This window comes from Streptomyces olivochromogenes (assembly GCF_021538895.1).
GTDB lineage: Bacteria > Actinomycetota > Actinomycetes > Streptomycetales > Streptomycetaceae > Streptomyces > Streptomyces olivochromogenes_A.
This window is the reverse complement of record NZ_JADDRL010000018.1, coordinates 56,684-113,203: the sequence shown is the minus strand read 5'-3', so window position 1 is coordinate 113,203 and position 56,520 is coordinate 56,684. Positions and strand designations below refer to the sequence as shown.

The 56,520-nt window shown below is 70.7% G+C and carries 49 protein-coding genes and 2 pseudogenes (2 of these 51 only partly in view); 27 read left to right on the top strand and 24 right to left on the bottom strand.

From position 1 onward, the window contains the following. Positions 1–139, bottom strand: partial view of a helix-turn-helix domain-containing protein gene (locus IPZ69_RS11940; RefSeq protein WP_235454044.1) — the 5' end (the start) only. The gene continues 713 nt to the left of window position 1, outside the view; the window shows 139 of its 852 coding nt (coding positions 1–139); it begins with the start codon at positions 137–139; its stop codon lies beyond the left edge, outside the window. Between the two features lie 119 nt (positions 140–258). Here IPZ69_RS11940 and IPZ69_RS47380 point away from each other — a divergent pair, with 119 nt between their 5' ends. Further along, positions 259–888 carry an ATP-binding protein gene (locus IPZ69_RS47380; RefSeq protein ID WP_308407447.1) on the top strand — a complete coding sequence of 210 codons (630 nt, stop codon included), beginning with the start codon at positions 259–261 and terminating at the stop codon, positions 886–888. A gap of 148 nt (positions 889–1,036) precedes the next feature. Here IPZ69_RS47380 and IPZ69_RS11930 read toward each other — a convergent pair whose 3' ends face one another. After that, positions 1,037–1,222: a sigma-like protein gene (locus tag IPZ69_RS11930; RefSeq protein WP_235454043.1), complete on the bottom strand. Its 186-nt coding sequence runs from the start codon at positions 1,220–1,222 to the stop codon at positions 1,037–1,039. Positions 1,223–1,425: 203 nt separating this feature from the next. After that, positions 1,426–4,374, bottom strand: coding sequence for an AfsR/SARP family transcriptional regulator (locus tag IPZ69_RS11925; RefSeq protein ID WP_235454042.1), 2,949 nt, complete (start codon positions 4,372–4,374; stop codon positions 1,426–1,428). A 208-nt stretch (positions 4,375–4,582) separates the two neighbouring features. Here IPZ69_RS11925 and IPZ69_RS11920 point away from each other — a divergent pair, with 208 nt between their 5' ends. The 6 genes from IPZ69_RS11920 to IPZ69_RS11895 all read left to right on the top strand — a co-directional run bounded on the left by IPZ69_RS11920 (position 4,583) and on the right by IPZ69_RS11895 (position 11,975). After that, positions 4,583–5,815 (top strand): amidohydrolase family protein, encoded by a 1,233-nt coding sequence (locus IPZ69_RS11920; RefSeq protein WP_235454041.1) that lies wholly within the window; start codon positions 4,583–4,585, stop codon positions 5,813–5,815. Next, positions 5,812–6,735: an LLM class F420-dependent oxidoreductase gene (locus IPZ69_RS11915; protein ID WP_235454040.1), complete on the top strand. Its 924-nt coding sequence runs from the start codon at positions 5,812–5,814 to the stop codon at positions 6,733–6,735. The genes IPZ69_RS11920 and IPZ69_RS11915 overlap by 4 nt, the downstream gene beginning before the upstream one ends. Before the next feature lie 8 nt (positions 6,736–6,743). After that, the gene (locus IPZ69_RS11910) at positions 6,744–7,514 is read left to right on the top strand and encodes an SDR family NAD(P)-dependent oxidoreductase (protein ID WP_235454039.1); all 771 of its coding nucleotides are present in this window, start codon (positions 6,744–6,746) and stop codon (positions 7,512–7,514) included. A gap of 113 nt (positions 7,515–7,627) precedes the next feature. Then, positions 7,628–8,746: an LLM class flavin-dependent oxidoreductase gene (locus IPZ69_RS11905; protein WP_268834481.1), complete on the top strand. Its 1,119-nt coding sequence runs from the start codon at positions 7,628–7,630 to the stop codon at positions 8,744–8,746. Between the two features lie 41 nt (positions 8,747–8,787). Continuing rightward, a complete protein-coding gene (locus IPZ69_RS11900; protein ID WP_235454037.1) occupies positions 8,788–10,518 on the top strand; it encodes an N-acyl-D-amino-acid deacylase family protein in 1,731 nt (576 codons plus the stop codon). After that, the gene (locus IPZ69_RS11895) at positions 10,515–11,975 is read left to right on the top strand and encodes an aldehyde dehydrogenase family protein (RefSeq protein ID WP_235454036.1); all 1,461 of its coding nucleotides are present in this window, start codon (positions 10,515–10,517) and stop codon (positions 11,973–11,975) included. Before IPZ69_RS11900 ends, IPZ69_RS11895 begins: the two co-directional genes overlap by 4 nt. Positions 11,976–11,978: 3 nt before the next feature. Here the strand turns inward: IPZ69_RS11895 and IPZ69_RS11890 are convergent, their stop codons facing one another. Both IPZ69_RS11890 and IPZ69_RS11885 read right to left on the bottom strand, forming a co-directional pair. Continuing rightward, entirely contained in the window at positions 11,979–12,374 is a 396-nt protein-coding gene (locus tag IPZ69_RS11890; protein WP_235454035.1) for a nitroreductase/quinone reductase family protein, read from the bottom strand. A gap of 120 nt (positions 12,375–12,494) precedes the next feature. Next, on the bottom strand, positions 12,495–13,991 hold the full coding sequence (locus tag IPZ69_RS11885; RefSeq protein ID WP_268834492.1) for a CehA/McbA family metallohydrolase: 1,497 nt from the start codon (positions 13,989–13,991) through the stop codon (positions 12,495–12,497). 65 nt (positions 13,992–14,056) lie between these two features. On the opposite strand from IPZ69_RS11885, the gene IPZ69_RS11880 reads away from it, so the two are divergent. The 3 genes from IPZ69_RS11880 to IPZ69_RS11870 all read left to right on the top strand — a co-directional run bounded on the left by IPZ69_RS11880 (position 14,057) and on the right by IPZ69_RS11870 (position 18,285). After that, entirely contained in the window at positions 14,057–14,926 is an 870-nt protein-coding gene (locus tag IPZ69_RS11880) for an LLM class F420-dependent oxidoreductase (protein ID WP_235454033.1), read from the top strand. 69 nt (positions 14,927–14,995) lie between these two features. Then, complete coding sequence (locus IPZ69_RS11875; RefSeq protein WP_235454032.1) at positions 14,996–17,581, top strand: bifunctional FO biosynthesis protein CofGH; 2,586 nt, start codon at positions 14,996–14,998, stop codon at positions 17,579–17,581. 116 nt (positions 17,582–17,697) lie between these two features. Next, the gene (locus IPZ69_RS11870) at positions 17,698–18,285 is read left to right on the top strand and encodes a hypothetical protein (protein ID WP_235454031.1); all 588 of its coding nucleotides are present in this window, start codon (positions 17,698–17,700) and stop codon (positions 18,283–18,285) included. Here the strand turns inward: IPZ69_RS11870 and IPZ69_RS11865 are convergent. The 3 genes from IPZ69_RS11865 to IPZ69_RS11855 all read right to left on the bottom strand — a co-directional run bounded on the left by IPZ69_RS11865 (position 18,282) and on the right by IPZ69_RS11855 (position 20,830). Continuing rightward, positions 18,282–19,946 (bottom strand): DUF6895 family protein, encoded by a 1,665-nt coding sequence (locus IPZ69_RS11865; RefSeq protein ID WP_374293235.1) that lies wholly within the window; start codon positions 19,944–19,946, stop codon positions 18,282–18,284. The two genes, IPZ69_RS11870 and IPZ69_RS11865, sit on opposite strands and share 4 nt — an antisense overlap. Before the next feature lie 42 nt (positions 19,947–19,988). Beyond that, on the bottom strand, positions 19,989–20,198 hold the full coding sequence (locus IPZ69_RS11860; RefSeq protein WP_235454029.1) for a hypothetical protein: 210 nt from the start codon (positions 20,196–20,198) through the stop codon (positions 19,989–19,991). Between the two features lie 137 nt (positions 20,199–20,335). Next, complete coding sequence (locus IPZ69_RS11855; RefSeq protein ID WP_235454028.1) at positions 20,336–20,830, bottom strand: DUF2165 domain-containing protein; 495 nt, start codon at positions 20,828–20,830, stop codon at positions 20,336–20,338. Positions 20,831–20,920: 90 nt separating this feature from the next. Here IPZ69_RS11855 and IPZ69_RS11850 point away from each other — a divergent pair, with 90 nt between their 5' ends. Then, positions 20,921–23,317, top strand: a complete 2,397-nt coding sequence (locus tag IPZ69_RS11850) for a tetratricopeptide repeat protein (protein ID WP_235454027.1) — start codon at positions 20,921–20,923, stop codon at positions 23,315–23,317. On the opposite strand, the gene IPZ69_RS11845 is transcribed toward IPZ69_RS11850, so the two are convergent. Next, the gene (locus IPZ69_RS11845; RefSeq protein ID WP_235454026.1) at positions 23,301–23,486 is read right to left on the bottom strand and encodes a DUF397 domain-containing protein; all 186 of its coding nucleotides are present in this window, start codon (positions 23,484–23,486) and stop codon (positions 23,301–23,303) included. The two genes, IPZ69_RS11850 and IPZ69_RS11845, sit on opposite strands and share 17 nt — an antisense overlap. After that, positions 23,483–24,295 (bottom strand): helix-turn-helix domain-containing protein, encoded by an 813-nt coding sequence (locus IPZ69_RS11840; RefSeq protein ID WP_235454025.1) that lies wholly within the window; start codon positions 24,293–24,295, stop codon positions 23,483–23,485. Before IPZ69_RS11840 ends, IPZ69_RS11845 begins: the two co-directional genes overlap by 4 nt. A 111-nt stretch (positions 24,296–24,406) precedes the next feature. Here IPZ69_RS11840 and IPZ69_RS11835 point away from each other — a divergent pair, with 111 nt between their 5' ends. The 4 genes from IPZ69_RS11835 to IPZ69_RS11820 all read left to right on the top strand — a co-directional run bounded on the left by IPZ69_RS11835 (position 24,407) and on the right by IPZ69_RS11820 (position 26,572). Further along, positions 24,407–24,823: an ATP-binding protein gene (locus IPZ69_RS11835; RefSeq protein ID WP_235454024.1), complete on the top strand. Its 417-nt coding sequence runs from the start codon at positions 24,407–24,409 to the stop codon at positions 24,821–24,823. 226 nt (positions 24,824–25,049) lie between these two features. Next, positions 25,050–25,856, top strand: a complete 807-nt coding sequence (locus IPZ69_RS11830) for a helix-turn-helix domain-containing protein (protein ID WP_235454023.1) — start codon at positions 25,050–25,052, stop codon at positions 25,854–25,856. A gap of 111 nt (positions 25,857–25,967) precedes the next feature. Continuing rightward, the gene (locus IPZ69_RS11825; RefSeq protein ID WP_235454022.1) at positions 25,968–26,315 is read left to right on the top strand and encodes a DUF6247 family protein; all 348 of its coding nucleotides are present in this window, start codon (positions 25,968–25,970) and stop codon (positions 26,313–26,315) included. Next, positions 26,312–26,572 (top strand): hypothetical protein, encoded by a 261-nt coding sequence (locus tag IPZ69_RS11820; protein ID WP_235454021.1) that lies wholly within the window; start codon positions 26,312–26,314, stop codon positions 26,570–26,572. Before IPZ69_RS11825 ends, IPZ69_RS11820 begins: the two co-directional genes overlap by 4 nt. Positions 26,573–26,595: 23 nt before the next feature. On the opposite strand, the gene IPZ69_RS11815 is transcribed toward IPZ69_RS11820, so the two are convergent. Beyond that, a complete protein-coding gene (locus IPZ69_RS11815; RefSeq protein ID WP_235454020.1) occupies positions 26,596–27,597 on the bottom strand; it encodes an alpha/beta fold hydrolase in 1,002 nt (333 codons plus the stop codon). Positions 27,598–27,702: 105 nt separating this feature from the next. On the opposite strand from IPZ69_RS11815, the gene IPZ69_RS11810 reads away from it, so the two are divergent. Next, complete coding sequence (locus tag IPZ69_RS11810; RefSeq protein WP_235454019.1) at positions 27,703–28,440, top strand: TetR/AcrR family transcriptional regulator; 738 nt, start codon at positions 27,703–27,705, stop codon at positions 28,438–28,440. Between the two features lie 96 nt (positions 28,441–28,536). Further along, positions 28,537–29,676 (top strand): ADP-ribosylglycohydrolase family protein, encoded by a 1,140-nt coding sequence (locus tag IPZ69_RS11805; protein ID WP_235454018.1) that lies wholly within the window; start codon positions 28,537–28,539, stop codon positions 29,674–29,676. A 203-nt stretch (positions 29,677–29,879) separates the two neighbouring features. On the opposite strand, the gene IPZ69_RS11800 is transcribed toward IPZ69_RS11805, so the two are convergent. After that, positions 29,880–31,448, bottom strand: coding sequence for a sodium:solute symporter family protein (locus IPZ69_RS11800; protein ID WP_235454017.1), 1,569 nt, complete (start codon positions 31,446–31,448; stop codon positions 29,880–29,882). Positions 31,449–31,607: 159 nt separating this feature from the next. After that, positions 31,608–32,396 carry an SDR family oxidoreductase gene (locus IPZ69_RS11795; protein ID WP_235454016.1) on the bottom strand — a complete coding sequence of 263 codons (789 nt, stop codon included), beginning with the start codon at positions 32,394–32,396 and terminating at the stop codon, positions 31,608–31,610. 74 nt (positions 32,397–32,470) lie between these two features. On the opposite strand from IPZ69_RS11795, the gene IPZ69_RS11790 reads away from it, so the two are divergent. Then, positions 32,471–33,310, top strand: coding sequence for a hypothetical protein (locus IPZ69_RS11790; RefSeq protein ID WP_235454015.1), 840 nt, complete (start codon positions 32,471–32,473; stop codon positions 33,308–33,310). A gap of 10 nt (positions 33,311–33,320) precedes the next feature. Here the strand turns inward: IPZ69_RS11790 and IPZ69_RS11785 are convergent, their stop codons facing one another. Then, the gene (locus IPZ69_RS11785; protein WP_235454014.1) at positions 33,321–35,234 is read right to left on the bottom strand and encodes an MFS transporter; all 1,914 of its coding nucleotides are present in this window, start codon (positions 35,232–35,234) and stop codon (positions 33,321–33,323) included. 196 nt (positions 35,235–35,430) lie between these two features. Beyond that, positions 35,431–38,163 carry a D-alanyl-D-alanine carboxypeptidase gene (locus IPZ69_RS11780; protein ID WP_235454013.1) on the bottom strand — a complete coding sequence of 911 codons (2,733 nt, stop codon included), beginning with the start codon at positions 38,161–38,163 and terminating at the stop codon, positions 35,431–35,433. A gap of 242 nt (positions 38,164–38,405) precedes the next feature. On the opposite strand from IPZ69_RS11780, the gene IPZ69_RS11775 reads away from it, so the two are divergent. From IPZ69_RS11775 to IPZ69_RS11765, 3 genes are all read left to right on the top strand, one after another. Beyond that, positions 38,406–39,161 carry a GOLPH3/VPS74 family protein gene (locus IPZ69_RS11775; RefSeq protein WP_235454012.1) on the top strand — a complete coding sequence of 252 codons (756 nt, stop codon included), beginning with the start codon at positions 38,406–38,408 and terminating at the stop codon, positions 39,159–39,161. 260 nt (positions 39,162–39,421) lie between these two features. Further along, positions 39,422–40,279 (top strand): helix-turn-helix domain-containing protein, encoded by an 858-nt coding sequence (locus tag IPZ69_RS11770; protein WP_235454011.1) that lies wholly within the window; start codon positions 39,422–39,424, stop codon positions 40,277–40,279. Positions 40,280–40,468: 189 nt separating this feature from the next. Further along, on the top strand, positions 40,469–40,660 hold the full coding sequence (locus IPZ69_RS11765; RefSeq protein ID WP_235454010.1) for a DUF397 domain-containing protein: 192 nt from the start codon (positions 40,469–40,471) through the stop codon (positions 40,658–40,660). A gap of 325 nt (positions 40,661–40,985) precedes the next feature. Here the strand turns inward: IPZ69_RS11765 and IPZ69_RS11760 are convergent. From IPZ69_RS11760 to IPZ69_RS11750, 3 genes and pseudogenes are all read right to left on the bottom strand, one after another. Further along, positions 40,986–41,849: pseudogene (locus IPZ69_RS11760) on the bottom strand (MerR family transcriptional regulator); the annotation flags it as partial. 79 nt (positions 41,850–41,928) lie between these two features. Then, complete coding sequence (locus IPZ69_RS11755; protein WP_235454009.1) at positions 41,929–42,435, bottom strand: glutathione peroxidase; 507 nt, start codon at positions 42,433–42,435, stop codon at positions 41,929–41,931. Positions 42,436–42,444: 9 nt separating this feature from the next. Beyond that, the gene (locus tag IPZ69_RS11750) at positions 42,445–43,449 is read right to left on the bottom strand and encodes an ArsR/SmtB family transcription factor (protein WP_235454008.1); all 1,005 of its coding nucleotides are present in this window, start codon (positions 43,447–43,449) and stop codon (positions 42,445–42,447) included. A gap of 97 nt (positions 43,450–43,546) precedes the next feature. Here IPZ69_RS11750 and IPZ69_RS11745 point away from each other — a divergent pair, with 97 nt between their 5' ends. Beyond that, positions 43,547–44,752 (top strand): MFS transporter, encoded by a 1,206-nt coding sequence (locus IPZ69_RS11745; RefSeq protein WP_235454007.1) that lies wholly within the window; start codon positions 43,547–43,549, stop codon positions 44,750–44,752. Here IPZ69_RS11745 and IPZ69_RS11740 read toward each other — a convergent pair. After that, positions 44,685–45,524 (bottom strand): annotated as a pseudogene (locus IPZ69_RS11740) (slipin family protein); the annotation flags it as partial. The gene IPZ69_RS11745 and the pseudogene IPZ69_RS11740 sit on opposite strands and share 68 nt — an antisense overlap. A gap of 208 nt (positions 45,525–45,732) precedes the next feature. Then, a complete protein-coding gene (locus IPZ69_RS11735) occupies positions 45,733–47,172 on the bottom strand; it encodes an FG-GAP-like repeat-containing protein (protein ID WP_235454005.1) in 1,440 nt (479 codons plus the stop codon). Between the two features lie 174 nt (positions 47,173–47,346). Between IPZ69_RS11735 and IPZ69_RS11730 the strand changes: the two genes are divergently transcribed. Both IPZ69_RS11730 and IPZ69_RS11725 read left to right on the top strand, forming a co-directional pair. After that, complete coding sequence (locus IPZ69_RS11730; RefSeq protein ID WP_235454004.1) at positions 47,347–47,931, top strand: hypothetical protein; 585 nt, start codon at positions 47,347–47,349, stop codon at positions 47,929–47,931. Positions 47,932–48,036: 105 nt separating this feature from the next. Further along, positions 48,037–48,417 (top strand): winged helix-turn-helix transcriptional regulator, encoded by a 381-nt coding sequence (locus IPZ69_RS11725; RefSeq protein ID WP_235454003.1) that lies wholly within the window; start codon positions 48,037–48,039, stop codon positions 48,415–48,417. 20 nt (positions 48,418–48,437) lie between these two features. Here the strand turns inward: IPZ69_RS11725 and IPZ69_RS11720 are convergent, their stop codons facing one another. Continuing rightward, positions 48,438–48,845, bottom strand: coding sequence for a RidA family protein (locus IPZ69_RS11720; RefSeq protein ID WP_235454002.1), 408 nt, complete (start codon positions 48,843–48,845; stop codon positions 48,438–48,440). 254 nt (positions 48,846–49,099) lie between these two features. On the opposite strand from IPZ69_RS11720, the gene IPZ69_RS11715 reads away from it, so the two are divergent. After that, positions 49,100–49,966: an alpha/beta fold hydrolase gene (locus tag IPZ69_RS11715; RefSeq protein WP_235454001.1), complete on the top strand. Its 867-nt coding sequence runs from the start codon at positions 49,100–49,102 to the stop codon at positions 49,964–49,966. Here IPZ69_RS11715 and IPZ69_RS11710 read toward each other — a convergent pair. Beyond that, positions 49,963–51,312, bottom strand: a complete 1,350-nt coding sequence (locus IPZ69_RS11710; protein ID WP_235454000.1) for a VanZ family protein — start codon at positions 51,310–51,312, stop codon at positions 49,963–49,965. The two genes, IPZ69_RS11715 and IPZ69_RS11710, sit on opposite strands and share 4 nt — an antisense overlap. A 377-nt stretch (positions 51,313–51,689) precedes the next feature. Between IPZ69_RS11710 and IPZ69_RS11705 the strand changes: the two genes are divergently transcribed. Both IPZ69_RS11705 and IPZ69_RS11700 read left to right on the top strand, forming a co-directional pair. After that, positions 51,690–52,472, top strand: a complete 783-nt coding sequence (locus IPZ69_RS11705; RefSeq protein ID WP_235453999.1) for a calcium-binding protein — start codon at positions 51,690–51,692, stop codon at positions 52,470–52,472. 192 nt (positions 52,473–52,664) lie between these two features. After that, positions 52,665–54,617, top strand: a complete 1,953-nt coding sequence (locus IPZ69_RS11700) for a multicopper oxidase family protein (protein WP_235453998.1) — start codon at positions 52,665–52,667, stop codon at positions 54,615–54,617. 106 nt (positions 54,618–54,723) lie between these two features. Here IPZ69_RS11700 and IPZ69_RS11695 read toward each other — a convergent pair whose 3' ends face one another. Together IPZ69_RS11695 and IPZ69_RS11690 are read right to left on the bottom strand one after the other, a co-directional pair. Further along, positions 54,724–56,034, bottom strand: a complete 1,311-nt coding sequence (locus IPZ69_RS11695; RefSeq protein ID WP_235453997.1) for a vanadium-dependent haloperoxidase — start codon at positions 56,032–56,034, stop codon at positions 54,724–54,726. A gap of 291 nt (positions 56,035–56,325) precedes the next feature. Then, positions 56,326–56,520 carry the end of a trypsin-like serine protease gene (locus tag IPZ69_RS11690; protein WP_235453996.1) on the bottom strand. The gene runs 1,989 nt beyond the window's last position, so 195 of the gene's 2,184 nt are visible here — the last part of the coding sequence; its start codon lies beyond the right edge, outside the window — the gene reads right to left on this strand; its stop codon occupies positions 56,326–56,328.

The window sequence follows — 56,520 nt, the reverse complement described above, 5'->3', positions numbered from 1 at the left end:
TCAGGAACGGGACGCCTCGGAAGCTTCCCTCCGCCAGTTGTTCGAGCGTGAGGCCGGCCAGCTCCCGTTGGTAGCGCAACTCGGCGCCGTAGAAGGAGGGGACGTTCGCGGACGCGTCGGGGTCCTTGCGTGAGGGCACAACTCATCACCGCCGTTTGCCAGATGTGTTTGCGCAGCCGAAACGGCTTCAACGCTATGCGGCTCGACGGCATGGTGTGACCCAACCGTCACAGAACGCACTGGAAGGTGTAAGCGACCGTGCCCCCACCACAGCCGTCCTCCCCTGGTTCCGGCGTCTACGACACGACCCTCTGCGTGGAGGGACTGCGCGACGCCCTCGCCGCCCACGGCATCACGCTGCCCTCGCTCCGAGTGGACCTGCCGAGCTTCGCGGCGGCGCCTCAGGCATCCGTGGGCCTGGTCGCGCTCGGCAACTGCAACACCGAGACCGCGCGAAGGCTTGCCGCGGCGTTGTCGTGGCGGGACGGCCGGATGCCGGGTCCGCCGCCTCTGGACCTGGATCTTCTCGCCGTACCCGAGGCGGTGCCGTGCCTGCGTCGTACGGTACGCCGGTATCTCGGAGCCCCCTGCTCCGACGTCCAACTCTGTGTCACCGAACTCGTCACCAATGTCATCCGGCACGTGGGGGAGGGCAGCCTCGTGCGCGTGCGGGTGGCCCGTACGGAAGGCGACCGCATTCGCGTCGAGGTCACGGACTCGGACCCGGGTGCCGTCCCGGTGCCGCAGCGAGCCAGGGACGACGCGGAGGCGGGACGGGGGCTCCTGCTGCTCGACGCGGTGGCGTTGCGGTGGGGCGTGGAGCGGAAGAGCGGAAGAGGCAAGACCTTGTGGTGCGAACTGGGCGGGGTCGAAATCGGCAACCCTTGAAGGACGGAGCGGTCCGATGCCGCTGAGGGCATGACTGTGGGGCCGAGCTCTGGCCCGGCCCCACAGTCGAGATCCTCCGGCCCCGACACGCCTCGGCCGCGGCGGCTCCCCTCCGTGCCGTCGCGGCCGATCCCGTCGGGATTGAGGCTTACTTGCCGCCCAGGTCCAGCGCAGGCGGGACAGGCGCGTGGTTCTCGAGAGTGGTGATCTCCTCATCGGTCGACGGAGCGGCCGTCTGGGTGTCCTTCGCCGTGGTCTTGTCCAGAGCCGGCGGCACGGGAGCGTGGTTCTCCATCGTGGTGACGTCTGTCGTCTGCTTCTCGGTGCTGCTCATGTTCAGGCTCCCCCTGGGAGTGATGTTCAAGTGGTGAGATGCCTCTGTCCGGCGACTCCCCCGAGTATCGCCGGACAGAGGACATGAGCCGGACCCACCCCCCGTGGGCTCGGTACGGCTCTCATGTCCCCCGACGCGATGAGCCGTTGAGTCGACTCTCTCAGGCGGTCATAAACGTTCGATGAACGCCGTAGACGGCGAGCTCACGGTGCGTCCAGCGGTGCCAGCAGGAGGCGTACTTCGGTAGCCTCGGGTGCTCCCGACTGTTCCAGGAGGGGCAGGGCCTCGTGCCAGCAGGCCCGCGCCCGATCCAACTGGCCCAGTGCGTGAAGGCTCTTGCCCAGAGTGCTCAGCACACTGCCTCGGATTAGATCACCGCCGATGAATCCGATCGCCAGAGCCTGCTCGGCGTGTTGGGCCGCCTGAGCCGGGCGCCCAGCCGCCAGGTGGAGCTGTGCGATGCGGAAGTGTGCCGTCCCCTCCCACAGGCGTTGCCGGTTGTTCCCGAACATCGCCAGGGCATCGGTCAGTTGCACGAGGCCCTCGGAGAGCCGTCCGGCTTGGATGAGTGCGACGCCAAGGGCATAGCGGCCATTTGCGAGGCGCAAGGTGAGGCCGAGTTGCTGAAAGATGTTGACGCCCTGCTGCGCCAAAGTGACCGCGTCGGACGTGCGGTTCATGCGCTCGTAGAGCCGCGACAGGTTGCACAGCGAGTTGGCCTCACCCGGTCGGTTCCCGTCCGCTCGATAACCGTCCCTGGCCGTGGTGAGGAACTCCTCGGCCTCTTCGTAGCGGCCCTGGCTGAGAGCGATGATCCCCCGGTCGGTGGAGGCCCAGCTGATGGGTGCGGCGTCCCCCGCTGCGGTAGCGAGGGCGACGGCGCTGCGAGCCTCCTCGTCCGCCTCGGAGTAGCGTCCGGCGGCCAAGTGGACATTGGAGAGCGCTGTCCGGGCACGGCTTTCCGCTCGGACGTCGGTGTCCATCTGCGCGGCATCCCGCAGGGTCACGGCCGCCGTTTCGTATTGCTTCGCGTTCGCGCCCGACTCCGCCAGATCCTTCGCGGCCCATAGCAGATCAACGGCTCGGCCGAGTCCTCTGCCGGTCGTCTGCTGCCTGGCACAGGCCAGTAGGCACTGAGCCTCGGCGAAGAGCCAGTCGAGGGCTTCCGCCCGCCCCGTGAACGAAAGGCCCCTGTACGAGGTCGGTGCCAAGTGGACGACCATGCGATCCCCGGGCCGCTCAATCGCATAGACCCCCGCCGCCGTTGCCAAATAGAAGTCCAGCAACCGCGACATCGCCGCCTCCCGCTCACTCGGCGGCAGTTCGTCCCTTTCCGCACAAGCACGCGCGTAGAGCCGGACCAGATCGTGGAAGCGGTAGCGGCCGGGCGCCGCCGATTCCAGCAGGGAGGTGTCGACCAAGGCCTCCAACAGGTCCTCGGTCTCGTCCACCGGCAGGTCCAGCACCGCCGCCGCAGCCGCCAATGACATGTCCGGCCCGTCGGCCAAGCCCAGCAAGCGGAACGCCCGTGCCTGGGCCGGCTCCAGCTGTCCGTACCCCAGCTCGAACGTCGCCTTGACCGCCAGGTCGCCCGCCTGGAGTTCGTCCAGGCGGCGGCGTTCGTCCGCGAGCTTCGCCGCCAGGACCGAGACCGTCCAGGTGCGGCGGGCCGCCAGGCGGGAGGCGGCGATGCGGATCGCCAGTGGCAGGAAGCCGCACGCCGCCACCACGTCCAGCGCGGCCTCCCGCTCGCTCGCCACCCGCTCCTTGCCGACGATCTTCGTGAAGAGGGACAGGGCCTCGTCCGGGGACATCACGTCGAGGTCCACCAGGTGGGCGCCGGCCAGGTCCACCATCCGGACGCGGGAGGTCACCAGGGCGGCGCAGCCTTCCGTCCCGGGCAGCAGGGGACGTACCTGGGCCGCGTCCTTCGCGTTGTCCAGCAGGACGAGGACGCGGCGGCCGTCCAGCACTGAGCGGTACAGCGCGGCCCGTTCCTCCAGGGAGTCGGGGATGGCGGAGTCGGCCGTGCCGAGTGCGCGCAGGAAGGAGCCCAGTACCGTCTCCGGTTCCGCCGAGCGCGGGCCCGCGCCCTGGAGGTCGACGTACAGCTGGCCGTCCGGGAAGGCGGCCCGTGCCTGGTGGGCCACGTGCACCGCGAGGGTCGTCTTGCCGACGCCCCCGATGCCCGCGAGCGCCGACACGGCCATGACCCGGCCTTCCGCGGACGCCAGTACGTCACTCAGCTCGGAGACGAAGGATCCGCGGCCCGTGAAGTCCGGGACGGTGGCGGGCAGCTGGGCCGGACGCACCGGCACCACGGCGGGCTCCGACACCGGGGCCGACGGTTCCGCCAGGGCCGGGTCGGCCTGGAGGATGCGCTGCTGGAGTTCCCTGAGCCCCGGGCGGGGGTCCACGCCGAGTTCCTCGGCCAGCAGGCGCCGCGTGTCCGCGTACACCGCCAGCGCCTCGGCCTGCCGCCCGCTGCGGTACAGCGCCAGCATCAGCAGCTCACGCAGGCGTTCGCGCAGCGGGTGCGCCGCCGTCAGGGCCGTCAGCTCGGAGACCGCCTCCGCGTGGCAGCCCTGCTCCAGGTCCATGTCGAGGCGGGATTCGAGGAGTTGCAGGCGCCATTCCTCCAGGCGGACCCGCTGCGCGTCGGCGTACGGGCCGGGGACGCCGGCCAGCGGCTCCCCGTCCCACAGCGCCAGCGCGCGGTTCAGTACGTCCCGGGCGAGGCTCAGGTCCCCGGCGCTGCGCGCCTTCTCCGCGTCCGCGGCCAGGTCCTGCGCCACGGCCAGATCCAGGGCGCCCTCGCCCGGACCGCGTACCGCGTAGCCGCCGGACTCGCTGACCAGGACCCCGGGGTCGAGGACCTTGCGCAGCCGGGACGCGTACGTCCGTACCGCCGCCAGGGCCTGCGAGGGCGGCTCGGGGCCCCACAGGGCGTCGATCAGCTCGGCGGCGGTCGCCGTCCGGCCCTCGCGCAGCAGCAGGGCGGCCAGCAGGGCGCGCTGCTGGGGTGAGCCGGTGTTGAGAGGTTCCTCGCCGCGCCAGGCGCGCACCGGACCGAGCACGCTGAAGCGCAACGCCGCCGACTCCTCGGAGGAGCCGGGGCGCCGCTGCTCCGGTACCCGCGGTACACCGTCCATGCCCGTCCCCCTAGACATCCCGAACCACTCCGTCAGTTTGCCTTGTTCATGGCGGATGCGTCAGCCGTGCGAGACGCCGATCACAGGCCGACTCACGGGAGTCCACAGGCCCCTCACACGCTGTTCGCACAGTTGCGCACAGATCGAGTCACCACCGGCGCTCGCACGATAGCTGACGGGTCGTCAGATCGGCGCTACCGTGAGCGCCATGGACACCCGGACAGCACTGCCCGAGATCATCTCCGTCGACGACCACACGGTGGAGCCCGCGCACGTCTGGCAGGACCGGCTCCCGAAGAAATACCGGGACACAGGTCCCCGTATCGTCCGCGCCCCCCTGAAGGAAATGACCTTCCTCGGTGGCCGGTTCAAGCCCGTGATGGGCAAACCGGGCGACGAGGGCCCGCTCGGCGACTGGTGGGTCTACGAGGATCTGCACCGGCCGATCACCCGTCTCGACACCGCCGTCGGTTACAGCAGGGACGAGATCAAACTCGAAGTCATCACGTACGAGCAGATGCGCGCGGGGTCGTACGACGTGCCCCAGCGGCTCGCCGACATGGACGTCAACCACGTCCAGTCCGCCCTGTGTTTCCCCACCTTCCCCCGCTTCTGCGGCCAGACCTTCACCGAGGCCAAGGACCGCGAGCTCGCCCTGCTGTGCGTCCGCGCCTACAACGACTGGATGGTGGAGGAGTGGTGCGGGCCCAGCGCCCGTGGCCGGCTGATACCCCTCGGCCTGATCCCGCTGTGGGACGCCGAGCTCGCCGCCGCCGAGGTCCGGCGCAACGCCGCACGCGGTGTCCGCGCCGTCGCCTTCTCCGAGATACCCCCGCATCTCGGCCTGCCCTCCGTGCACACCGACGACTGGGACCCCTTCCTCGCCGCCTGCGACGAGACCGGCACCGTCGTCGCCATGCACATCGGCTCCAGCAGCCGTATGCCCTCCACCTCGGCCGACGCCCCGCCCGCCGTCGGCTCCACGATCACCTTCGCCAACTGCTGCTTCTCGATGGTGGACTGGCTGATGAGCGGGAAGTTCGAGCGCTTCCCGAACCTCAAGGTCATGTACGCGGAGGGGCAGATCGGCTGGATCCCGTACATCCTGGAGCGCGCCGACGTGGTCTGGGAGGAGAACCGCGGCTGGGGCGGGGTCGCGGACAAGGTCCATCGGCCGCCGTCCGAGCTGTTCGCCGACCACGTCTACGGCTGCTTCTTCGACGACGCCTTCGGACTGCGCAACCTCGACTCCATCGGCGTCAAAAACGTGCTGTACGAGACCGACTACCCGCACTCCGACTCCACCTGGCCGAAGTCCAAGGAGGTCGGCGAGGCCCAGATGGGGCACCTGCCGGCGGACGTCGTCGAGCGGATCGTGCGGGGCAACGCCATCGAGCTGCTGGGGCTCTCGGACGCCGGCCTGTGGGAGGGGCCCCGGTGACCCTCGCCTACGGCATCCAGCTCCCCGTCCAGTCCCAGAGCACCCTCTACACGGAGCCCTGGGAAGCCTCCGCCGGCCCCGCCGACCTGGTCGAGGTCGCCCGCTGTGCCGACGGCGCCGGGTTCGACTACGTCGCCTGCTGCGACCACGTCGCCATCCCGCGCCGTCTGGCCCCGGCCATGAGCACGGTCTGGTACGACCCGGTCGCCACCCTCGCCCACCTGGCCGCCGTCACCGAGCGCGTCCGGCTGCTGAGCCATGTCGCCGTCGTCGGGCTGAGGCACCCGCTCCTCACGGCCAAGCAGTACGCCACCCTCGACCACCTCTCCGGCGGCCGCCTGCTCCTCGGGGTCGGCGCCGGGCACGTGGCGGAGGAGTTCGGGGTGCTCGGGGTGGACTTCGAGCAGCGCGGGGCCGTGCTCGACGAGACGATCGACGCGCTGAGGGCGGCGCTCGGGCCGGAGGAGTTCCCCGAGCACCACGGGAAGCGGTTCGACTTCGAGGGGCTCGGGCAGCGGCCCCGCCCCGCCCAGGCCCATGTGCCCCTCTGGGTCGGCGGCTCCTCGCCCGCCGCCGTACGCCGGGCCGCCCTCAAGGGCGACGGCTGGCTGCCGCAGGGGGACCCGCGGGACCGGCTGCCCGCCCAGATCGCCCGGCTGAGGGAGCTCCGCGAGCGGGCCGGCATCGAGGCCCCCCTCACCGTCGGGGCCATCACCGAGCCGCTGTACGTCGGCTCGCCCGCCTGGGACGTCGGCCGCCGCACCCTCAGCGGCACCCCCGACGCCCTCGCCGAGTCGCTGCGCGCCTACCGGGCGATGGGCGTGCACCAGATCCAGGTGCGGTTCCGCTGCCGCGGCCGCACCGAACTCATGGACCAGATGACCGCCTTCGGGGCCGAGGTCGCGCCCCGCCTCGACTAGGGAGAGCCATGGGCAAGCTGGACGGACGCGTCGTGGTCGTCACGGGCGCGGCGCGCGGGCAGGGCGAGCAGGAGGCGCGGCTGTTCGTCGCGGAGGGCGCGTCGGTCGTCGTGGCCGATGTGCTCGACGAGCAGGGCCGGGCCCTCGCCGAGGAGCTGGGCGCGCTGTACGTCCACCTCGACGTGGGCCGGGAAGAGGACTGGCGGGCCGCCCTCGCCGCCACCAAGCGGGCGTACGGCCGGCTGGACGGCCTGGTCAACAACGCGGGCATCCTGCGCTTCAACTCCCTCGTGGACACGCCCCTCGACGAGTTCATGCAGGTCGTCCAGGTCAACCAGGTCGGCTGCTTCCTGGGCATGAAGACGGCCGCGCCCGAGATGGCGGACGGCGGCACGATCGTCAACACGGCCTCGTACACGGCACTGACCGGTATGGCGGCCGTCGGGACGTACGCGGCGACCAAGCACGCCGTCCTCGGGCTCACCCGGGTCGCCGCCCTGGAGCTGGCCGCCCGGCGGATCCGGGTCAACGCCGTCTGCCCGGGTGCCATCGACACCGCGATGGCCAACCCGGCCCGCCTGGATCCGGGCGCGGATCCCGAGGAGATGACCCGCGCCCTGGACGAGCTGTACCGCAAGCTCGTGCCGCTCGGCCGGATCGGCCGCCCGGAGGAGGTGGCCCGCCTGGCGCTGTTCCTCACCTCGGAGGACTCCTCCTACATCACCGGGCAGCCCTTCGTGATCGACGGGGGCTGGCTGGCGGGCGTCTCGGTGATCTGACTGGCCGTCAGCTATTGACGGTGCATGCGGGCGGTGCAACAGTCGGGCGGCAGAGAATCTGACGGTACGTCAGAAAGAAACGACACCACGAAGACTCAGGACGGTGAACCGCCTTGGAATTCGGGCTCTTTGTACAGGGATACGTGGGCAAGCGCGCCGAGACCGACCCGCTGGCCGAGCACAAGGCGTTGATGGAGGAGACCGAGTACGTCATCCAGGCGGACAAGTCCGGTTTCAAGTACGCCTGGGCGTCCGAGCACCACTTCCTTGAGGAGTACTCGCACCTCTCCGCCAACGACGTCTTCCTCGGCTACCTGGCCCACGCCACGGAACGCATCCACCTGGGATCCGGGATCTTCAACCCCCTGGCGCAGGTGAACCATCCGGTGAAGGTGGCCGAGAAGGTCGCCATGCTCGACCACCTCACCGAGAACCGCTTCGAGTTCGGCAGCGGACGGGGCGCCGGCTCGCACGAGATCCTCGGCTTCCTTCCCGGCATCACCGACATGAACTACACCAAGGAGATCTGGGAAGAGACCATCGCCGAGTTCCCGAAGATGTGGACGCAGGACGAGTACGTCGGCTTCCAGGGCAAGCACTGGCAGCTGCCGCCCCGCAAGATCCTGCCCAAGCCGTACGGCTCCTCGCACCCGGCGATGTGGTACGCGGCCGGGTCGCCGCCGTCGTACGCCATGGCCGCGCGCAAGGGCCTCGGCGTGCTCGGCTTCAGCATCCAGAAGGTCTCCGACATGGAGTGGGTGCTGGAGCAGTACAAGACCGCCATCGTGAACGCCGAGCCGATCGGTGACTACGTCAACGACAACGTGATGGTGACGACCACGGCGATCTGCGCGCCCACGCACGACGAGGCGATCCGCATCGCGGTCGGCGGCGGGCTGCACTACCTGCCGTCGCTGGTCTTCCGCTACCACGACACCTTCCCGCGCCCCGAGGGCTTCCCGGTGTGGCCGGAGACGCTGCCCGAGTACACGCCGGAGTTCGTGGAGCTGCTGATCGAGGAGGAGCTGCTGATCTGCGGCGACCCCGACGAGGTGCTCCGCCAGTGCAAGCGGTGGGAGCAGGCCGGTGCGGACCAGTTGAGCTTCGGGCTGCCGGTGGGGGTGCCGAAGGAGGAGACGCTGCAGACGATCCGGCTGATCGGTGAGCACGTGATTCCGAAGATCGACACGGATCCTGTTCATCGGACGACGCGGTTCCGGGGTGCCGTGTAATCGCGCCCCTTTCAGTCCTGGAGCCGGAAAGGGAACACCCCATGCTCGATCACGTCATCAAAGGCGCGACCGTCGTCGACGGGACGGGCGCGCCCGCCTTCACCGCCGACGTCGGCATCCGTGACGGTCGGATCGCTGTCATCGGAACCGTCACCGAGGAGTCCCGTACCAGTGAGGACGCCGCCGGGCTCGTGCTCGCGCCCGGGTTCGTCGACCCGCACACCCACTACGACGCCCAGTTGTTCTGGGACCCGTACGCCACTCCGTCGCTGGACCACGGCGTCACCACGGTCGCGGCCGGGAACTGCGGGTTCACCCTCGCGCCCCTGAATCCGGACCGGCCCGAGGACGCCGACTACACCCGCCGCATGATGTCCAAGGTGGAGGGCATGTCCCTGGTCGCTCTGGAGGAGGGGGCGCCCTGGTCCTGGAACACGTTCGGGGAGTACCTGGACGCGCTTGAGGGGCGGATCGCCGTCAACGCGGGCTTCATGGTGGGGCACTGCGCGCTGCGGCGGTACGTGATGGGGCCGGACGCGGTGGGCGGACAGCCGACGCGGGAGCAGCTCGCCGAGATGCTGCGGATCTTCCACGAGGCGATGGACGCGGGCGCGTGGGGTCTCTCCACGACCCAGTCCACCACCCACTCGGACGGCGACGGGCAGCCGGTGGCCTCGCGGCACGCGCTCCCCGGCGAGCTGCTGGCCCTGTCGAAGGCCGTCGGGGAGCACGAGGGCACCCAGATCGAGGCGATCGTCGCGGGCTGCCTGGACCAGTTCAGCGACGCGGAGATCGACCTGTTCGTGGAGATGAGCGCGGCCGCCGGACGCCCCCTGAACTGGAACGTCCTGACGGTCGACGCGGCCGTCCCGGAGCGGGTGCCCCGGCAGCTGACGGCGAGCGAGCGGGCCCGCAAGGCCGGCGGCCGGATCGTCGCCCTCACCATGCCGATCCTCACGCCGATGAACATGTCCCTCGGCACGTTCTGCGCCCTGAACCTCATCCCCGGGTGGGGGCCGATCCTCGGCCTCCCGGTCCCCGAGCGGATGGCGAAACTCCGTGACCCCGAGGTGCGGGCCGAGATGCTCCGGCGCGCCGAGTCGAAGGAGGCGGGCGTCTTCCGGCGGCTGGCCAACTTCGGCCGGTACGTCATCGGTGACACCTACAGCGAGGCGAACGCCGGGCTGCGCGGCCGGGTGGTCAGGGACATCGCCGGGGAACGGGGGCAGGACCCGTTCGAGTGCCTCGTGGAGATCTGCGCGGCCGACGAGCTGCGTACGGTGCTGTGGCCCATGCCGACCGACAACGACCCGGCGTCGTGGACGCTGCGGGCGGACACCTGGCAGCACGAGGACGTCCTGCTCGGCGGGTCGGACGCGGGCGCGCACCTGGACCGCATGTGCGGAGCGCCGTACACGACCCGCTTCATCGGGGACTGCCTGCGCGGCCGGAAACTGGTCGGCCTCGAACAGGCGGTGAAGATGCTGACGGACGACCCCGCGCGGCTGTTCGGGCTGCGCGAGCGCGGCCGGATCCGGGAGGGCTGGCATGCGGACCTGGTGCTGTTCGACCCGGAGCGGATCGACGCGGGCCAGGCCACCCTGGTGCACGACCTGCCGGGTGACAGCCCGCGGCTGGACTCCCGGCCGATCGGCATACGGGCCGTGTGGGTCAACGGGGTCGAGGCGATCCGCGGCGACGTGGTGAGCGGGGCCGTACCCGGCAGGGTGCTGCGCTCCGGCCGGGACACGAGGACGGTGAGCACCAGGTGAACCCCTCGTCCGACGGGCAGCGGCTGTTCATCGGCGGGACGTGGACGGAGCCCGACGACGGTCACTACGAGGTCGTGGACCCGGCGACCGAGGAGACCGTCGGCTGGGCGCCGGAGGCCTCGCGGGACCAGGTGCGCGCGGCCTGCGCCGCGGCCCGCGAGGCCTTCGGCCCGTGGTCCCGCAGGACTCCGGAGGAACGGGCGGCCGTCCTCGGCCGGGCCGCCGACATCATCCGCGGCCACCTGGTGCCGTACGCGGACCTGGCCCGGGCGGAGACCGGCGCCACGACGGGGACGGCGCGCGGCATGCAGGTGGGGGTGGCGGCGGCCCGCTTCCGCCGCTACGCGCGGGTCGAGCCGGCGGAGTGGCCGATCGCGCCGCAGATCAACGAGGCGGGCCCGATGGGCCGGGCGGGGGTGATGGGCGCCCTGGCGATACGCCAGCCGGTCGGCGTGGTCACCTGCATCACCTCCTACAACAACCCCTGGGCGAACCCGGCGGGAAAGGTCGCCCCGGCGCTGGCGATGGGCAACACGGTGGTGGTCAAGCCGGCCCCGCAGGACCCGTTGTCGGTGTACCGGATGGCGGAGGCGCTGGAGGCGGCGGGCGTGCCGCCGGGCGTGGTGAACGTGGTCTCCGGCCGGGCGGTCGGGGTGGGCGAGGCGGCCGTCGACTCCCCGGACGTCGACATGGTGAGCTTCACCGGCTCCACGGCGGTCGGGCAGCGCATCGCCGAGGTGTGCGGGCGGGGCATGAAGCGGCAGCTGATGGAGCTCGGCGGCAAGGGCGCGGCGGTCGTCTTCGACGACGCGGACCTCGCCTCGGCGGTGGCCGGGATCGGGACGACGTTCTCCTTCTACAGCGGGCAGATCTGCACGGCGCCGACGCGGGTGCTGGCGCAGCGGGGCGTGTACGAGCAGCTGGTCGGGCAACTGGCCCGGTACGTGGACCGGTTGAAGGTGGGGGATCCGAGGGAGCCGGAGACGGTGGTGGGGCCGGTGATCTCGGCCGCGCACCGGGACCGGGTGGAGGCGTACGTCGAACTGGCCCGCAAGGAGGGCGCGACGGTGGTGGCGGGCGGCGAACGCCCGGCCCTAGACCGGGGTTTCTACGCAGCGCCCACCCTGCTCGCCGACTGCACGAACGACATGCGCGTGGCGCGGGAGGAGATCTTCGGCCCGGTCGTCTCGGTGATCCCCTTCGACGAGGAGGAAGAGGCCGTCGTCCTGGCCAACGACTCCGACTACGGCCTCATCGACTACGTGTGGTCGGCGGACGTGGCGAAGGCCTTCCGGGTGGCCCGGCGACTGCGGGCGGGAGGGGTCGGCATCAACACCGTCGGCCGCAACATGGAGGCGCCCTTCGGGGGGTTCAAGAAGAGCGGGGTGGGCCGGGACGTCGGGTCCTACGCCCTGCACGCGTACGGCGAGGTGCAGGCGATCGTGTGGCCGGGGTGAGGGTCACCCCGTCAGATCCACCCGCACCGTGAGCAGGTCGGTGCCGAGTGCCCGTACCGCCGTGCTGTTCATTCGGGGCAGGTGGCGCAGGCGGGCCACGGCGTCGTCGTCGGGCAGGAGATGCGCGGTGCCGCTGTGCCAGCGGCCCCGGATGCGGACGCGGACGGCGGGGTCGGCCTCGATGTTGCGGACGTACTGGGACCGGTGCCCGAACTCGGAGACCAGCCAGAAGGAGTCGCCGATCCGCCGGCCGCCCACCGGGGTCTGCCGGGGCAGGCCGGACCGGCGGCCGGTGGTCTCCAGCACCGTCTGCAGCGGGATCCGGCGCAGCACGGGGTTGCCGACACGGCGCTGGAAGGCGGTGACCGCCCGGTGCTTCAGGTCGGCGTATCGGGACATGGACTCGTGGCCTCCCGCGTCGATGGGTTCCGTCGAGGGGACGGTACGCCCGTGACCGTCCTTCGGCCCGGCGCCGTCCCGGCGGCGCGGCGGCGCGGTGCGCCGGCTCCGTGCCGCCGGTCAGTGGTCGGTCCGCCGCCCCAGGAAGATCGGGTTCGTGAGGGCCGCCGGCACCCCCGGGACAGGCCCCGCCGCCGTCTCGTGGCGCAGTTCCGCGCGTACGTAGGCCGCGTACGCCGGAGTCGTACGCCACTCGACCACGCCCGTGCCGGTCACCGGCAGCGGTTCGCCGGTCAGGAGGGTGCCCTGATCCGTCACGAGGCGGACCGTGCAGCGCGGGGCGCCGGAGACCTCCAGGCGGACCGTCACCGGTGTGTCCGATTCCGTCTCCAGGCGGCCGCCGATGTCCGCCGTTCGGCCGTCGTCCGCTCTCGCCGTGAACGCCAGCTCCACCTTCCTCGACTCGGCCACGTACGAGCGGCCGGCCCGGATGCCGTCGAGGATCGCCTCTTTGGTCAGGTCGTCGGCGAGGACGACGGTCTGGGGGTGGCCGACGACGTCCGGGTCGCGGTGGGCGTCGCTGTTGCCCATCGCCGGGAGCCAGGGCGTCCGGCCCGCCGCGTGCACGGCGGCCACCAGCCGCGCGTCCCATGCGGCCAGCGCCACCTCGTCGTCGGGGGTGAACGGGCCGTTCCACACCTCCACCGCGTCCGCCTCCGCGAAGCCGAACCGCCAGCCGCAGCCGACACAGGTGGCGTACGGGTGGGCGGGGACGACCAGTCCGCCGGCCCGGTGGATCTGCCGGGCGAAGCGGCCGAAGCGGTTGTCGCGTGCCCGGTAGCGCCAGTCGACGAAGGTGCCGGGGGCGGTGCCGAGGGCGAGCACGTGGCCGTTCCTGGTCGTGACCTCCTCGCCCAGCAGGATCAGCAGGTCCTCGCCCGCGGCGGCGGCCCAGTGCGCGTGCGAGGCGTGCGTGTTGTGCTCCGAGGTGTTGAGGAAGTCCAGGCCCGCCGCGCGCGCCAGCGCCGCGATCGCGTCCGGGGTGCGGCGGCCGTCGGAGTGCCAGGAGTGCAGGTGGCAGTCGCCCCGGTACCAGGCTCGGCCCCGGCCCCGCGCCCGGTCGGGCGGGTACACCGGGGTGGGGGTCTCGCCCGGCTCCCCGTACGTCAGGGTGATCGTCAGCTCGTACGAGACGCCCCGCGGCGCCACCGTGTAGGGGCCGAGGGCGATGTGCCAGGTGCCTTCTCGCAGCGGGCCGGGGAGGTAGCCCGGGGTCGCCTCGTCGGCGCGCAGGAAGAACTCCGTGCGGGCGCCGCCCGACCAGCCCCTGAAGCCGTGGCCGCCGAGTTCGGTGCCGTGCTGGTCGAAGATGCCGATGTCGAGCGCGTTGCCCGGGGTGCCGGCCGGGACGGACGGCCTGTCGTAGGTGTACGAGACCCTGATCTCCCGTACGCCGGAGGGGACTTCGACGGGGACGTACACGAAGTCGGGGGCGCCGGGCGGCAGGGTGCCGCGCACCGTCCGGGTCTCCTGCCGCGGCCCGTCCCGCGGGCCCTGTCCGTGCTCCGCCGCGAAGCTCACGCCTCCAACGTAGGCGCGCGGGGCGGCGACCGACAGAGGGCGGCGATTTGTGCCGACTGGTCGGTATGGACAGTTGTGGCCGACGCGGGTACACCTGGGTCATGCGTATCGCCGTCACGATCTTCCTCTCCGACGAGACCATCGCCCCCGTCCGGCTCGCGCGTGAGCTGGAGGAGCGCGGATTCGCCGGGCTGTATCTGCCCGAGCACACCCACATCCCGGTCGAGCGGACCACTCCGTACCCGGCCGGCGGCGAGCTGCCGCGCGAGTACGGCCGTACCCTCGACCCCTTCGTCGCGCTGGGACAGGCGGCGGCGGTCACCGAGCGGCTGGGCCTCGGCACCGGCATCACGCTCGTCGCCCAGCACGACCCGATCGCCCTCGCCAAGCAGATCGCGACCCTGGACCACCTCTCCGGCGGACGGTTCACCCTCGGCCTCGGCTTCGGCTGGAACGTCGAGGAGGCCGCCGACCACGGTGTGGACTGGCGCACCCGGCGCGAACTCGTCCGCGACCGCATGGCCCTCATGCGGGCCCTGTGGGCGGACGAACCCACCGCCTACGAGGGGGAGTTCGGGAGCGTGCGGGCCAGCCACGCGCATCCTAAGCCCGCGCAGAAGCCCAGGGGACCGGTCGTCGGCCCCCGCACCCTGGTCGGCGGGGCCGCCGGGCCCAAGCTGTTCGCGCATATCGCGGAGTACGCCGACGGGTGGCTGCCGATCGGCGGGCACGGGCTGGCCGAGTCGCTGCCCGTGCTGCGCTCCGTGTGGGCGGACGCGGGGCGCGACGCGGCCGCCCTGCAGGTGGTGCCGTACGCCGTCCAGCCCTCGCCCGGCAAGCTCGCCCACTACACGGAGCTCGGCATCGAGGAGGTCGTGGTGCAACTGCCGCCCGCCGGCGAGGCCGAGGTGCTGCGCGTGCTCGACCGGTACGCCCCTTATCTGCCCGGCGGATCCAGTGACATCGTGTAACGAACGGCGGCCGCGGGCGAATGCGGCGGCATCTCTTTGTCCTGATCAGCCCGAACGTATGCTCAAAGAATGACGACTTCCGCGACCTCCGGAACCGGCCCGACCGAGAACTCCATGCGTCGCGCCCTCAAACGCGCCCGGGACGGCGTCGCCCTCGACGTGTCCGAGGCGGCGGTGCTGCTCCAGGCGCGCGGCGAGGCCCTCGAGGACCTCGCCGCGTCGGCCGCCCGGGTGCGGGACGCGGGCCTGGAGGCGGCCGGCCGGCCCGGTGTCATCACGTACTCGAAGAGCGTCTTCATCCCCCTCACCCGGCTGTGCCGGGACAAGTGCCACTACTGCACCTTCGTCACCGTCCCCGGCAAGCTGCGCCGCGCCGGGCACGGGATGTTCATGTCCCCGGACGAGGTCCTCGACATCGCCCGCAAGGGCGCGGCCCTCGGCTGCAAGGAAGCCCTCATCACCCTCGGCGACAAGCCCGAGGACCGCTGGCCCGAGGCCCGCGAATGGCTCGACGCGCACGGCTACGACGACACCATCGCCTACGTCCGCGCCATCTCCGTACGGATCCTGGAGGAGACGGGACTCCTGCCCCATCTCAACCCGGGCGTCATGTCCTGGACCGACTTCCAGCGGCTCAAGCCCGTGGCCCCGTCCATGGGCATGATGCTGGAGACGACGGCGACCCGCCTGTGGTCGGAGCCCGGCGGCCCGCACCACGGCTCCCCGGACAAGGAACCCGCCGTACGCCTGCGCGTGCTGGAGGACGCGGGCCGCTCCTCCGTCCCCTTCACCTCGGGGCTCCTGATCGGTATCGGCGAGACGTACGAGGAGCGCGCCGAGTCGCTGTTCGCGCTGCGCAAGGTGTCGCGGTCCTACCACGGCATCCAGGAGCTGATCATCCAGAACTTCCGCGCCAAGCCGGACACGGCGATGCGCGGCATGCCGGACGCCGAACTCGACGAGCTGGTCGCCACGGTGGCGGTGGCCCGGCACATCATGGGACCGGCCGCCTGTCTGCAGGCCCCGCCGAACCTCGTCGACGCCGAGTACGAGGGGCTCATCGGCGCCGGCATCGACGACTGGGGCGGCGTCTCCCCGCTCACCATCGACCACGTCAACCCCGAGCGTCCCTGGCCGCAGATCGAGGAACTCACCGCACGCTCCCGCGCGGCCGGCTTCGAGCTGCGCGAACGCCTGTGCGTGTACCCGGAGTTCGTCACCCGCGGCGAGCCCTGGCTGGACCCGCGGCTGCGCCCGCACGTCGCCGCGCTCGCCGACCCGCAGACCGGCCTGGCCCGGCCGGACGCGGTCGTCGAGGGTCACCCCTGGCAGGAGCCGGAGGAGGTGTTCGTCGCCGCGGGCCGCACCGACCTGCACCGCACCATCGACACCGAGGGCCGTACGGCCGACCGGCGCGACGACTTCGACGAGGTGTACGGCGACTGGGGCGCCCTGCGGGAGGCGGCCGCCCCCGGCCTCGCGCCGCAGCGGATCGACACGGACGTCCGCGCGGCCCTGGCGACCGCGGCGGACGACCCGACGAAGTTGACGGACGACGAGGCGCTGGCCCTGTTCCACGCGGACGGCCCGGCGCTGGACGCGCTGACGCGGATCGCGGACGACGTGCGCCGGGCGGCCGTCGGCGACGACGTGACGTACATCGTCACCCGCAACATCAACTTCACCAACGTCTGCTACACCGGCTGCCGCTTCTGCGCGTTCGCGCAGCGCCGCACGGACGCCGACGCGTACACCCTCTCCCTGGAGCAGGTCGCGGACCGGGCCGAGCAGGCCTGGGAGGTGGGCGCGGTCGAGGTGTGCATGCAGGGCGGCATCCACCCGGACCTGCCGGGCACGGCCTACTTCGACATCGCCCGGGCGGTCAAGGAGCGGGTCCCCGGTATGCATGTGCACGCCTTCTCGCCGATGGAGGTGGTCAACGGCGCGACCCGTACCGGCATGCCCGTGCGCGAGTGGCTGACGGCGGCCAAGGAGGCGGGCCTCGACTCCATCCCGGGCACGGCGGCGGAGATCCTCGACGACGAGGTCCGCTGGGTGCTGACCAAGGGCAAGCTGCCGACGGCCACCTGGATCGAGGTGATCACGGCGGCGCACGAGCTGGGCATCCGCTCGTCCTCGACGATGATGTACGGCCACGTGGACCAGCCCCGCCACTGGCTCGGGCATCTGCGCACCCTCGCCGGCATCCAGCAGCGCACCGGCGGTTTCACCGAGTTCGTGACGCTTCCCTTCATCCACACGAACGCCCCCGTCTACCTGGCGGGCATCGCGCGCCCGGGCCCGACGACCCGGGACAACCGGGCGGTGACGGCGATGGCCCGGCTGCTCCTGCACCCGCACATCCCCAATATCCAGACAAGCTGGGTGAAGCTGGGCACGGAGGGTGCGGCGGAGATGCTCCGCTCCGGCGCGAACGACCTGGGTGGCACGCTCATGGAGGAGACGATCTCCCGCATGGCGGGCTCGTCCTACGGCTCGTACAAGTCGGTCAAGGACCTGATCGCGGTCGCCGAGGCGGCGGGCCGCCCGGCCCGGCCCCGTTCCACGCTGTACGGCGAGGTCTCGGAGGAACGGCAGCGGGCGGCGGCGGCCTCGGACGGCCACCTGCCGGAGCTGCTGCCGGTCCTGGACTGAGGGCCGGGGCGGAGGGTCGGGGCGGAGGGGCTGGGGCAGAGGGGGCGCCGAAGGGGGCCGGTACGATGATCCGACACCCGTGCGATGGGGACCCATAGCTGAGGAGATGCGTGCCCGTGCCTGCCCGACTGCCCTCGTGGGTTTGGGTCACCGGCCTGACGGCGGGGGCGACCGTGGCCGTCGTCGCGCTCGCCCTCCAGGCCGACAAGGGGCCGCACCCGACGGCCGCGGCCGTCCGGCCGAGCGCCTCCGCGTCCGCGGGCGCGAACGGGTCCGCCCACGCGAAGCCCAAGACGAAGCCGAAGACGCCCGCCGCCCCCGCGGTGCCGGACGCCTCGGGCACGGGCCGCCGAGTCGTCTACTCGCTCGGGCAGAAGCGGGTGTGGCTGGTCGACGCGAGCGACAAGGCCACCCGCTCCTTCACCGTGTGGCCGGGATCGGTGAGCCCCGACCCCGGCACCTTCACGATCTCCAAGACCCTGGCGTCCACCACCGGCTCCGACGGCGTCCAGATCGAGCACATCCTGTACTTCGCCGCGAAGTCGGGCCTGTCGGTCGCCTTCTCCAACGCGGTCGACGGCTCGTCCCCGCCGCCCGCCGCGGACGGCAAGCAGACCGCCGGCATCCGTATGCACAAGGAGGACGGCACGGCGCTGTGGACCTTCGGCACGGAGCCGAACACCAAGGTGCGGGTCGTCCGCTAGGTGCTCACGACGACGGTGGCGGCGAGGGCCGCTACGGCGCTTCTGGTCCAGGAGTGCTGGGCACGCGTGCGTGCCTGCTGGTCGTCGTCCGCGGGGTAGCCGAACGTGCCGGTGGGGCTCTGCTGGGCGAGGAGGAAGGCGAGGGCGTCCTGAGTGATGCGGTGCCGTGCCCAGCCGTTCTGGCCGAGGTCGCGGACGGCTGCCGCGAGTCGGCCGAGGTGGTAGGTCTCGATGCCTTCGCACAGGGTGAGCGCGATCTGCGGAGGGTAGCCGCGCGGCTCGTGCGGCCGTGACTGCCGGGGCAGCGCCGCCGCGTCCGCCGGGGGCAGGAACCCGAGGTCCGCCAGCCTGCGTACGCCGTCCGCGACGTCCTCGGGGACCGTGCCGAGTGAACCGACGGCGTCGGCCGTGGCCTTGAGGAAGTCGTTCAGGGACGGGCAGTCGGCGCCCGTCGCGCGCAGGGCCAGGGCGAATTCTCCGGCCACCTCCATGCCCTGTTCCTGCCAGAGAGCAGGGGGTGCGTAGGCGAGGAGTGCCGCGTAGCGTTCGAGGGCCGGTGCGGCGAGGTGCTGCTCTTCGAGCGCGGCGGCGCCGAGGGCGGCGGCCGTGACACCGGCCAGGCCCAGGCGCGGGTCCTGCACCCGGCTCTGCTCGCACAGCCACGTCACGGCGCGCCGCAGGGCCGGTTTCAGGGCGGCTTCGGTGGCCGGCGTGGCGGGGCGTGGCCGGGTGAGCCGTAGGGGGCTGCGGCTCAGCAGTCCGGCCAGGGCGGCGACGACGGTGGTGTGATAGCCCTCGGCCCAGTGCCGGAACTCCTCATTGCCCTGGTCGACTTCGGGGTGCACGATGCCTTCGGGGCCGTTGACCCGGCCGTTCGCCTCCTGGACGGATTCCAGGAACTCCCAGGCCCGGTCGGCCGCTTCCGAGTCGTCCACGCCGAGGCAGTACAGACAGCACAGGAGTTCCCCGACGAGGTCGGCATTCGCGCGGGCCTCGGCCAGGACGAGGAGTGCTTCCAGGAGTTCGACGGCTGTACCGGTGTCGTAGCCGGAGGGCCAGACGGGCTCTCGCAGGCCGAAGTCGGTGACGTAGAACAGGGTGTGGGTGATGGCGTAGACGTCGCGGTCGGCCAATTTGAGGACGTTCGGGTTACGGCACAGCAGGGTGAACGGCAGGACCGTGTCCATCGCCGGGAGGTCGTGCTCGATGCCGCAGAGAAACAGCGTGTGGAGCAGGTCGAGTTGCCGGTACGGGATCCGCTCGAACGACGCCGCGTAGCCGCCGTCCACGGCTTGCCTGATGATGCGCCGGAATTCGGGGTCCTCGTGACCGCAGAGCCGCAGCGCGGCGTAGGTGCCCGCGTAGAGGAGGAGGGCTTGTTCGTCCCGCGCCACCATCTCCCGGTACGAGGGTGCACCGGCGATGTCCGCGACCTGGTCGAGCAGGGCGGCGTAATCACCGTCGAGAGGCGCGTCGTCGAGGCGTGCGCGCAGCCCTACGAGAAAAGCCGTTTCGATGAGGGCTTTGCGGGTGAACAGGACGGTGTTTGGCTGGGATCGGCGTGGATCCAGCATGGCCCGGCGCGCAGTGAGCCATGCTACCGCCTGGCTTTCCACCGCGCGCCTTCGAGATGACCGGACGCCGGGTTCCTCAGTTTTCATGGTCGAGCCTCCCGGCAGTCACCTTGAGTGGATTTCAGTGGGTCAGTTGCCCGCGGGCGACGTGACCTCGTCGGCTACTTCGTTGGCGACGACCAGGACATACCGCTCCCAGGCCAGCACATAACCTGCGACATCGTCCAGTTGGCTGACCTGGCCGACCACACGCTCCAAGGGAGCGCTCAGATCGACCAGTCCACTTGTTCTGAGGAAATCCAGCGCCTTGCGCGCATCCACTGACGGGGGGCAGGACATGACGAACCTCCTTGTTCGATATTCCGGCATTCCTCCTTTACTATGTGCCCATTCATCATGCCCGCGAAATATGCAAGTGGTAACTCATACAGTCACACTTGCCGGTGGGAATTCTCGGAACCCGGCGGGAAATACCGTCAGTCGGCCGACCGCTCCGGCAACTGCACGACGACCAGACCGATTCCGGCGAGCACGAGCACCCGCGTCGCCGCGTCCAGCCCGTTCCAGGTCTTCGACTGCCACATCGAGAACCACTCTCCGCCGATCGCGATGAACCCGGCACCGAACAGCAGCATGATCATCAGCAGCCCGTAAGTGGAGAGCTGCCGGGCGCGGTCGTGCTCGCGCCGCGCCCAGAACCAGGTCCCGGCGATCAGCACGAGCGCCGCGACCGTCTCCCACGCGATGATGCCGACGTACGCGGCGTCCTGAAGCCCCTTGCTCGTGATCGCCCGCCACATCAGGTCGTCGTCCTTGAACGTGGTGTCCATGGCGAGAACATGCTGAACGAATTGCTGATTGGTCCCGAAGTCCGTGATGTTCCCCAGGGCGACGAGGGAGATGTACAGGGCGACGGTGGCGGTGAGGAGGGCCGCGGAGAGGCGAAGGGCGCGTGAGGTGGGAGTGGCCATAGAAGTGATCTTTCCAAGCCCGACCCGCCGCGTGCCGCTCGGATTGAGCCAGAATGACGGGGCGTTGGCTCCGGAGGAGGGGACGGACGGATGGCGCAGGCGCGGCCGTCGATGCAGGAACTCATCGGCCGGCGCAGGAGGGCCGGTTTCGTGGGGCGCGGGGCCGAACGGGCCGCGTTCCGGGCGAACTTCGGCATCCCGCCCGAGGACGAGCGGCATCGGTTCCTGTTCCATGTGCATGGCAATGCGGGGGTCGGAAAGACCTTTCTGGTACGCGAGTTGGAGCAGATCGCCCGGGAACTCGGCGCGCTGACCGTGTATGTCGACGAGGGCGCCGGCAGCGTGCCGGAGACGATGACCGTGATCGGCCGCCAACTCGGGGCGCAAGGCCACCGGTTGAAGGAGCTGGACCGGATGCTGGCCGCGCACCGCGAGCGGCGGCACGAGGCCGAGGCGGCCGCCGTCGCCGTACCGGAACCGGACGAGCCGTCGGCGGGCAGCCTGGCGCTGGCCCGGGCCGGCCTCGTGGGCCTCGGCCTCGTCCCGGTGGCCGGCGCCTTCGCGCCGGCGCTGGACGCGGACCGTATCGCCCAGGGCGCGGACCGGCTGCGCGCCGGGCTCAGCGCACGCTTCCGCAATCAGGAGGACGTACAGCTGGTGCTGTCCCCGGAGCGGGTGCTGACGCCGGTGCTGCTGGGCGAGTTGGCCGCCGTCGCGTCGGCGGTCCCGTGGCTGGTCCTGTTCTTCGACACCTACGAGCGCACCCGGCCGTTCCTCGACGGCTGGCTGCACGAGGTGATGACCACCGACCGGTACGGGGTTCTGCCCGCCAACGTCGTCGTGGTGACCTCCGGCCAGCGCCCCTTCGACACCGCCCGCTGGGGCGGCTTCGCGGACTTCATGACCGACGTGCCGCTCGGTGCGTTCACGGAGGCGGAGGCGCGGGGGCTGCTGGCGGACCGGGGGGTGCGGGACGAGCCGGTGGTCGCCGAGGTGCTGCGGCTGACGGGCGGACTGCCGGTGCTCGTCTCCACCCTCGCCCAGGCCCGGCCCGCCGATCCGGACGACGTGGGCGATCCGAGCGCGGACGCCGTGGAGCGGTTCCTGAAGTGGGAGCCGGATCCGGTACGGCGCAGGGTCGCCCTGGCCTGCGCGCTGCCCCGGCGGCTGGACGGGGACGTGTTCCGGGCGGTGGTGGACTGCGAGGAGACCGAACTCGACTCGCTGTACGGGTGGTTGAGAGGGCTGCCGTTCGTCGACGGGCGCGGGGAGCGGCTGCGGTACCACGATGTCGTACGGGCGCCGATGCTGCGGCTGCAACGGACACGGTCGCCGCGGGGGTGGGCCGAGCGGCACGGACGGCTCGCGGAGGTGTTCGGGCGCTGGCGGGAAGAGGCCGAGGCCGGGCTGGGCCTCCTGCGCCGGTGGGCGGACGCGGACTGGCGGGAGCTGCGGCTCGCGGAGTCCTACCACTCCTTGTGCGCGGCGCCCCGGGCCGCACTGCCCGCGATCCTGGCCGATGTCGTCCACGCCTGCGGGCAGGGCGACGAGGTGGCGCTGCGCTGGGCGCGGATCCTGGTCGAGGCGGGTGAGGACACGGACGCGGAGGCCGTGCGGACCTGGGGGAGCGGGCTGGCGGACATGCTCGCGGGGAGCGGGCCGGCCGAGGCGCTCCGGCTGCTGCTGGATCGCGCGCGGGGCGACGAGCCGTGGCGGGCGGAAGCGATGGCAGTGCGGGGCGACACCTTCGCGCGGGAGGGCGACCACGAGCGGGCGCTGGAGGAGTACGACCGTGCCCTCGCCCTCGACCCGGACCTGGTGCGGGCCCATCGCGCGAAGGCCGCGACCCGGGGCGGGCTGGGGGACTACGAGGCCGCGGTCGCCGGTCTCGACCGGGTGGTCGCGCTGGAGCCGGACAACCCGTACAACGTCATCCTGCGCGGCGAGTACCACCGCCTCCTGCGCCACCACGACGAGGCGCTCCGGGACCTGACCGAAGGCATCCTCCGTGACCCCGCCAGCGAGTTCGCCCGGGCTTCGCGCGGCGCCGCCCACGAGCGCGGCGGCGATCTCGACGCGGCCCTGGCCGACCTCGACCGCGCGCTCGAACTAAAACCGGACTACGCCTGGGCGCTCGGCCGCCGAGCCCGGGTCTGGCGCGGCCTCGGCGACCACGACCGGCAGCTGGCCGACCTCGATCGCGCCCTCGTCATCTGGCCCGACTGGGGCTGGGGCCACTGCGAACGCGGTGACGCCCTGCGGGTGGCCGGACGGAACGAGGAGGCCCTCGCCGACTACGATCGCGCGCTCGCCATCGACCCCGAGTACGCGTCGGCGTACGCGAGCAGGGGCGCTGCCCTGTCCAACCTCGGCCGCCATGAGGAAGCACTGGCCGACCTGGACCGGGCCCTGGAACTCAATCCGTCGTACCCCTGGGCGCAGAATCAACGCGCCACGACCGTGGCCAGGCTCAACGCTCCGCGGTGAAGGCCACGAACTCGGTCCACGAGACGCCCGTGAACGTGAGCCGGGCGCCGTGCCTGTCCTTGGAGTCGCGGACGTGGATGGTGGGGGTGGTGGGGGCTATGGCGACCTCGACGCAATCGGGCCCGTCGTTGCTGCTGTAGCTGCTCTTGAACCACTCCAGGGCGGTCATGTCTCTTCTCCCAGTACTTTTTTGATGAAGGCCAGCGATTCCCGGGGTGAGAGGGCCTGCGCCCGGATCATTCCATAGCGCATCTCCAGGATCTGGGCTTCCCGAGGATCGCTGATCACTCGGCTGTACAGCTGGGCCTCCCAGTGCGCCAGTGTCTTGCCGTTCTGGAGTTTCAGCAGGCGGATCGGCCCCGCCATGCCCGCGTGGTCCTCGCGATCCGTGGGCATCACCTGGATCTCGACATGCCTCAACTTGCCGATCTCCAACAGGTGTTCGAGCTGCTGTCGCAGCACCATTCTGCCCCCGATCGGCCGCCGCAGCGTTGCCTCTTCCTGGACAAAGGGGAGGAGCGGCCGGGGTACGCGCTCGAACACGGTCTTGCGTGCCATGCGCGCGGCGACGTGACGCTCGATCTCGTCCTCCGTGTACGCGGGACGTCGCATCGCGTACAACGCCTGGGCATACTCCGGGGTCTGCAGCAGGCCGTGAATCTGGTGGTTGTCGTAGGCGCCGAGCTCGACGGCTTCGTCCTCCAGCTTCGCCAGATCCCGAACCTTCTTCGGATACCGCGCCTCCTCGACATCCTTCTTCATGGCCGAGAGCTTTCCGCCCGCTCCGAGCGCCTCATCGGCCTTGTCCAGGAAGTCGGGTTGGGGAATCCTCCGCCCGCGCTCCACCGACGAGACCATCTCCTCGCCGTAGCCGATGGCCGTCCCGAGTTCCGCCTGCCGCAGCCCGGCGGACTCCCGCCACATCTTCACCTGCCGCCCGACCGTCTTGAGTACGGCCTCGGTCTCCTCGTCCTCCACGCTTCCCTCCCGATGTACGAGCCGTACGATCACGCGGACGACCCGGACAGTGACGTTACGTACCGGGGTCGTTGCTGTTCAGGGTAGGGACGGATGGCCACTCTGGGTGACATGAACCAGAAATCCCACCTCCGGATCCAGCTGTCCGCCACTCGAAGGGGTGCCCGGCTCGCGCGCCTACTGACGGAGCGCCAACTGGACGAGTGGGGCGTGCCGTTCGGGGAGGCCGCGCATGTGGTGGCGGAGCTGGCGGCCAACGCCGTACTCCACGGGCGCGTCAGCGGAAGGGACTTCCGGCTCGGACTGAAGCTGCACGACGACGGCACCCTTCGTATCGAGGTGACCGATGCCCGGGGTGACCGGATCCCGCGAATCCAGGTTCCGGCGGGCGAGGAGGCGGAAACCGGGCGGGGATTACGGATCGTGGCGGCGTACGCGGACCGCTGGGGCGTGGACGAGACACCCGCGCACGGCAAGACGGTGTGGGCGGAACTCGTACCGGGACGCCCGGGTCGCGGGGAGTCGTGACCCGGTGGCTCCCGACGTCAAAGACCAAAGAACCGGGGAAAGAACCGAACCCGTCCCTACCGTCCCCGTCGATCACCCGCCGGAGTGAATATGCCCAACGCAACTGGCGCGGCGGTGCAGTTGTGGTGCAGCGTCAGCCGTGACAAGCCCGCACATGCATCGGCCCCCGCCGGGACTGGCATCCCATTGCGAGGGCCTGATCACCCAGGAAGAAAGCACCTTCCCGATGACTGGCAAGAAGCGTAACGCGCCCAAGCGCGCGAAGTCCGGCAATGCCGGGCATTCCCACTCCGGTGTCATTCACGTCAACGAACCGCATCACGACAACTTCACCGTGATCGGGAATCACTTGGCTCAGCACCCCGAGTTGTCGCTGACGGCGATCGGCCTTGCGGCCCACATCCAGTCGCTGCCCGCCGGAACGCCCATCGGGATCAAGGCGCTGGCGGCCAAGTTCCCCGAGGGTGAGATCCGGATCGCCGCCGCGCTGCGGGAGCTGGAGGAACACGGTTACCTCACGCGTGCCAGGGAGCGTCTTCAATCGGGACAAGTGACGACCCGGACGACCTCGTACAACAAGCCCCGGCTCGCGGTGGCCGCAGCGGCCGCCCCGGCCCCCGAACCGCGACGCCCGGCCCCGGAGGCACCCGCTCCCGCCTCCCCGGCGCCGCACCGCGCGGCCGCCGACCTGCTTGCCGGCCTGCGCGCCCGTGACTCCCGGCTGCTGCTCACCGAACGGGACGTGAAGCGGCTGGCCCCCGCCGTCGACACCTGGCTGGAACGCGGAGTGCCACCCACCGCCGTGGCGCGGACGCTGACGACCGGCCTGCCCGAGAAGCCGATCCTGCACCCGGCGGCATTTCTCGCCCACCGCCTCACGGCCCTCCTGCCCCCGCTCCTTCCGACCGCGCCACCACCAGCGAGCCCCAGCCGCCCGGACCCCCTGCAGACCTGCCACGGCTGCGACCGAGCCTTCCGGGCCCCACAGCCGGGCCGATGCCGTGACTGCCGCGCGTCCGGCGCTGCGGCGTAGAAGACCTGGGAACAGGAAGGGGTGAGCCCGATGGCAAGCGCCGCGTCAGCGCCGTACCGCCGAATCCACCGGTACCGTACGAGGACCGAGCCACCCGCACCGGAGGTCACCGTGAGCGCCCAGACCGACGGCCCGTACGAACCGCTGATCCCCATGCCCGAGCTCACGCCGGATGCGCTACGGGCGGCCGTTGCGCGCATCGCACCGAGCCGTGTCCCGGCCCTCACCCAGCACCTCTTCGAAGCCACGACGAACGCACAGCAGACCCAGAGCCTCGCGCCGCTGCGAGCCTTCGTGCACTCCTGGGCGGTGTTCGTGGCCATCGAGCGGCATCCGGAACGCGCCGCCCGACTGCGTGAGCTGGAGCGCATCGTGGACGCGGGGGAGCAGGACCCGGCAGCGGCCATCACCGAGATCCGCTCGATCCGGGAGGCGGCCGAGGCGGAGGCCGGGCTGTGACGGACTGGGCCTGGGACTACAACCCCAGTGCCGAGTACGTCACGGGAGGCCTGCCGACGGGAGTCGTGGCGGAAGTGGAACGGCTGGCCGCCGAACTGGCCGCGCTCGGTCGTGACTCCGTCAAGGTGGGCAGGCCGCTCGACCGGGAGGGCGGCCTGCGTGAGTTCGACATCCTCGGTGGGCGCGGCTTCATCAGCTTCCTGCCCGTGCCGCGTCATGAGTGTGTCTACGTCTGCAACGTCACTTGGTACGGCTGACACCGGGCTCACCCGCTGACCGACTACCCGGTCACCACCGGCCGCACCTTGGTGAGCATCAGGTTCAGGAACTGGTCCGGATGCCGGAAGGACGCGAAGTGGGCGGCTTCTCGGATCAGGGCGAAGTCCTTGACCGGGGCGGTGACTTCGGCGACGAAGCGGCGGGCCGGCTCCGGTGGGGTGAGGACGTCGCTGTCGCCCTGGAAGACGAAGAAGGGGAGCCGGAAGGCGGTGCCCTCGGCGTACTCGTCGACGGTCATGGCCTGCGGGCCGAGCTGCTCGGAAAAGTTCATGCCCTTTAGGTAGGAGCGCAGCCCGCGCAGGGTGTGCAGGGGTGAGAACCACAGGGAGCGCACGACGACGGTCTTCATGGTGTCGAAGGTCAGGGGATCGGTGGTGACCACGATCTTGGAGTGCTTCGCCCACTGGCGGGCGGTCCAGGCGGACGGGTCCGGTCCCATCTCCCTGACGGCGGCCAGCTCCTTGCGCTTGCCGGCCTTCTCCAGACGGGCCAGCAGAGCCTGGTGCGCCGAGTCGTCGCGGCCGCCCTCGTTGATGTTCTGGTCGGTGCCGACATAGGCGGAGTACAGCTCGGGGTGGTTGCGGGCGAGGCGCAGGCCGGTGATCGTGCCGAAGGAGTTGGCGACGAGGAGGAGCTTGTCGACGCCGAGGCGGGCGCGAACGTACGCCGTCACTTCCAGGGCGTCGCGATAGAGGCGGTCGAGGGTCATCTCGCCCTGGTCGCCGTTGATGAACGTCTTGCCCGCCCCGCGCATGTCCCAGCGCACGATCGTGAAGTGCCGCTCCCAGGCCCGCGTGCGCGGAATGAAGATCAGGTTGGAGGCGCCGGGGCCGCCGTGGACCTCCAGGATCACCGGGTTGGCGAGGTCGTCTCCGCGGATGGAGATCCACTGGTCGATGCCGCCGATCCGGACGTAGCCGAACTCGTCGATGCCGTTCGGGGCGGTGATGCGCAGCTTCTTCGCGAGGGACCTGCGCTTGAGGGCGCGGTAAGTGAGCAGCATGAGTGTTCCCCCTAAACTGTTTATATCGTCAGCAGTTGTGTTTACGGTATATACAGTTGGTGGACGGAGTCAACGGGCTTCGCTGCGACCAAGGGGAGGAACCGCATGGCCGCCCGGAACAAGGAGCAGGACCAGCCGCGCGATCCGCGGGCGAGCCTCGCGCTGCTGTGGGGCGAGCAGGAGCAGCCCACCCGGGGGCCGAAGCCGAAGCTGTCTCCCCAGGGGATCGCCGCGGCCGCCGTGGAGCTGGCCGACGCGGAGGGACTGGACGCGGTCTCGATGGGCAAGGTCGCCGCCGAGTTCGGCGTCTCGGCGATGGCGCTCTACCGCTATGTGCCCGGCAAGGCCGAACTGATCGAGCTGATGATCGAGTCGACGCTCGCCGAGGTCCCCGACCTCTCAGCCGCGGAGGGCGACTGGCGAGCTGGGACGCGGCAGTGGGCCAGCCGGTGCCTCGACCTCTACCGGGCCCACCCCTGGGTGCTTGCCGCCACCGCGATGCGCCGCCAGGTCATGGGTCCGCACCAGCTGGGCTGGCTGGACGCGGCACACGCGGCCCTGGCGCCGACCGGCCTGCCGGCGGCCCAGCGGCACCAGGTCTTCGTCCTCGTCGTCGGCCTGGTGCGCAGCCTCGCCCAGCAGCTGGTCGACTTCGACGCGGACGAGGACCGGGAGTGGAGCCGCCTCACCAGTGAGCTGCTCGAACGTCACGCGGACCGGTTCCCGGCCCTGACCCGGGCCATCTCCGAGGGTGCTTTCGGCCCGGCGGGAATCGACCCCCTCGACTTCGGCCTCGACCGGATCCTGGACGGAGTCGAAGCGCTCATCGCTGTACGGGAATGACAGGGCAGGGGCGATTTGCCCCCGTGAACCGATCGTCCCCGGTCGATTACAGTGCTGAGCTGTCGTACGTACGGACGGTGCCGTGAGGAGGTCTTGGTGACTGCGACATCCGGTGCCGTCTGGGGCCGCGCCGAACAGCAGGACTTCCGCAGCAGGGTGCGCGGCACGCTGCTCGGGGGCGCCGTCGGCGACGCGCTCGGTGCCCCGGTCGACGGGCTCACCACCGAGGAGATCCGGGCCGAGTACGGCGTGGAGGGCCTGGTCGACCTGACCTTCGGGTACGGCAGGCGCGGCGCCGTCACCCACCACACCCAGCTCACCCTCTTCACCGTGGACGGGCTGATACGCGCCCAGGTCCGCCGCGACACCGGCGCTTGGCACCCGCCGACGGATCTGCACCGGGCGTACCTGCGCTGGGCGGCCACCCAGCGGGACTGGGGACCGGACGAGCGCCGCAAGGACGACGGCTGGCTGGCCCGCGAGGAGTGGCTGTACGCCCGCCGTGATCCCTCGCGCGCGCTGCTGATCGGCTTCGGCGACGAGAACATGGGCACGCTGGAGGCGCCGAAGAGCCCCGGCGAACTGGGCCCGGAGGCGGTCGCCCGCTCCGCCCCCTTCGGACTGCTGGTCGGCTGGGAGCCGCAGCTGGTCGCGCAGCTGGCGGTGGAGTGCGCGGCGCAGACCCACGGTCACCCCGCGGCGTATCTGTCGGCGGGCGCGTACGCGGTGATCGTGCACGCGCTGGCCCGCGGCGAGAGCCTGGACGGCGCCGTGCAGCGCGCGCTCGCCCTGCTCGCCGCGCGCCCCGGCCACCAGCCCGTCTCGGACGCCCTCCAGTACGCGCTGGGCGCCGTGCGGCAGGGGATGCCGACCCCGGCGCGGGTCGAGGAGCTGGCGGGCGACGGGGCGGCGGACGGTCTGCTGGCCGCCGCCGTCTACTGCGCCCTGGTGGGGGAGGACGTACGGCACGGACTGTGCCTGGCGGTCAACCAGGCCGGCCCCTCCGGCGCCGCGGGCGCCCTCACCGGCGGGCTGCTCGGTGCCCTGCACGGAGAGACGGCCCTCCCGCCGGCCTGGCTGGCCGAACTGGAGGGCCGCCCCACGATCCTGGAACTGGCCGACGACTTCGCGATGGAGATGACCCAGGGACCGGCACTGCACGGCCCCGCCGGGTCGTCGCCGGGGTGGCTTGCGAGGTATCCGAGGGGGGCCCAGCCTCCGCCGGACGGGCGCTAGGTCCTGTCGTCAAACTCGCGTCGTCCGCCCGAAGGGCGGGCCTCGCGGCGTCAGGTGCGTGCTCTCGGTGTGCCGGGCCTCGTCCCTCGTACTGGACGTACTTGGGTCGGGGCCCGGTGCGGCGAGTGGGGGTCCCCCCTGCTCGAAGAGCTTGGGGGAGCGTGCATGGCGTCGCGGGGCAGACGGGAGTTTGACGACAGGGCCTAGTCTTTCACCGTCGTGCCGAGGCCGCCGGTCGCCGTGGCCGGAGCCGGTACCGTGGCCGCCGCGCCGTCGTCGTCCGAGTTGACCCGCTCGATGATCGCCATGCGCTCCGGGGTGTCCTCCGGCTTGATGTAGCCGATCAGGATGTACAGGACCAGGGACACCGCCAGCGGTATGGAGACCTGGTACTGGAGCGGGACGCCGCCGTCCACGTTCCAGTTGATCGGGTAGTTGACCAGCCAGAAGGCCAGCAGGCCCATCGACCAGCTGGTGAGCGCGGCCGTTGGTCCGGAGCGGCGGAACGGGCGCAGCAGGCCGAGCATCATCGGGATCGCGATCGGGCCCATCAGACCGGCGACCCACTTGATGACGACGGTGATGATGTCCTTGAACGTCGGCGAGTTGACCTGGGTGGCCACCGCCATGGACAGGCCGAGGAAGACGACGGTCGTCACCCGGGCCGCGATCAGGCCCGACCGCTCGTTCCAGGCCCGCGCCCGCGCCGACAGCACGGGCGCCACGTCCCGGGTGAAGACGGCGGCGATCGCGTTGGCGTCGGAGGAGCACATGGCCATGGTGTGCGAGAAGAAGCCGACGATGACCAGGCCCAACAGGCCGTGCGGCAGCAGCTGTTCGGTCATCAGGCCGTAGGAGTCGGAGCCGTCCGGCTTCTGGGCGTGCACCAGGAGCGGGGACATCCACATCGGGAAGAACAGGACCACCGGCCAGATCAGCCACAGCGCCGCCGACAGCCGCGCCGACCGGGTGGCCTCCCGGGGGCTGCCCGTCGCCATGTAGCGCTGGGCCTGGTTGAGCATGCCGCCGTTGTACTCGAAGAGCTTGATGAAGAGGAACGCGAGCAGGAAGACCGTGCCGTATGGCCCGACCAGCGGCTTGTCGTGGCCGTGCAGGGCCGGCTCGTCCCAGGCGCCGAAGAAGCCGATGCCCTTGTCGTTCAGCTTCAGCACGACCGCGACGAACATGGCGATGCCGGCCACGAACTGGATGGCGAACTGGCCGAGTTCAGTCAGCGCGTCCGCCCACAGGCCGCCGATCGTGCAGTACACGGCCGTGATCGCGCCGGTGATGAGGATGCCCTGGTTCAGGGAGACGCCGGTGAACACCGACAGCAGCGTCGCGATCGCGGCCCACTTCGCGCCCACGTCCACGATCTTCAGCAGCATGCCGGACCAGGCCAGCGCCTGCTGCGTGGACAGGTTGTAGCGGTTCTTCAGGTACTCCAGCGGGGAGGCCACATGGAGCCGGGAGCGCAGCCGGTTGACGCGGGGCGCGAACAGCTTCGAGCCGATGGCGATGCCGAGCGCGATGGGGAAGGACCAGGTGATGAAGGAGGTGACGCCGTAGGTGTAGGCGATGCCCGCGTACCCGGTGAACATCACGGCGCTGTAGCCCGACATGTGGTGCGAGATGCCGGACAGCCACCAGGGCATCTTGCCGCCGGCCGTGAAGAAGTCGGAGACGTTGTCCACGCGCTTGTGCGACCAGACGCCGATCGCGACCATCACTCCGAAGTAGCCGATGAGCACGGCCCAGTCGAGACCGTTCATGTGTCCCCTTCCAGGGTTCGCAGCCAGGGTCAGGCATGTGAACTCTGGTTTCGAACGTGGACACACGGCAAGGAAGCGGAAGGTCAAGAGCAAGTAAAAATGTTCGTCGTGGTGACCTTCGTTCAGAATTGTGAACGATCTCGGAAAGGTGGAATCGCCTCAGCGCATCAGCTCACCCGCGTTGACCAGCAACGACTGCCCCGTGATGGACTTCGCCCGGTCCGAGGCCAGGAACGCCACCGCATCGGCGACGTCCCCGTCCGTCGCCAGCTCCGGCAGCGCCATCCGGTCCGTCAGGCGCTTCAGCACCTCGGCCTCCGGTACGCCTTCCGTGTGCGCGGTGAACTGGACGTACGCCTGCACCGGCGGCCCCCACATCCAGCCCGGCAGAACCGTGTTGACCCGGATCCGGTGCGGTCCGAGCTCCCGCGCCAGTGAGTACATCGCGCTGGTCAGCGCCCCCTTCGAGGCGGCGTACGCGGCCTGCGCGACCTGCGAGGGTGCCGCGACCGCCGACTGCGTGCCGATGAACACCACCGACCCGCCCCCGCCCGCCTTCAGTGCCGGCAGACATGCTCGCGTCATCCGCAGCGTGCCCAGCAGGTTCACGTCGATGACCGACCGCCAGGTCGCGAAGTCCGCGTCCTCGACCCCGCCGAAATAGGAGTCCCAGGCGGCCACGTGCACCACCGCGTCGACCCCGCCGAACCGCTCCCGGGCCAGCGCCGCCAGCGCCTCGCACTGCCCCTCGTCGGTGATGTCGGTCGCCCGGTACGCCGTGCGCGCCCCGTCCGGATCGATCTCGGCCGCGCTCTTGGCGAGGTTCGCCTCGGTGCGCGCCCCGAGCACCGCGTTCCCGCCGTCCCCCACGACGGCCGCGGCGACCTGATGACCCAGCCCGGCGCCGACCCCGGACACGACGACGGTCTTTCCCGTGAGCAGCGACATGGGAGCCTCCCGAACCCTGGCGCTTCATCTGACGGAGCGTCAGAGTATGGGTGACCGCAGGAAAGGGGAACCGCATGAGCGACGACACCCGCAGCGAGCTGTACGCCGAGCTCGCCGCCGTGGGCCCGTACCGAGTCCCGTTCGGCCACGCCCTGATCACCATGGTCGAGCCCCACCCGGGACACGAGTACGCCTACAACCGCTGGTACGAGGACGACCACTACTACGCCGGCGCCATGGCCATGCCCTGGATGTACGCCGGCCGCCGCTGGGTCGCCACCCGCGACCTGCAGCTCCTGCGCTACCCCGAGAAGTCCGCGATAGCCCAGCCGGTCACCGCCGGCTGCTACATCTCCACGTACTGGATCACCGACGGCCGCTACGCCGACCACATGAGGTGGACCGTCGGCATCAACAAGCGCCTCAACCGCGACGCCCGCGTCTACCAGGACCGCACCCACGTCTTCACGGCCTTCCAGGACCACGAGGCGACGGTCTACCGGGACGGCGCCGCCGGCCCCCGGGACTTCCACGCCCTCGACCACCGCTACGCCGGGCTCGTCGTCGAGGTCGTCGACGCCGAGTCGGCCGAGCAGCGCGCCGAACTGCTGGAGTGGCTGCGCGCCCGCCACCTCCCGAAGCGGCTGGCGGGCTCCCCGGCGGCCCTGGTGACCGTCTTCCGGCCGACGCCCCTGCCCGGCGACCGGATGACGTACGTCAAGCAGGTCGAGGGCGTCGACACCCGCCTGACCCTGCTGTGGTTCCTGGAGACCGACCCGCGGGAGTGCTGGGAGCGCTGCTTCACTGGCCTCGACGAGCAGGTGAGCGAGTCCGGGCTCGGCCGCGTGGAGCTGGTGGCACCGTTCGTCCCGACGGTGCCGGGCACCGACACCTACGTGGACAGGCTCCGCTGACCCCGTGCGCTCACGGAGTCTTGAGCTCGTCCGGGCACGGCGTGCCCCGGGGCAGCTGATACGGCGCCGCGAGCCGGTAGGTCCCCGCCTTCGGCGCCAGCAGTACGGTCCACCGGTCGCCCTTGGAGTCCTCCTCCGTCTGCATCAGACAGCCGTTGACGTTGTCGTACGTCTTCGGCGTGCCCTCGGGACGGTGCTTGGAGGCCCGGGTCTCCTGGGGCGCCTTGAGGCTCTTGCCGTGCCCGTCGACGATGCTCAGCCACGGCGAGTACGGGATCCGGATGAGGATCCGGCCCGCCTGGTGGACCTCGATGGTCAGCTCGCCCTGCTCGGCGCGGTCGACGATCGCGTTCGGCTCGGCGAGCGGCGCCGGGTCGGTCACCTTGAACAGCTGCCAGTTGGCGTCGCCCCAGATCTGCTTCAGGTACGGCATCCCGCGCTGCACCAGGGCCCGCTCGCGCTCGCCGCCGTCGCCGTCCGGGTCGTCCTTGGGCAGGACGACGAAGTGGACCGCCCAGCGCTGGAGCCACTCGTGGTAGTTCGCCGAGTTGAGCGTGTCGTCGTAGAAGAGCGGGTTGCGCTCCATGTCGGCCTGGCGGTTCCAGCCCCGGGCCAGGTTGACGTACGGCGCGAGGGCGGAGGCCTCGCGGTGGGAGCGGGCCGGGACCACCTCGACGCGGCCCTTCGCGGCGCCGACCTCCTGCAGCTCGTTGACGAGCGGGGCGAGCTCGCGCGCCCAGGACGCGGTCGGGGTCGTGTGCACGATGTCGTCGACCGACTTGAAGCCGATCCAGAAGGCGGAGCCGAGGAACGCCAGCACGATCAGGTACCACTTGCCCGAGCGCGGCACCGCGAACGGCAGCGCGGCGATCAGCGCCACCCCCGCGAACAGCATCGGCAGCCGCGAGATGTTCGACCCGATCTGCGAGTTCACCAGCCAGACCAGCACCACCCCGAGGCTGAAGACCGCGGCGGTCAGCCGGACGGTCTTCCACTCCTTCGGGACCAGGAAGAGACACAGCAGCCCGTACAGCAGCGGCAGGATGACCGAGAAGATCGTCATCGGCTGGGTGCCGGAGAACGGGAACAGCCACGCCGACACGGCGACCACCGCCGCCGGCGCGAGCCCCAGCGCCCAGGCGCCCGGCCGGCGCTTCTGCAGGAACAGCGCCACCGCGACCAGGCCCACGAACAGCCCCGCGACGGGCGAGCCCATGGTGGCGAGCGCCGCGAGCGGGGCCGCGACCAGAGCCTTCGCCCAGCGTTTGTGCCGCCAGCGGTACGGCCAGCAGAACACGGCCGCGACCGCGCCCAGCGCGAACACCGTGCCCAGCCCGAAGGTCACCCGGCCCGAGAGCGCGTTGCAGATCAGCGCGAACACACCGGCCAGCGCGGCCCACAGCGGGTTCTTCACGACCCGGCTGCGGATGAGGATCATCGTCAGCAGGCCCGCCGACACGGTCCCCGCGATCATCATGGTCGTACGGACGCCGAGGACCGACATCAGATACGGCGAGACGACGCTGTACGACACCGGGTGCATACCGCCGTACCAGGCGAGGTTGTACGCCGAGTCGGGGTGCCGGCCGACGAACTCGGCCCAGGCGTCCTGCGCGGCGATGTCGCCGCCGCTGTTGGCGAGTGTGAAGACCCAGATGATGTGCAGCACGCCGGACAGCAGGGTCATGGACAGGACCGGGTGCAGCAGCATCCGCTGCCGGAGGGGCTCGACGGCGGCGCGGAGCCGGGCGCGGGTGCCGGTGTCGGTCGCTTCGGCGGTGCTCGCCGGTGCGGTGGTCGTCCGTGTGCCGGTCGGCGGGGCGGCGGGGCGGCCGTCCGGGTCAGCCGCGGGCAGGCCTATTCGCGGGCCGGATCCCGGGCCCGGATCGGCGTCGTCGGCGCGTGTCGGCTCCGCTGTGGCCACCTGAAGGCACTCCCCGTGTCCCGTCTTCTGTTCTCGGCCGGCTTCCCAAGTGTTCCCGGCCGGTTCCCGTCCAGTTCGCTGCCGTGTCCCGTGACCGACAACCTGCCCCGTTTCGTGACGCTAGCACGCACCCCGCCGCGGAGCCCCCGGGTGGGGGCTCCGCGGCGGGGTGCGGTGACATGCCATGCGCCCTGGGTCAGGTGATGCGCGTCAGCTTCGCGGCGAAGCCGGGCTCGGTGAGGTCCTTCTGCAGGGCCACCGGAACCCCCACGGCACCGCTCGAACCGTCACCCACGGTGAGCGTGCCCACCTTGGTGCCGGCCTTCGCGGTGTGCGGCACCTTGTCGGCGGTGAAGGAGAGCGTCACCTTCAGCCCGGCCCAGCCGACGGCCGGCAGGTCCTTGGTGAGGACCACCGGGGTGCGGCCGCCGAGCCCGTCGTCCACGTACCCGACGACATCGCCCTTCTTCAGGATCTTCGCCGACTTCAGCGAGCCCTGCGCGGCCCGGATCAGCTTGTCGCCCGCCTCCAGGACACCGCTGATGATGGTGTTGTCGGAGCCGCCGGCCGGCTGGCGCATCGCGGCACCGATGATGGTGCGCGTCTCGCCGTTGACCGTCTGCTTCGCCGCGAAGACGAGGTTGCCGAGGGCGGAGGTGGTGGTGCCGGTCTTGATGCCGACGACGTTGTTGTAGCCGACCAGCCGGTTGTAGTTGTCGCGCTTGTGGCCCTTGTAGTCGACGTAGGACATCATCGCGGCGACCTCGCGGAACGCGGGCTGCTCCATCGCCTTCTTGGCCAGCTTGACCTGGTCCACGGCCGTGCTGACCGTCGAGTCCGTCAGGCCCGATGGATCGGTGTACGTGGTGTTGGTCATGCCGAGTTTCTTGGCGGTGGCGTTCATCTTCGTCACGAACGCCTTCTCCGAACCCGAGTCCCAGCGGGCGAGCAGCCGGGCCACGTTGTTGGCGGAGGGCAGCAGGATCGCCTGCAGGGCCTCGCGCTCGGAGATGCTGTCACCGGCGGTGACCGGGACGGTGGACTCCTTGCCGGCGTCCGACTGCTCCTCGGCGGGCTTGTCGATCTTGATCTTCGGACCGTCCTCGCCGCTCTTGAGCGGGTGGTCGCGCAGGATCAGATACGCCGTCATGACCTTCGCGACGCTCGCGATCGGTACGGGCTTCTGGTCGCCGGAGGAGCCGAACGTGCCGATGCCCTGGACGTCGAGGGCGGCCTGGCCCTTGGCCGGCCACGGGATGTCGACCTTGCCGCCGTCGAAGGTGAAGCTGTCCTTCGCGGTCAGGTCGAGGGTGGGCTCCGGGAGCGGGCGCAGATTCTGTACGACCGCAAAGACGATCGCCAGGAGCACGGCCACCGGGGTCCAGATCTTGACCCGGCGGACGAGCGTGCGGACCGGGGTCTCCGGCGGCGGGGGCGTGTTCGTCAGCTCGGCCAGCAGGTCCAGCGGCGGCTTGGGCGGCAGGGGCTGCTGGGTGGTGCGCTCGGGGCCGACCTGGGGGATGACGGCGGTGCCGTCGGCGGCGGCCGGGGCGGGCTTGTTCCGGGTCGCCTGGTCGTCAAGAGGCTTGAGGGCGACGAACCTGCTGGTGCGCTCGGGGTCGGACGCGGGGGCATTCGGCGTGGACGCGGGGGTCTTCGGCGCCAGGGGCTTCTTGGTGTCGCCGAGCTTGAGCATGGTCGTCGGCTGGTCGACCTGGGGCTTGGGGCGTACGGCCTTGAAGACGGCGGTCGGCTGGTCGACGGCCTTGGCTCCGCCATCGGCCGCCGCGTTCCCACCCGCACCACCCGTGCGGGTCTCGTCGTCGGCCGCGGGTGGCCCTTGCGGGTCGTCCTCGCCGTCGGCGGCACGCGGGTCTGCGGCCGGCTTGCGGGTCGCGGTGTCCTTCGGGTTGGCGTCCTTCTCCGAGGACGGGGTCGCGTCCGCGGGGGCGTCGGCCTTCGGGGCGCGGGTCTCGTCGTCGGCCGCGGGTGGCCCTTGCGGGTCGTCCTCGCCGTCGGCGGCACGCGGGTCCGCGACAGGCTTGCGGGTCGCGGTGTCCTTCGGGTTGGCGTCCTTCTCCGAGGAGGGGGTCGCGTCCGCGGGGGCGTCGGCCTTCGGGGCCGGGTCCTCAGCCTCGGCTTCGGCCTCGTCCCCGCCCTCGTCGGTGTCGGCCGGGGCGGCCTCAGCCTTCGAGGCGGAGCCCGCGTCCACGGGGGCGTCGGCCTCGGCCCTGTCCTCGTCGGTGTCGGCCGGGGCGGCTTCGGCCTTCGGGGCCCGGTCCTCGGCCCCGTTCTCGTCCTCGGTCTCGGCGGCTTCAGTCTTTTGGGTGGCGGCCTTGTCTGCCGTCGCGTCAGTCTTCGCCGCAGCGTCCGTGTCTGGAGCGGCGTCAGCCTTCGGCTCCGGGGCGTCGGCCGCGTCGGTCTTCGCGTCCGCATCGGCCTTCGCGGAGTCGTCGTCCGCCGTCTCGGCGTCGTCCTTCTCTTCCGTCTCCGGGGCGGCGTCGGCCTTCGCGTCGGCCTCCGGCTCGGCGGCCGACTTCGGGGAAGCGGTGGATTCCGAGGTGCCGTTTGCTTCTGCGTCGGCCTTCGAATCGGCCGTGTCGTCCTCGGCGTTGGGGGCCGCTTCGGCCGCTTCGTCCGCCTCGTCCGCGTCGGACTCCTCGCCGCCTTCGCCCGATCGCACCCACGCCGCCACCGCGGCGCGCAGGCGGGCGTCGTCCTTCGGGTCGGGGGAGTCGGTGTCGGCGGCGGCCGTCACCTCCCGTACCGAGAGGACCTTCGTCGCCGTGTCCGTGGTGCCGCCGGAGTCGGACTCACGGGCCACCGCGAGACGCGGGTCGCGTGCTTCGGGAACCGGACCCGCGCTCCCCGACGTCGGTTCTGCCGACGACTCGCGCTGCTTCGACCTGTCGGGGGACTCGCCCGCCACCGATGCCTCCTCCGTGCGCCACACGCCCACTCGTGCGCCCAATCGAAACGTGAACCCGCCGTTCGCACAAACGTCGTTCCGGCGCTGTCCGAACCATGTACCAGTGTCCTGTGTGCGGACCTGACCCAACCGGGTAGACGAGAACGACATACCTACTGGTTCCCTTACGAACCGGTCACGCACCCTCGACAGATGAATGTGAGAGGGGTCACCCTGTCATTCATCCACGCGGGGAGGCATGGATGGGCAGGAGCCGCAGAACAATTCCGGAGGAGCTTCTGCTGCTGGCACTGGACCCGGCCACGGGTACCACTGCACAGCCGCAGTCGCTCGACCTCGGTCTGGCCGGAGCACAGCTAGTGGAGCTGGCGCTGGCCGGACGGATAGCCCCAGATGGGGATCGTATCGCCGTGGTGGCGCCACGGCCGACAGGAGATCCGACGCTGGACTGCGCGTTGGAGTTGCTGCGAAGGCGCGGCGCTCCGGTACGTGCTGTCCACTGGATCGGCGGGCCGCGTCTCGGGCTGCGCCAGACCTACCTCACGCATCTGGAGCGGTGCGGCATGGTCGCCGCCGTGCCGGGTCAGATGTGCGGGGTATTGCCGACGACTCGCTACCAGGCGACGGACACCGAGATCAGCCGGGAGATCCGTGCCCGGCTGGATTGCGCGATCCGCACCGGCGTACCGCCGGACCCGCGGACCGCGGCGCTCGCCGCCCTGGCGCACGCGGTCGGCCTCGGCAAGCACCTGTACCCGGGCAATGAGGGTCGCTCCTCACGGTCCCGGTTGCGGGATCTGATCCGGCACGACCCGATGGGCGGTCTCGTGGCGCACGCCGTCATGGACGTCCAGAACGGTGTGGCGGCCCAGCCGCGCCGCACCCCGGCCACCGCCGGCCGCCCGGCCGGACCGGCGGCCAGGCCCGCACCGGAACCCGCTCGTGGCGTTCCGATGCAGCCGCGCCGCAGCTCCATGGCGCGCGCCGTGGTCCACTGAGCCGCGGTTCCACGGCATCGCACACGCACACGCACGAAAGCCGCGCCCTCAGTCCCCAGACCCGGTACGGGAGCCGCTGGTCCGAGCGGGGTGGTGAGACCGCACGTCTCACCGCCCCGCTCGGCTGCTTGTGCCCGAACTGACGCGTACGCGCCGCATATCCACTGTTTCCCAGCGGTAGTAAGCACCTTGGTGGCAATCTGCTCAGCAGCAGATACGCAAAGTGCCAGTACAGGCAGGCAGCCGGAGGTGCACGTCCCGTGGCGTCCAATGTCAATCCCACCGTCAGGCGACGCCGCCTGGGCCAGGAGCTGCGCAGGCTCCGTGAGCTCAAGGGCATGACGGCCGAGGAAGTGGCGGAACGACTGCTGGTCTCGCAGTCGAAGATCAGTCGTCTGGAGAACGGCCGCAGGAGCATCAGCCAGCGCGACGTGCGCGACCTGTGCGGGGTGTACGAGGTCGAGGACCAGCGGGTCGTCGAGTCGCTGATGGAGATGGCCCGGGACTCGCGGCAGCAGGGCTGGTGGCACGCCTTCGGGGACATCCCCTACAGCGTCTACATCGGCCTGGAGACGGACGCGGAGTCGCTGCGCGTGTACGAACCCCAGCTCGTCACCGGTCTGTTGCAGACCCGGGCGTACGCGGAGGCCCTGGTGCAGGGCGCGTTGCCGGAGACGTCGACGAACGACATCGACAAGCGCGTCCAGGTGCGGATGCGGCGACAGGAACGTATCACCGCCGAGCACAACCCGCTCCGGCTGTGGGTGGTGCTGGACGAGGCCGCGCTGCGCCGGATGGTGGGCAGCAGGCTGGTCATGCGTGAGCAACTCGAGCATCTGATCGAGATGTCCCAGCTGCCTCATGTCACCGTGCAGGTGCTGCCGTTCGAGGTGGGCGCGCATCCCGGGCTCAACGGGCAGTACGCGATCCTGGAGTTCGCCGACGCGGCCGACTCCAGCGTGGTGTACCTGGAGGGCGTCACCAGCGACCTCTATCTGGAGAAGGCGCACGACGTCCAGAAGTACGCGGTGATGTACGAGCACTTGCGGGCACAGTCCCTCAATGTGGAGCAATCCCGTCAATTCATCGCCGATGCGGCCAAAGAGTACGCGCGCTGAGCGGTCGGCGAGTGAGGCGCCGGATCTTACACCGCAGGAACGCTCCACCGGAAGGCTCACCTGGAATATGCCATCCGGTTGAGTGAACGGCCGCTCCGGGAAGGGATGTTGCCGAGTAGCGTCGATCACGCCAACCGGTCAACAAGGTTGGCGTGAAACGCACTACAGCAACTCGCAACAGGAGTGGACATGGCACTGCTTCAGGGCGTCACGGAGACGTGGACGAAGTCCTCCTATTCCGCCGGTAACGGAGCGTGTGTGGAGGTCAAGTCGCCCGCCACCGTGGAACTCGCCGTCCGCGACTCCAAGGTCGCCGACGGTCCCGTCCTGGCCTTCCCCGCCGACGCGTGGAACGCCTTCGTGGCATCGGTCAAGGCTTAGGGGGCTCCCTGACCCTCGCCGACAGAGACCGGACAACCACACAACAACTGCACACGCACCGCCCAGTGCCCTCTCGACCAGCCCGCCGTCCTTGCCGAGAGGGCCCCTCTTTTTTGGGGCTCGGTTCGCCTCCGGGGCGACAAAGCCGGTGTCGGGAGGGCGATCGTGCTCAGCCCTTCGGGCCTCCGCGCTCCCCCAAGCTCTCAACTTCGTTCGAGCAGGGGGGACCCCCATGCCCTCCCGACACCGGCGCGCCCCTTCGGCTCACTCGCCGTAGGTGGGCGTTGGGCAGCGTGCCGTATGAGCAGCTACTGGTCTCGGCGCTATTCACCGGGAACGCCACGTCGCACACCGGGTCCTCAGGACCGGACGCCTCCCAGTCCGCGAAGTAGACCTCCCGGCACGGGCCCGCCATCTCCAGGCCTTGTTCGGTCATCCACTGCTCCACCGCCTCGAAGGCGGCCAGGATCTGTGGGTGGGCGACCTGGGCCTTGGTGATCCGGGTGTACGCCAGGCGCCCGGCCGGCTCGGTGCGGACCTTCGTCTCCCAGGCCCGGCCGTGCCGGGCCGCCCAGTCCCGGGCCGCCTTCTCGTCGGCGACCGGCACGCAGGACTCCGCCGGGCCGTCGCTCTCCATCGACACCTCGGCGTGGTAGAGCACGAACGGCGCCGCCGTGACGCCCCCGCACTCCCGCGCGGCCTCCTCCAGCCGTCCCAGTGACGCCCCGATCCACGCCGGCAGCTCGTCCGCCAGCGTGTGCCGTGTCTCGGTGATCACCACCTGCTCGGGTACCTCGACCGTTTCGACCACGAACTTGCCGTACATCTCGGAGCTCCTCCCCGACAGTCGTCCACGGAGGTACTCGGCGAGTGTGCGCTGCCCCGCCACGCGGGTCTCGACGTCCGCCCAGTACGCGGCGAGCAGGTCGGCGGCCTCGCCGCCGTCCGTCCCGACCACCTCGGCGATCCGGGCGAGCGGCATGTCCAGCTGCCGCAGCAGCGCCACCAGACGGGCGCGCTCCGCCTGATCGGCGCGGTAGTAGCGGTAGCCGCTGGCCTCGTCGACGCGCGCCGGGGACAGCAGCCCCAGACGGTCGTACAGGCGCAGGGCCTTCGCCGAGAGCCGGGCCCGTGCCGCGAACGCGCCGATGGTGAGCAGTTCCTCGTCCACTCTCACATCCTCCGTCACCGGGCGCCGTCCGCCCGGTGACAAGGACGCTCGGCCCTGCCCCAGGGGCAAGGTCAACAGCGGGCCAGGTCGACGGGTCCTAGGCCAGCTGGGCCTCCACCGCCGTCACGAGCTCCGCCGCCTCCGGCTCGGTCTGCGGTGAGAAGCGGGCGGCGACCTTGCCGTCCCGCCCGATCAGGAACTTCTCGAAGTTCCAGCGGATGTCCCCGGTGTGGCCCTCGGCGTCGGCGAAGCCGACCAGGCGGTCGTACAGCGTGTGCCGGCCCTCGCCGTTGACCTCGACCTTCTCGGTCAGCGGGAAGGTCACGCCGTAGGTCGCGGAGCAGAACTCGGCGATCTCCTCGGCGCCGCCGGGCTCCTGCCCGAGGAACTGGTTGCAGGGCACGCCCAGCACGGTGAAGCCCTGCGCGGCGTACCGCTCCTGCAGCCGCTCCAGGCCGGTGTACTGCGGGGTCAGGCCGCACTTGGAGGCCACGTTCACGATGAGGACGGCCTTGCCCGCGTACTGCGTCAGGTCCGCGGAGCCGCCGGTGAGGGCGCCGATCTCGACGTCGAGTACGGAGCCGGTGTTGTCAGTAGTCGTCATAAGCGGATGCTAGCTCCGGTAAGTGTCGCGAGGGTGACCGGAGTGCCCGCGCCTGCCGGCGTCCAGCAGGACCTGGCCCGCCGCCGTCCGCGTGTACAGCACCGAGCGGCCCGCCCGCTGCCGCTCGACCAGTCCCGACGCCAGCAGCACCTTCAGATGCCGCCCGACCGACCCGAGCCCCTGCCCGGTCACCGCCGTCAACTGGGTCGTGCTCATGGGGGAGTCGAGCAGCACCAGCACCCCGGCCCGCGCCGCTCCGAGCAGGGCTCCCAGGCTCGCCGGTACGGCCCTGCCGTGGGCGTCGGCCAGCACGCCGGCGCAGGGGTAGATCACCGCGTACCGGTCCCCGTCCTCCCAGGAGACCCACCCGTGGCGCTGTGGCGTAATCGGCACGAACACCAGTTCGGCACCGGAGATCTCGCGCGGCGGGTACTCGTGCAGATTCACCTGCAGCCTGCTCTCTCCGAGCCAGCGCGTCCGCCCCGGCCGCAGCGAGTCCAGCGCCTCCACCCAGCCGCCCCGGCTCACCTGCGCCGTCCGCGCGACCACATCGGCCTCCAGAACGCGGCGGCGCCGGGCCCAGTACGGCCGTACGGTCTCGGCCCAGACGTACTCCAGCAGCGCGGCCGCCCGCTCGGGCAGGTCGTCCCGGTCCAGCTCGGCCGGCAGCGGCCCGGCGAGGGACAGCCGCAGATGGGCGCGGGCGTCCGCGGCGGCGCTCGCGCGGACCCGGGCCACACCCTGCTCGAAGGACTCGCCGTCCCGGGGCGCGGGCGTGAGGAAGTCGGCGATCCAGTCCGGTCCGAGCCCGGCGCGCACCAGCAGCGCGGTGATTGGGTCGGACGCCAGCCGCGCCCGGTAGCCGGGCAGATGCGTCCGCAGCCACTCCAGCTCGCCGGGATGCGCGCCCTCGCCGGCGTGCAGCAGCTTCAGGCACGCGAAGGTCTCGGCGAGCGGGGAGAGCACGAACCGGCTGCGGGCGAGCGTGTCGGCGTTGACCTGCCACCAGCCCATCGGCGAGACCCCCTGACGTTCACGGCCGGGCGAAAGATGTTTCGCGCCTGCGCGAAACAATAACGGCCGACTCCGCGGCCGCCTCAGACTCCGGCGCATGCGCAGCTACCAAGTCCTCTTCCGCACCCCCGAGTTCACACCCCTCTTCGCCGCCTCGGCCGCCCACACCGCCGCCCAGACCGTCGGCGGGCTCGCCCTCGGCACCCTCGTGTTCCGGGCGACCGACTCGCCGCTGCTGTCGGCGGTGAGCATGTTCGGCCCCTCGCTGGTCCAGATGCTGGGTGCGACCCTGCTCCTGTCGGGCGCCGACCGGCTCCCGCCGCGTACGGCGCTGACCGGGATCTCCCTGGCCTTCGCCGCCGGCGCGGCGGTCATGGCCCTGCCCGGCCTGCCGATCGGGGCGGTGTTCGGCGTGGTGCTCGTGCTGGGGCTCGTGGCCTCGCTGGGCGGCGGGGTCCGCTGGGGGCTGCTGAACGAGATCCTCGCCAAGGACGGCTATCTGCTGGGGCGTTCGGTGTTCAACATGATGAGCGGGATCGCCCAGATCACCGGGTACGCGACGGGCGGTGTCCTCGTCGCGGTCCTGTCCCCGCGCGCCTCGCTGCTGCTGGCCGCCGCGCTGTACCTGGTGGCGGCCCTCGTCCTGCGCCTCGGCCTCACCGCGCGCCCGCCGCGGGCCTTTGGCCGCCCCTCGGTCGCGGAGACCTGGCGCACCAACGCCCTCCTGTGGTCCGCCCGCCCGCGTCGGCTCACCTACCTGGGCCTGTGGATCCCCAACGGCCTGGTCGTCGGCTGCGAGTCCCTGTTCGTGTCGTACGACCCCGGCGCCGCCGGCACGCTGTTCGCCTGCGCGGCCCTGGGCATGCTGGCCGGTGACCTGACCGTCGGCCGGCTGGTGCCGGACGCGGTGCGCGCCCGGCTGGCGACGCCGCTGCTCGTGCTGCTGGCCGCGCCGTATCTCCTGTTCGTCCTGCACCCCGCGGTCCCGGTCGCCGCGGCCTGCGCCGCCCTCGCCTCCGTCGGCTTCGGCGCGAGCCTCGTCCAGCAGGAGCGGCTGATGGCCCTGACACCGGACGGACTCGGCGGCCACGCCCTGGGCCTGCACTCGGCGGGCATGCTGACCGTGCAGGGCGCGAGCGCCGCGCTGGCGGGTTCGGTGGCCCAGGCCACCTCGCCCGCCACGGCGATGACGGTGATGGCGACGGCGTCCCTCGCGGTGACGCTCGCCCTCGCTACGGCTGCTCGGTGGCCTCGGGTTCCGGCGTCGGAGCCGGCGCCGGAGCCGGCACCTTCGGGCCGTTGAGGTTCGCGTCGATCTTCCGCGTGGCCCGGTCGAAGTAGCGCAGCAGCTCCACCGGGAACGGCATCACAAGGGTGGAATTCTTCTCGGCGGCGACCTCCACCACCGTCTGGAGCAGCCGCAGCTGCATGGCCTCCGGGGTGTCCGACATGATCCGGGAGGCGTTGGCGAGCTGCTGCGCGGCCTGGAACTCGCCGTCCGCGGTGATGACCCGGGCCCGCCGCTCGCGCTCCGCCTCGGCCTGCCGGGACATGGACCGCTTCAGGGACTCCGGGAGCTGTACGTCCTTGATCTCGACGCGGTCGATGTGGATGCCCCACTCGGCGGCCGGGCTGTCGATCATCAGGGCCAGCCCCTCGTGCAGCCGCTCCCGGTCGGTGAGCAGGTCGTCGAGGTCGCTCTTGCCGATGATGGACCGCAGGGAGGACTGGGCGACCTGCCCGACGGCGAAGTGGTAGTCCTGCACCTCGATGGCGGCCCGCAGCGGGTCGGTCACCCGGAAGTAGACGACGGCGTCGACCTTCACGGACACGTTGTCCTTGGTGATGCCCTCCTGGGTGGGCACCGGCATGGTGACCACCTGCACGTTCACCTTCCGCATCCGGTCGGCGAACGGGATGAGGAACGTGATGCCCGGATGCCGGTACGACGGCAGCGCCTTGCCCCACCGGAACACGACGCCGCGCTCGATCTGGTTGACCACCCGCATCCCACTGCGCAGTACGAGCAGGGCCAGTACGGCCACGAGCACGACTGCTACGACGGTGCCCTCCATGGCACTCCATTCTCCGGTGCTACTGAGACAAGGGAGAGGACACCGCGCGGCGGCGGGTGGATGCGCCCGGCGGCGTCAGGAGTGCGTAAAGAAAAAGCCCCGGGGTCATGTCGGCGCGGCTGTGGGTGAGTTGGAGGCCCGGCTCAGCGCGTCCCGATGTCGTGCGTGGTGCCCTTCGTGACGGACCGGAGTTTGATCGCGATGCGCGTCACTGCGCGATGGCCCAGCCGAAGTTGGCGCCGCCCTTGAGGGAGACGTCGCGGGCGGAGAGGAGCTTCGCGCCCGTGCCGGTCAGGCCGGAGGCGGTGCCGCGCAGGACGGTGACCGCGCCGTAGCCGTTCTCGTAGCCGGCGCCGGTGACGAGGTCGGCCTTGCCGTTCTTGTCGAGGTCGACCAGACGCACCGTCATGCCGAACGCGTCCCGCGTCTCCGAGGAGCCGGGGACGCCCGCGGTGTCCTGCGAGTAGGACTTGGCGCCCTTGCCGGTCAGCCCGGAGGCCGAGCCGAACAGGAGGGTGACGGAGCCGGCGTCCTTCACCGTGCCGAGGTCCTCGCCCCAGGCGCCGACGGCGATGTCGGCGTAGCCGTCGCCGTTGACGTCGCCCGCGCCGATCGCCGAGCCGAAGAGGTCGTCGGTCTCGCCGGTGCCGGGCACGCCGGCGGTGTCCTGGTGGATGACGGTGGGCGTCTGCTCCGGGTCGGGGCCGTTCGGGCCGCCGTACCAGACGGCGATCTGGCCGCCCTTGTGGGCGCCGGTGCGGCCGGCGTGCGGGTCCTGGTAGTCGCCGAGCACGAGGTCCCCGTACTTGTCGCCGTTGACGTCGGCGACCGTGGCGATCTGCCCGTCGGCCTTCGGCAGGTTCACGAGGGCGTACTCCGTCTCGGGGTGGTCCGCGCCGCCGGGGTCGTGGCGGAGGTAGGCGATCGCGCCGCCGGCGTCGCCGTCGACGGCGTACGGGTAGACCCGCTCGGCCCTGCCGTCGCCGGTCAGGTCGCCCGCCGCCACCTCGTACGTCGAGCCCAGCTCCCCGACGCCGTAGTGGCCCAGCGGGGTGCCGGTGCGGCTGAACGGCCCGCGGTAGAGGTGCGTGTGGCTCTGGCCCGTGACGGTCACGTCCGTCTTGCCGTCGCCGTCGAAGTCGCCGGTGGCGACGCCGGAGGAGTAGCCGCCCCACGTGCTCAGTGACGACAAGGGTGGCTCGGGCAGGTTGGCGCCGCCGGACAGGCCGGAGGGTCCGCCCCAGACGACGGTGACGTTGCCGATGCCTTCGCGGCCGCCGATGCCCTCGTACTGGGCGCCGACCACCAGGTCCGCGTAGCGGTCGCCGTTCAGGTCGCCGGTGGCGAGGCTGCTGCCGAAGCTGTCGCCGGTCTCGGCGGTGCCCGGGATTCCGGTGGAGTTCTGGGTGATGACGGTCTTCTTGGCCGAGGAGACCCCGGAGGCCGAGCCGTACAGCACGACCACGGCACCGGCACTGGGGACCGAGCCGACGTCGGCGTTCATGGCACCGATCGCGACGTCACGGTAGCCGTCCCCGTTGAAGTCACCGGACAGGCCGGAGGGGGCGGCGGTGGCCGACGTGGCGGGCAGGGCGGTGAGCAAGCCGGTGGTGAGCGTGGCGGCCAGCAGAAGGGTGCGCTTGCGCAAGACGGGCTCCGGTGGATCGGTGACGTCGTACGGGAGTCGATCAAGAGACGTCCTGCTGCAGGTAAGGGTTGTACGTGAGTTCGGTAAATTCCCGAGCGATTTCGGCCTTGACTGAAAACCGATGTTTAGGTGAGCCTTACCTAAGCCTTGCTGTGTCTGTTCTGGGAGTCGTCTGTGTCCGTGCTGCCCTCGGAGTCCTCCGTGTCCCCTCAGGTGGCCCCCGTCCGGCGGCTCGGCCTGTTCGACACCTGGTGGACGGTCGCGGCCGCCGCGCTCGCCGCCTGCCTGGGACTCTCCGCCTGCGCCTGGATATCCCTGCACCTGCGGGTGGACCCCGCCCTGCACACCGCGGCGCTCTTCGTCCACCTGGCCTCGCTCGTCCTCGGCTTCGGAGCCGTCCTGATGGCGGACTACTACGCGCTCCTGTTCCTGACGGGCCGGTGCGCCCTGCGCGACGCCCTCGGCAGCACGGCCCACCTCCACGTCCCGATCTGGACCGGCCTCGCTGGCCTCGTGGCCAGCGGCGTGATGCTCCAGCCGGACCTCGACTCCCCTCTCACGCGCGTGAAGCTGGGGCTGGTGCTCGTCCTCACCCTCAACGGCCTGCAGGCCGGGCTGCTGAACAGGCGCATGGCGCAACGGAACACCGCCGCCGTGCTCGCGCCGCGGTTCCTCGGCTGGGGGGCGGCCACGGCCCTGGTGTCCCAGGTGTGCTGGTGGGGCGCCGTGGTCATCGGGTTCCGCAACAGCCAGGCGTAGGCGGCGACAGCCGGGTGCCGGTCCTGACTCTCTTGCGGTTACTCGGGAACCGTTGGAGAGTGGCCGCGGACAGGGACGTACGCACTTCGGCGACGAGGGAGCCTCATGGGGACCAGGCGACTCACGGGCTTGCCCGACGACGCGGACCTCGCGCGCGCGGACTCACTGGGACGGGAGATCTTCTCGGACGTCGCCAACAAGTGGGCGCTCCTGATCATCGAGTTCCTCGGTGAACGCACCCTGCGCTTCAGCGAGTTGCGGAACGAGGTCGAGGGCATCAGCCACAAGATGCTGACCCAGAACCTGCGCATGCTGGAGCGCAACGGCCTCGTCGAGCGGACCGTGTACCCGACCGTGCCGCCGAGGGTCGAGTACACCCTCACCGACCCGGGCCGGGCCCTGCGCGTGACCATCGACGGGTTGTGCGACTGGACCCATCAGTACCTCGGCCACATCGAGGACTCCCGCCGCCGCTTCGACGGCTGACGGGCCGGGGCCGCGGTGGTTCAGTCGAGGACCGCGGTGGCCTCGACCTCCACCAGCAGGTCGGGCTCGGCCAGCGCGCTGACGCCCACGCCGGTGAGCGGCGGTACCGGGGTGACCCCCAGCTGCGCGCAGGCGCGGGCGACGCCCTCCATGACCAGCGGCATCTTGTCGGGGGTCCAGTCGACGATGTAGGCGGTCAGCTTCGCCACGTCGTCGAAGGAGCCGCCGATCCCGGCCAGGGCGGTGCCGATGTTGAGGTAGCACCGCTCGGTCTGGGCGGCCAGGTCGCCCTCGCCGATGTGACCGCCGTCGGCGTCGCGGGCGACCTGGCCGGCGATGTGGACCAGCTTCGACCCGGTCGCGATCGACACCTGCCGGTAGATGTCGACCTTCGGAAGTCCTTCGGGGTTCACCAGGGTGATGGCCATGAGGCCTGCCTCCTCGTCACGAGAGCCCGCGCCTCGCTTCCGCGTGATGCGGGGGCGTTCGCTCTCCAGTGGTTACTCGGAAACCGTAGGAGAGCGTGCGTTGACATGGAAGAACGCACTTTTCGGTGACTCGGGAACCTGACGGTGACCGTGGAGTTCGGCCGTGCCGGAGGTGCTCACCGTCTCGACGGTCGCGGGACGGCGGCGGCAGGACTTGAATGAGTGGTGTGACGAGGCGGACGAGGGAGGGTGTCATGGACCCGACCGTCAAGCCCCTGGCCGTGGCGCGAGGCCCCTACCGCCTGCACGCCGAAGTCCTGCCGGGAACCGGCACACCCGTGGTCCTGATGCACGGCTTCCCCGACAGCACTCACCTCTACGACCGGCTGCTGCCGCACCTGGCGGGCAGGGTGCCCGCGGTGCGGTTCGACTTCCTGGGCTGGGGGGAGTCGGACAAGCCGCGCGACTACCCCTACACGGTGGCCAACCAGGTGGGCGACCTGTCCGCCGTGGCGGAGGCGGTGACGGAACAGCTGGGCGCCCGCCGGCTCGTGCTGGTGGCGCACGACGCCTCCGGCCCGCCCGCGATCGACTGGGCGCTGGCTCACCCCGACCGTGTGGAGCGGCTCGTCCTGCTGAACACGTACTACCACTGGACCCCGGCACTGCGGCGCCCGCCCGCCATCGCCCTCTACTCCACGCCGCTGGTGCGCACGGCGGCGCGGGCCGTCGTGCGGCGCCGGCCGGCCCTGGACCGGCGCCTGTACGCCTGGCAGGTGGGCCGGTTCATCAGCGACTCCCGCGTGCGCGAGCCGTACGTGACGCGGCTCTACGCACAGTTTCCCGCCGCGCGGCCGGCGTTCTGGCGGCTGAACGACGAGCTCCTCGCGGCGGTACTGAGCCGCAGACGACGCCTGCCCGAACTGCGCGCGTTCGAGCCGCCCGTGCGCGTCGTCTTCGGGGCCCGGGACCGCTACCTCAACGCCCGGGTGGCGCGGGAGTTCGCCGACCTGTTCCCGAACAGCGAACTGCGCCTGCTCATCGACGCCGGCCACTTCGTCCAGGTCGACGAACCCGAACTCGTGGCCGACGCCATCGCCGCCGAACAGCGCCCGCTCTAGTCGGCGTAGACCTCACCGGTGCCGGCGTCGACCAGCGTCTGCCACGGGTCGCAGCCGCCGCCGCTCTCGTCGGGCTTGCAGTGTGTGTCGTAGACGTTCACGGACCACACGACGCGCCAGGGTCCCCGCCAGCCCTTGGCGCGGTCGGCCTTCAGCACGTCCGCCCGGATCCGAAGCGCGTCGAGATCCGCACCGATTTCGCCCTGCCTCTTCCGGACGAGTTCCTCGGCCCGCTCGGCCGAGATCAGCTCGGCGGGGAGCCTCACGCGCTCGGGGCCGAAGTCGACCAGCAACTGGGAGACGCGTCCGGCCCGGTTGATCCGCACGTCGAGGCTGCGCGGCAGCACGACGCCACGCTCCTTGAACCGCCAGGACGTGCGCCACCCGAGCGCGCCCTTGTCACCGGCGGGTCGGGTCTCGTGCCAGGAGGCCGCCTCGGCCCACGGGTAGTGGGCCCTCATGTACGCGCGGGCGATGCGGTAGGCGTCCTGGGCGTCGTCGGGCCTGGCCGCACCCGGAACCGGGAAGCTCGCCCGCGTCGGACGGGCGGAGTCCTCGAAATCTACGTGCAGTTGGCGGCCGCCCGGCCACATCAGGTCGGCGGGGTACCCGCCGGCCATCTGGACGGACATCCAGCCGTTGTAGCCGTCGACGCCGGGGCTCATCCGTACGGCGCCGACGTGGTACCGGTCACCGAAGGCCTGACGGACGGCGCGCTCGGCGGCCTCGCGCTCGTCACCGTGCGCGTCCCGCACGGTGGAGCCGTCCATGTGGTCGAGGGTGACCGAGGTCCGGACGACGACCGCCCCGGCCACGGCGAACACTCCGGCCACGATCAGCGTGGACCTGGCCCACGCCCCCCACGCGACCCGCCCCCGCACCAGCGCGAGCCCACCGGCCACGCCGAGCACACCACCGGCGGCGTTCATCTCCACATCGGCGCTGTCGCAGATCCCGCTCACGAACGGCGCCAGGGCCTGGCCGAGTTCGATCAGGCAGGGCAGCGCCAGGACACCGGCCAGCACGGGCAGCGGCCGACGCAGCGCCAGCACACCGAACAGCCCGAGCGGAACGAACATCGCCAGGTTCCACTGACCCTGCGTGGTGTACAGCGGCTCGGTGAGCTCATGGTTGATCACACACTCGGCCCGCCCCGATTCACCCCCGCGCAGCCCGAGGGTCACCCCGAGCACGCCGGTCAGGCAGAACGCCAGAGGCAGCCACCAGAACGCGTGGGCGACCCGGCGCCGCCGAGCGACGTCCCACGCGATCACTCCTACGACGACAGCGACGACGGTGAGCCCGACGAGGAACCCCGTGTCATCACCGAAGACAGCGGCAAACATTCCCTTGCCCTTTCTCGGACAGGTATCCCAAGAGCGCCCGCGGAGAATTCCGGGGCGCCGCTGAGTGACCTCTGGTCAGAATTTCCGAAGAGGGATCCGACGCTTGCCGCTGTGCTCATGCATGACGATGCGCAAGAAATGCCGGGAAATCGGCACAATAATTACTCCCCCGTGAGCTGTCACCGCGTTCCGCGATGACGCACGTTCCGCCGGCCTGGTCAGGACCTCGGACGTCATGATCACTTTACAACGCTTGTCCTGCTTCACGCACTCACGAATATGGAGGCCCCCATTCCCCTGTGATCACCGGTGCGTACACTGCGTCCATTCATCGGCGGCCCGTCGGGGGGCGGGTCCGAAACGCCCTGGGGGGCTCCATGCGCACATTGACGATCGGCTCCGCCCTGCTCGGTTCCCTTGCCGTAGCCGCACTGCTCGCGCCGGGCGCGCAGGCGACCGAAGTGGTGGGCAACATCGATGTCGGCACCTTCCGGATCACCGGCGGGGGCGGCGCGGGAAACGACGTCGTGCTGGGCACCACCGACTCAAGGAAGATCACCGTCCAGCTGATGGCCGGTGACGACTCGGGCGTCAAGGTCGCGGACTTCACGCTCTACCACGGGAGCAGCCTCAGCAAGGCCGACGCGGTGCTCAAGCCCAGCGAGGCCGCGCCGGTGTGCACCGCCAACGGGACCACCACGGTCTGCACCAAGCACTACACGATCGACCCCCGCCGTGACCTGAGGAACGCGCTGGCCGGCATCTGGAAGGTCGCGATCGACGTCAAGGCCAACGACGGGGACTACGTGCAGACGGACGGCTACACCTCCTTCTTCATGAAGCGCAACGCCAAGCTGACCGCCAACGCCTCTCCCGAGCCGGTCGCCAAGGGCAGGACGCTCACCGTCACGGGCAAGCTCACCCGCGCCAACTGGGACACCCACGACTACCGCGGTTACACGAACCAGCGCGCCTACCTGGAGTTCCGCACGCCGGGCGTCAGCTACTACGAGTCCATGGGCTACACCCTCACCGACACCCACGGCGTCGCCACCGCCAAGGTCACCGCGACCGCCGACCGTTACTGGCGGTACGAGTTCAGGCCCACCATGACGACCAACGCCGTAAAGGCCACGGGCGACTTCGTCGACGTCCGCTAGTCGGCGGCCCGGGGCGGCAATAATCGGGTTTCAATTCTGAATAATGGGGTTCCAATTCCGGTGCCCGTCGAATTGCTGTTGAGATCGCCTCAATGAGTGGCTTTCCCGGACCGGACCGGCGTGCTGCGGCAGCGTTCTGAACCAGCCCTGTATCCCTTTCACGTCACGTGAGGCAACGGGAGGCTGGAGACGATGATCGAGCGAAGGAAATTCCTCGGGGCCGGTGCCGCGGGCGCCGCGGCCATGCTTCCGCAGGGCGGTCCGGGAACGCGGGCGTACGCGGCGACGGCGCACCACCCGCCGGCAGGGTGCGAGGACCCCGCGGGGACGCCGAACACCCCTCCGCTGGAGAGGTTCGTCGATCCACTGCCCAGGCCGCCGGCAGCCATCCCGGATCCTTCTGAATATCCGGGCGCCGACTACTACGAGTTCACGATGCGTCAGGGCACGTGGCAGTTCCACCGGGATCTCGGGCCGTCACCGGTGTGGGGTTACTGGGCCGCGAACCCGAACGATCCTCACAAGCCGATCGGCATGGGCTATCTCGGGCCGACCCTCAACACGACCAGGGACCACCCGACGGTCGTCAAGTACCGCAACGAGCTGCCGACCACCCACATGTTCCAGGACGTGATCCTGGCGATTCGTAACGGGAACGCCCTGGTCTTTCCGGACCCTCCGCCTCCCTACAAGCCCGTCCAGCCCTTTCCCGAGAACATCGACGTGTGGAACGTCGTACACCAGCACGGCGGTTACACGGCACCACAGTCCGACGGCCTGCCGCTGCAGGCGTTCAGCCCGAAGGGCTTCCATGCCGAGGGCTACACCACCTTGGACCCGGGCCGTGTGAAGCCCAACGAGGCGATCTACGGCTACACCAACCACGACCATTCGTGCATGCTCTGGTATCACGATCACGCCATGGGGATGAGCGCTCTCAACGTCTATGCGGGCCTTGCCGGTCTCTACTTCATTCGTGACCCCGCCGACGAGCGGCTCGGGCTGCCGCGAGGCGAATTCGAGGTCCCCCTCATCCTGCAGGACCGGACCTTCAAGGCGGACGGCAAGCTCGCCTACACCATGGTCGACCGGGAAGGTGAGGACACCCCGGTCGTCAACGGGAAGGCGTACCCCTACCTGGACGTCGAGCCGCGACGCTACCGACTGCGCGTTCTCAACGCTTCGAACGAGCGTTTCTGGCGGCTGAGGTTCGACGTTCCCAGAAAGGTACTGCTTCAGCCGCAACTGCCGTTCTGGCTGATCGGCACGGACGGCGGCTTCCGTGCTCCGCTACAGATGCTGGACTTCCTGATCAGTCCGGCCGAGCGGTACGACCTGATCGTCGACTTCAGCAAGGTGAAGGGCAGTGAAGTCACCTTGACGAACTACCCGGGAACGCAGGTCCACTTCCCCGGCATCCCCGGCTGCGGCCCGGAAATCGCGGACATCATGAGATTCCGGGTCATCAAACCACTGTCCGGTGGTGGGGACAGGACGACGCCGCCCGAGAAACTCAAGCTGCAGTCGGTCCCGCCCATCAAGCCGAAACCGCACACCCGTCGGCGGGAATGGGTCGTGTACCAGCACAAGCTCTTCAGGACGATGACGTTGAACGCGGTGCCGTACATGGCACCGTCCCAGGACTTCATCAAGGAGGGCTCGACCGAGATCTGGGAGTACATCAACCCCAACCACGACGCCCACCCGATGCACGTCCACCTCGTCAACTTCCAGGTCCTGAACAGGCAGCCGATCGACGCGGCCCGCTATCAGGAGGACTACGAAAAGTGGATCTACGGTGGCCGCAAACCGGAGGACTACCCGGTGCTGGCCAACTACTTCACCGGCCCACCGATTCCACCGGACCCGGACGAGGCGCTGTCCTACAAGGACACGGTCAAGGCCCCTGCGCAGATGGTGACCAGAATCATCATCCAGGAATTCATCCCGCCGACGGATGAGATCGCGTCGATCCCGGGCAGCGGCGCCACGCTCCCGGCGACGTACATCCATCACTGCCACCTCCTCGAACACGAGGACGACGACCTGATGCGCCCCTGGACGATCGTCCGGCATTCGGAGCAGGAGCACCCGACGAAGGAGCACCCGGCGAAGGAGCACGGCTCCAAGACCATGCACAGCTGAGGGACTCCCGCCCGCCGCGACGGCCCCGGACCGAGATCGGTCCGGGGCCGTCGCGGGTCTTCGGGGACGCCACTCGTATCGACGTCCCGTTCATCGGCTCCGTGGTTCAGTCGGTGTCTTCGTCGCACAACGGCTCGACGCGCCCGTCCTGGGCCGTTCGTGCCGACGGGGACCGCTGGGTGTTGTCGTCGCCGACCGGCTGGAAGTAGTGGTCCAGCGCCCAGGCGGCCACGCGGGCGCCGGCCCGGCAGCCGTCCACGTCCGCCGTGCGGGAGTGGACGCCGCCCCACACTCGGGCGTCGACCATGTCCCGGTTGAGGGCGTCGGCGGAATCGTAGAACCGCGTGGTGCCGGTGACCTCGGAGGGGACGTTGAGATCGATGTGCGAGGTGCCGAGGGCGTCGGTCAGGGCACGTGCCACAGCGGCGGCGACGGTCGTGTGACCGGCGATGTAGTCGGGGTGCGGTGGGGTGACGAGCAGCGGCTCCCAGGCCGGGTCCGCCGTCGTCGCGGGGTTGCCGTCGGTGTCGGCGAGGCGGATGGCGGTGATCGGCCGCCAGGAGCCGTAGTGGAACTTGGCGTCCCACGCGGTGACGACGGCGTCGGTCGCCGACGCGTTCACCGCGGCGAACAGCCGGGCCGTCTCGGCGACGCCGAGCTGGTGGCGGGCGGCGTGGTCCCGTACGGCTGCCTGGACCTGTGCGACCAGGTTGCCGCTGAAGAAGAGGGCGGTCTCGGTCTGCTGCGGGCTCCTGCCCGAGCCGGTCTTCGCGCCCATGGACTTCAGTTCCAGGAAATCCTTGGCGTAAGCGGCCGAGGAGAGGGCGCGTGGCCCGCCGGGGCGGAACTGCTGCGGGGAGGCGAGCAGGAGGGGGCGGAGCGTGGCGAGCCAGGTGTCGATGAAGGGCTGGAACGCGGGCGGGGTGGGCCGCCAGACTCCCGGTGCCGGGGAAGCGGTGAACGGAAGGTTCGCGAACCGGCCGTCCCCTTCCCTGAGTTCGATGATGCGGGCGGCGGCGCGCCTTCCGTAGTCCACGCCTTGGTCCGTGGCCTGACCGGCCGGGAGGGCGGCGAGCGAGTCGGCGTAGGCGGTGTCCAGCTGCTGCTGGAAGGCGGGGAAGTAGGCGACCAGCACGTCATGGGCCGCGGTGGCGGCGGCCGCCGCGGAGGATGCCGTGGCCGGACCGTGCTCGTTCCACTTGTACAGGGCGTAGCCGCCCTCGATCCCCACCACGGCGTTGTAGACGGCGACGGAGACGAATCCCTCCCAGATCGCTGCCTGCCCGGAGGGGCGTGGGCCGAGGCTGGTCTTGATCGTGTCGGTGGCGATGGCGTTCCACTCGCGGACCACGGCTGCCGGGTCCGCGGCGGTCCGGGGGGCCGGGTCGGGGGGACTTGCCGCGGCGGTGAGTGTCACGAGGGCGACGGCCGCGACGCCGCAGATGAATGCCCGGACTCGTGAACGTGGGGGAAAGGGAAGCGGGGGCTCTTGATGCACAACGTGCTCCCTGGAGTCGAGTGCCCAAGGCTTAGCAACGGCCCACTGTGTGATCAAGACAACTCGCCGCGACGAGACCGGTGGCACGCGCACGGCGTGGATCTTCGACTGGAGGACCCACGCCTTCTCTGCTCGGCGGGACCTCCCCGCTCACGCGGCACGCACGTGAGCGGGGAGTTCGTACGACCCGTCGTCGTGCGGGTCAGCAGGTCACCGGACGGCCGATCCGAAGGCCTTGCCGCCGGACGGGATGCCGCCCGTGCCCGGCCGGAGCACCGTGACGTCCCCGTCCGTGTCGGCGTTCGTGGTGTACGAGGCGAGGTTGTTCCACGGCACCTCGTAGACCGCGCCGCCGGCCTGCGGCCCGTTCGGCATGCCGATGTAGACGTGCGTCGGCGACAGGGC

Bases quoted from the DNA above. Each gene is read 5' to 3' on its own strand.
- IPZ69_RS11930 (WP_235454043.1), bottom strand. From the start codon at position 1,222: ATGAGCAGCACCGAGAAGCAGACGACAGACGTCACCACGATGGAGAAC.
- IPZ69_RS11925 (WP_235454042.1), bottom strand. From the start codon at position 4,374: ATGGACGGTGTACCGCGGGTACCGGAGCAGCGGCGCCCCGGCTCCTCC.
- IPZ69_RS11920 (WP_235454041.1), top strand. From the start codon at position 4,583: ATGGACACCCGGACAGCACTGCCCGAGATCATCTCCGTCGACGACCAC.
- IPZ69_RS11910 (WP_235454039.1), top strand. From the start codon at position 6,744: ATGGGCAAGCTGGACGGACGCGTCGTGGTCGTCACGGGCGCGGCGCGC.
- IPZ69_RS11900 (WP_235454037.1), top strand. From the start codon at position 8,788: ATGCTCGATCACGTCATCAAAGGCGCGACCGTCGTCGACGGGACGGGC.
- IPZ69_RS11890 (WP_235454035.1), bottom strand. From the start codon at position 12,374: ATGTCCCGATACGCCGACCTGAAGCACCGGGCGGTCACCGCCTTCCAG.
- IPZ69_RS11880 (WP_235454033.1), top strand. From the start codon at position 14,057: ATGCGTATCGCCGTCACGATCTTCCTCTCCGACGAGACCATCGCCCCC.
- IPZ69_RS11875 (WP_235454032.1), top strand. From the start codon at position 14,996: ATGACGACTTCCGCGACCTCCGGAACCGGCCCGACCGAGAACTCCATG.
- IPZ69_RS11865 (WP_374293235.1), bottom strand. From the start codon at position 19,946: ATGAAAACTGAGGAACCCGGCGTCCGGTCATCTCGAAGGCGCGCGGTG.
- IPZ69_RS11860 (WP_235454029.1), bottom strand. From the start codon at position 20,198: ATGTCCTGCCCCCCGTCAGTGGATGCGCGCAAGGCGCTGGATTTCCTC.
- IPZ69_RS11855 (WP_235454028.1), bottom strand. From the start codon at position 20,830: ATGGCCACTCCCACCTCACGCGCCCTTCGCCTCTCCGCGGCCCTCCTC.
- IPZ69_RS11850 (WP_235454027.1), top strand. From the start codon at position 20,921: ATGGCGCAGGCGCGGCCGTCGATGCAGGAACTCATCGGCCGGCGCAGG.
- IPZ69_RS11845 (WP_235454026.1), bottom strand. From the start codon at position 23,486: ATGACCGCCCTGGAGTGGTTCAAGAGCAGCTACAGCAGCAACGACGGG.
- IPZ69_RS11835 (WP_235454024.1), top strand. From the start codon at position 24,407: ATGAACCAGAAATCCCACCTCCGGATCCAGCTGTCCGCCACTCGAAGG.
- IPZ69_RS11830 (WP_235454023.1), top strand. From the start codon at position 25,050: ATGACTGGCAAGAAGCGTAACGCGCCCAAGCGCGCGAAGTCCGGCAAT.
- IPZ69_RS11815 (WP_235454020.1), bottom strand. From the start codon at position 27,597: ATGCTGCTCACTTACCGCGCCCTCAAGCGCAGGTCCCTCGCGAAGAAG.
- IPZ69_RS11810 (WP_235454019.1), top strand. From the start codon at position 27,703: ATGGCCGCCCGGAACAAGGAGCAGGACCAGCCGCGCGATCCGCGGGCG.
- IPZ69_RS11800 (WP_235454017.1), bottom strand. From the start codon at position 31,448: ATGAACGGTCTCGACTGGGCCGTGCTCATCGGCTACTTCGGAGTGATG.
- IPZ69_RS11795 (WP_235454016.1), bottom strand. From the start codon at position 32,396: ATGTCGCTGCTCACGGGAAAGACCGTCGTCGTGTCCGGGGTCGGCGCC.
- IPZ69_RS11790 (WP_235454015.1), top strand. From the start codon at position 32,471: ATGAGCGACGACACCCGCAGCGAGCTGTACGCCGAGCTCGCCGCCGTG.
- IPZ69_RS11775 (WP_235454012.1), top strand. From the start codon at position 38,406: ATGGGCAGGAGCCGCAGAACAATTCCGGAGGAGCTTCTGCTGCTGGCA.
- IPZ69_RS11765 (WP_235454010.1), top strand. From the start codon at position 40,469: ATGGCACTGCTTCAGGGCGTCACGGAGACGTGGACGAAGTCCTCCTAT.
- IPZ69_RS11755 (WP_235454009.1), bottom strand. From the start codon at position 42,435: ATGACGACTACTGACAACACCGGCTCCGTACTCGACGTCGAGATCGGC.
- IPZ69_RS11750 (WP_235454008.1), bottom strand. From the start codon at position 43,449: ATGGGCTGGTGGCAGGTCAACGCCGACACGCTCGCCCGCAGCCGGTTC.
- IPZ69_RS11745 (WP_235454007.1), top strand. From the start codon at position 43,547: ATGCGCAGCTACCAAGTCCTCTTCCGCACCCCCGAGTTCACACCCCTC.
- IPZ69_RS11725 (WP_235454003.1), top strand. From the start codon at position 48,037: ATGGGGACCAGGCGACTCACGGGCTTGCCCGACGACGCGGACCTCGCG.
- IPZ69_RS11720 (WP_235454002.1), bottom strand. From the start codon at position 48,845: ATGGCCATCACCCTGGTGAACCCCGAAGGACTTCCGAAGGTCGACATC.
- IPZ69_RS11715 (WP_235454001.1), top strand. From the start codon at position 49,100: ATGGACCCGACCGTCAAGCCCCTGGCCGTGGCGCGAGGCCCCTACCGC.
- IPZ69_RS11710 (WP_235454000.1), bottom strand. From the start codon at position 51,312: ATGTTTGCCGCTGTCTTCGGTGATGACACGGGGTTCCTCGTCGGGCTC.
- IPZ69_RS11705 (WP_235453999.1), top strand. From the start codon at position 51,690: ATGCGCACATTGACGATCGGCTCCGCCCTGCTCGGTTCCCTTGCCGTA.
- IPZ69_RS11700 (WP_235453998.1), top strand. From the start codon at position 52,665: ATGATCGAGCGAAGGAAATTCCTCGGGGCCGGTGCCGCGGGCGCCGCG.